Origin of the sequence: Paenibacillus roseus, assembly GCF_016424485.1 — a bacterium.
Lineage (GTDB): Bacteria > Bacillota > Bacilli > Paenibacillales > Paenibacillaceae > Paenibacillus_D > Paenibacillus_D roseus.
Map to the genome: position 1 here is coordinate 1 of NZ_JAELUP010000033.1, position 57,671 is coordinate 57,671.

Annotated in this window: 45 protein-coding genes, 1 tRNA gene and 1 pseudogene (1 of these 47 running past the window's edge); 35 read left to right on the forward strand and 12 right to left on the reverse strand. The window is 49.9% G+C overall.

Going from position 1 to position 57,671, the window contains the following annotated elements:
* Positions 1–307: 307 nt before the first annotated feature.
* The 6 genes from JFN88_RS09615 (at position 308) to JFN88_RS09640 (ending at position 5,400) form a co-directional block, all read left to right on the forward strand.
* A complete protein-coding gene (locus tag JFN88_RS09615) occupies positions 308–886 on the forward strand; it encodes a CD3073 family putative ECF transporter S component (protein WP_199019115.1) in 579 nt (192 codons plus the stop codon).
* Entirely contained in the window at positions 876–1,424 is a 549-nt protein-coding gene (locus tag JFN88_RS09620; protein ID WP_233167659.1) for a CD3072 family TudS-related putative desulfidase, read from the forward strand. Before JFN88_RS09615 ends, JFN88_RS09620 begins: the two co-directional genes overlap by 11 nt.
* Positions 1,421–2,263 (forward strand): ATP-binding cassette domain-containing protein, encoded by an 843-nt coding sequence (locus JFN88_RS09625; protein WP_199019116.1) that lies wholly within the window; start codon positions 1,421–1,423, stop codon positions 2,261–2,263. Before JFN88_RS09620 ends, JFN88_RS09625 begins: the two co-directional genes overlap by 4 nt.
* Positions 2,248–3,129 (forward strand): ATP-binding cassette domain-containing protein, encoded by an 882-nt coding sequence (locus tag JFN88_RS09630; protein WP_199019117.1) that lies wholly within the window; start codon positions 2,248–2,250, stop codon positions 3,127–3,129. Before JFN88_RS09625 ends, JFN88_RS09630 begins: the two co-directional genes overlap by 16 nt.
* Positions 3,130–3,148: 19 nt before the next feature.
* Positions 3,149–3,940, forward strand: coding sequence for an energy-coupling factor transporter transmembrane component T family protein (locus JFN88_RS09635; protein ID WP_199019118.1), 792 nt, complete (start codon positions 3,149–3,151; stop codon positions 3,938–3,940).
* Positions 3,941–4,188: 248 nt separating this feature from the next.
* A complete protein-coding gene (locus JFN88_RS09640) occupies positions 4,189–5,400 on the forward strand; it encodes a GTP-binding protein (RefSeq protein WP_199019119.1) in 1,212 nt (403 codons plus the stop codon).
* Positions 5,401–5,722: 322 nt separating this feature from the next.
* Here JFN88_RS09640 and nrdF read toward each other — a convergent pair whose 3' ends face one another.
* The 3 genes from nrdF to nrdI all read right to left on the reverse strand — a co-directional run bounded on the left by nrdF (position 5,723) and on the right by nrdI (position 9,318).
* On the reverse strand, positions 5,723–6,673 hold the full coding sequence (nrdF, locus tag JFN88_RS09645; protein ID WP_199019120.1) for a class 1b ribonucleoside-diphosphate reductase subunit beta: 951 nt from the start codon (positions 6,671–6,673) through the stop codon (positions 5,723–5,725).
* 214 nt (positions 6,674–6,887) lie between these two features.
* A complete protein-coding gene (gene nrdE / locus JFN88_RS09650) occupies positions 6,888–8,972 on the reverse strand; it encodes a class 1b ribonucleoside-diphosphate reductase subunit alpha (protein WP_199019121.1) in 2,085 nt (694 codons plus the stop codon).
* The gene (nrdI, locus tag JFN88_RS09655; protein WP_199019122.1) at positions 8,959–9,318 is read right to left on the reverse strand and encodes a class Ib ribonucleoside-diphosphate reductase assembly flavoprotein NrdI; all 360 of its coding nucleotides are present in this window, start codon (positions 9,316–9,318) and stop codon (positions 8,959–8,961) included. The genes nrdE and nrdI overlap by 14 nt, the downstream gene beginning before the upstream one ends.
* Positions 9,319–9,871: 553 nt before the next feature.
* Here nrdI and JFN88_RS09660 point away from each other — a divergent pair.
* Genes JFN88_RS09660 through JFN88_RS09670 form a run of 3 tightly spaced genes read left to right on the forward strand, consistent with a single transcriptional unit; the run spans position 9,872 to position 18,492 of the window.
* A complete protein-coding gene (locus tag JFN88_RS09660; protein WP_199019123.1) occupies positions 9,872–11,545 on the forward strand; it encodes a carbohydrate binding domain-containing protein in 1,674 nt (557 codons plus the stop codon).
* Positions 11,546–11,557: 12 nt separating this feature from the next.
* On the forward strand, positions 11,558–17,896 hold the full coding sequence (locus JFN88_RS09665; protein WP_199019124.1) for a baseplate megatron protein TIM-barrel domain-containing protein: 6,339 nt from the start codon (positions 11,558–11,560) through the stop codon (positions 17,894–17,896).
* On the forward strand, positions 17,893–18,492 hold the full coding sequence (locus JFN88_RS09670; protein ID WP_199019125.1) for a hypothetical protein: 600 nt from the start codon (positions 17,893–17,895) through the stop codon (positions 18,490–18,492). The genes JFN88_RS09665 and JFN88_RS09670 overlap by 4 nt, the downstream gene beginning before the upstream one ends.
* A gap of 93 nt (positions 18,493–18,585) precedes the next feature.
* On the opposite strand, the pseudogene JFN88_RS09675 reads toward JFN88_RS09670, so the two are convergent.
* From JFN88_RS09675 to fumC, 3 genes and pseudogenes are all read right to left on the reverse strand, one after another.
* Positions 18,586–19,653, reverse strand: a pseudogene (locus JFN88_RS09675) (IS256 family transposase).
* A gap of 70 nt (positions 19,654–19,723) precedes the next feature.
* A complete protein-coding gene (locus tag JFN88_RS09680; RefSeq protein ID WP_199019126.1) occupies positions 19,724–19,885 on the reverse strand; it encodes a hypothetical protein in 162 nt (53 codons plus the stop codon).
* Between the two features lie 231 nt (positions 19,886–20,116).
* Positions 20,117–21,505, reverse strand: a complete 1,389-nt coding sequence (gene fumC / locus JFN88_RS09685; RefSeq protein ID WP_199019127.1) for a class II fumarate hydratase — start codon at positions 21,503–21,505, stop codon at positions 20,117–20,119.
* A 316-nt stretch (positions 21,506–21,821) separates the two neighbouring features.
* On the opposite strand from fumC, the gene JFN88_RS09690 reads away from it, so the two are divergent.
* The 7 genes from JFN88_RS09690 (at position 21,822) to JFN88_RS09720 (ending at position 31,514) form a co-directional block, all read left to right on the forward strand.
* Positions 21,822–22,367 carry a CcdC family protein gene (locus tag JFN88_RS09690; RefSeq protein ID WP_332908459.1) on the forward strand — a complete coding sequence of 182 codons (546 nt, stop codon included), beginning with the start codon at positions 21,822–21,824 and terminating at the stop codon, positions 22,365–22,367.
* A 186-nt stretch (positions 22,368–22,553) separates the two neighbouring features.
* On the forward strand, positions 22,554–23,324 hold the full coding sequence (gene hisA, locus JFN88_RS09695) for a phosphoribosylformimino-5-aminoimidazole carboxamide ribotide isomerase (protein ID WP_199019128.1): 771 nt from the start codon (positions 22,554–22,556) through the stop codon (positions 23,322–23,324).
* Positions 23,325–23,429: 105 nt separating this feature from the next.
* Positions 23,430–26,279 (forward strand): 2-oxoglutarate dehydrogenase E1 component, encoded by a 2,850-nt coding sequence (locus JFN88_RS09700; RefSeq protein WP_199019129.1) that lies wholly within the window; start codon positions 23,430–23,432, stop codon positions 26,277–26,279.
* Between the two features lie 17 nt (positions 26,280–26,296).
* Complete coding sequence (gene odhB / locus JFN88_RS09705; protein ID WP_199019130.1) at positions 26,297–27,529, forward strand: 2-oxoglutarate dehydrogenase complex dihydrolipoyllysine-residue succinyltransferase; 1,233 nt, start codon at positions 26,297–26,299, stop codon at positions 27,527–27,529.
* Positions 27,530–27,613: 84 nt separating this feature from the next.
* Positions 27,614–28,117, forward strand: a complete 504-nt coding sequence (locus JFN88_RS09710) for a DNA-deoxyinosine glycosylase (protein WP_199019131.1) — start codon at positions 27,614–27,616, stop codon at positions 28,115–28,117.
* Positions 28,118–28,246: 129 nt separating this feature from the next.
* On the forward strand, positions 28,247–28,921 hold the full coding sequence (locus tag JFN88_RS09715) for an SOS response-associated peptidase (RefSeq protein WP_199019132.1): 675 nt from the start codon (positions 28,247–28,249) through the stop codon (positions 28,919–28,921).
* A 451-nt stretch (positions 28,922–29,372) separates the two neighbouring features.
* The gene (locus JFN88_RS09720) at positions 29,373–31,514 is read left to right on the forward strand and encodes a DNA topoisomerase III (protein ID WP_199019133.1); all 2,142 of its coding nucleotides are present in this window, start codon (positions 29,373–29,375) and stop codon (positions 31,512–31,514) included.
* Between the two features lie 2 nt (positions 31,515–31,516).
* On the opposite strand, the gene JFN88_RS09725 is transcribed toward JFN88_RS09720, so the two are convergent.
* Positions 31,517–32,176: a TraX family protein gene (locus tag JFN88_RS09725; protein WP_199019134.1), complete on the reverse strand. Its 660-nt coding sequence runs from the start codon at positions 32,174–32,176 to the stop codon at positions 31,517–31,519.
* Between the two features lie 285 nt (positions 32,177–32,461).
* Here JFN88_RS09725 and JFN88_RS09730 point away from each other — a divergent pair, with 285 nt between their 5' ends.
* Entirely contained in the window at positions 32,462–32,923 is a 462-nt protein-coding gene (locus JFN88_RS09730) for a GyrI-like domain-containing protein (protein ID WP_199019135.1), read from the forward strand.
* Positions 32,924–33,161: 238 nt separating this feature from the next.
* A complete protein-coding gene (locus JFN88_RS09735; protein ID WP_199019136.1) occupies positions 33,162–34,328 on the forward strand; it encodes a glycosyltransferase family 4 protein in 1,167 nt (388 codons plus the stop codon).
* Here JFN88_RS09735 and JFN88_RS09740 read toward each other — a convergent pair.
* On the reverse strand, positions 34,291–35,313 hold the full coding sequence (locus JFN88_RS09740) for a YkvI family membrane protein (RefSeq protein WP_199019137.1): 1,023 nt from the start codon (positions 35,311–35,313) through the stop codon (positions 34,291–34,293). The genes JFN88_RS09735 and JFN88_RS09740 overlap by 38 nt on opposite strands.
* 151 nt (positions 35,314–35,464) lie before the next feature.
* Positions 35,465–36,166 (reverse strand): hypothetical protein, encoded by a 702-nt coding sequence (locus tag JFN88_RS09745; protein WP_199019138.1) that lies wholly within the window; start codon positions 36,164–36,166, stop codon positions 35,465–35,467.
* A 233-nt stretch (positions 36,167–36,399) separates the two neighbouring features.
* On the opposite strand from JFN88_RS09745, the gene JFN88_RS09750 reads away from it, so the two are divergent.
* From JFN88_RS09750 to nagZ, 9 genes are all read left to right on the forward strand, one after another.
* Positions 36,400–36,969: a xanthine phosphoribosyltransferase gene (locus JFN88_RS09750; protein ID WP_199019139.1), complete on the forward strand. Its 570-nt coding sequence runs from the start codon at positions 36,400–36,402 to the stop codon at positions 36,967–36,969.
* 90 nt (positions 36,970–37,059) lie between these two features.
* Complete coding sequence (locus JFN88_RS09755; RefSeq protein ID WP_199019140.1) at positions 37,060–37,386, forward strand: hypothetical protein; 327 nt, start codon at positions 37,060–37,062, stop codon at positions 37,384–37,386.
* 111 nt (positions 37,387–37,497) lie between these two features.
* Positions 37,498–37,713, forward strand: coding sequence for a hypothetical protein (locus tag JFN88_RS09760; protein ID WP_199019141.1), 216 nt, complete (start codon positions 37,498–37,500; stop codon positions 37,711–37,713).
* Between the two features lie 341 nt (positions 37,714–38,054).
* A complete protein-coding gene (locus JFN88_RS09765; RefSeq protein WP_199019142.1) occupies positions 38,055–39,434 on the forward strand; it encodes an ABC transporter substrate-binding protein in 1,380 nt (459 codons plus the stop codon).
* 108 nt (positions 39,435–39,542) lie between these two features.
* On the forward strand, positions 39,543–40,427 hold the full coding sequence (locus JFN88_RS09770; protein WP_199019143.1) for a carbohydrate ABC transporter permease: 885 nt from the start codon (positions 39,543–39,545) through the stop codon (positions 40,425–40,427).
* Positions 40,427–41,254: a carbohydrate ABC transporter permease gene (locus JFN88_RS09775; protein WP_199019144.1), complete on the forward strand. Its 828-nt coding sequence runs from the start codon at positions 40,427–40,429 to the stop codon at positions 41,252–41,254. Before JFN88_RS09770 ends, JFN88_RS09775 begins: the two co-directional genes overlap by 1 nt.
* A gap of 75 nt (positions 41,255–41,329) precedes the next feature.
* Positions 41,330–43,153 carry a cache domain-containing sensor histidine kinase gene (locus tag JFN88_RS09780; protein ID WP_199019145.1) on the forward strand — a complete coding sequence of 608 codons (1,824 nt, stop codon included), beginning with the start codon at positions 41,330–41,332 and terminating at the stop codon, positions 43,151–43,153.
* A complete protein-coding gene (locus JFN88_RS09785; RefSeq protein WP_199019146.1) occupies positions 43,150–44,766 on the forward strand; it encodes a response regulator in 1,617 nt (538 codons plus the stop codon). The genes JFN88_RS09780 and JFN88_RS09785 overlap by 4 nt, the downstream gene beginning before the upstream one ends.
* An 18-nt stretch (positions 44,767–44,784) precedes the next feature.
* Complete coding sequence (gene nagZ / locus JFN88_RS09790) at positions 44,785–46,452, forward strand: beta-N-acetylhexosaminidase (RefSeq protein ID WP_199019147.1); 1,668 nt, start codon at positions 44,785–44,787, stop codon at positions 46,450–46,452.
* On the opposite strand, the gene JFN88_RS09795 is transcribed toward nagZ, so the two are convergent.
* Positions 46,449–47,264, reverse strand: coding sequence for an undecaprenyl-diphosphate phosphatase (locus JFN88_RS09795; protein WP_199019148.1), 816 nt, complete (start codon positions 47,262–47,264; stop codon positions 46,449–46,451). The two genes, nagZ and JFN88_RS09795, sit on opposite strands and share 4 nt — an antisense overlap.
* An 18-nt stretch (positions 47,265–47,282) precedes the next feature.
* On the reverse strand, positions 47,283–48,038 hold the full coding sequence (locus JFN88_RS09800) for a DUF1836 domain-containing protein (protein WP_199019149.1): 756 nt from the start codon (positions 48,036–48,038) through the stop codon (positions 47,283–47,285).
* Between the two features lie 272 nt (positions 48,039–48,310).
* On the opposite strand from JFN88_RS09800, the gene JFN88_RS09805 reads away from it, so the two are divergent.
* Positions 48,311–49,627: a hemolysin family protein gene (locus JFN88_RS09805; RefSeq protein ID WP_199019150.1), complete on the forward strand. Its 1,317-nt coding sequence runs from the start codon at positions 48,311–48,313 to the stop codon at positions 49,625–49,627.
* A 752-nt stretch (positions 49,628–50,379) separates the two neighbouring features.
* On the opposite strand, the gene JFN88_RS09810 is transcribed toward JFN88_RS09805, so the two are convergent.
* Positions 50,380–50,463: transfer RNA gene (locus tag JFN88_RS09810), tRNA-Leu, on the reverse strand.
* 560 nt (positions 50,464–51,023) lie between these two features.
* On the opposite strand from JFN88_RS09810, the gene JFN88_RS09815 reads away from it, so the two are divergent.
* From JFN88_RS09815 to cysK, 7 genes are all read left to right on the forward strand, one after another.
* Entirely contained in the window at positions 51,024–51,803 is a 780-nt protein-coding gene (locus JFN88_RS09815) for an ABC transporter ATP-binding protein (protein ID WP_199019158.1), read from the forward strand.
* Between the two features lie 108 nt (positions 51,804–51,911).
* Complete coding sequence (locus JFN88_RS09820; RefSeq protein WP_199019151.1) at positions 51,912–53,000, forward strand: ABC transporter substrate-binding protein; 1,089 nt, start codon at positions 51,912–51,914, stop codon at positions 52,998–53,000.
* Between the two features lie 72 nt (positions 53,001–53,072).
* Complete coding sequence (locus JFN88_RS09825) at positions 53,073–54,431, forward strand: LLM class flavin-dependent oxidoreductase (protein WP_199019152.1); 1,359 nt, start codon at positions 53,073–53,075, stop codon at positions 54,429–54,431.
* Positions 54,432–54,704: 273 nt separating this feature from the next.
* Entirely contained in the window at positions 54,705–55,280 is a 576-nt protein-coding gene (locus JFN88_RS09830) for an ABC transporter permease (RefSeq protein WP_332908460.1), read from the forward strand.
* 10 nt (positions 55,281–55,290) lie between these two features.
* The gene (locus JFN88_RS09835; protein WP_233167663.1) at positions 55,291–56,127 is read left to right on the forward strand and encodes an ABC transporter permease; all 837 of its coding nucleotides are present in this window, start codon (positions 55,291–55,293) and stop codon (positions 56,125–56,127) included.
* A gap of 117 nt (positions 56,128–56,244) precedes the next feature.
* A complete protein-coding gene (locus JFN88_RS09840) occupies positions 56,245–56,997 on the forward strand; it encodes a class II aldolase/adducin family protein (RefSeq protein ID WP_199019153.1) in 753 nt (250 codons plus the stop codon).
* Positions 56,998–57,107: 110 nt separating this feature from the next.
* Positions 57,108–57,671, forward strand: partial view of a cysteine synthase A gene (gene cysK / locus JFN88_RS09845; protein WP_199019154.1) — the 5' portion only. The gene runs 363 nt beyond the window's last position; 564 of the gene's 927 nt are visible here — the first part of the coding sequence; the start codon lies at positions 57,108–57,110; its stop codon lies off the right edge, out of view.

Here is a 57,671-nt window from a genome sequence, read left to right on the forward strand (position 1 = left end):
TCCGTCAATGTGATTGTCTCCTGTCCCATAGTGACATTATCTCAGAACAGTTATAGGGTGACATTATCACAGAACAACAACACTTCCAAAATAATGCCATTGACTTCTTAAAAAAACCGCGTAAAATGATACTCAATTAATCCAATTAATTAACTTGGTTTTTTGAATCGTCTGTAGCTGCCGCCTGTCAAATCGGATGGTCATTTGGGGCAGCTCGTTATGTATAAAGGGGGAGTCGGGTTCATATTTTTATAGTCAGATTTATTCAGTCATAAAAAATTTATGAATCCCCTTAGGAGGCAAAACCATGAATCAAAGAACTTTGGTTCTTACGCTCGGTGCGCTGGCGATTGCTATTAATGTAGTCGCAGGTACTGTGGTCAGCAATTTGAAAATTCCGTTTCTTTTCCTCGATACTGTGGGCACCATATTTATTGCAGCGGTGTTCGGCCCGTTCTGGGGCGCGCTTGTAGGACTGTTAACCAATCTGGTTCTGGGCGTTACTTCCGGCTATACCGCAATTCCTTTCGCACTCGTCAATGTCATCGTAGGTCTTGTAGTCGGTTACATGGTTCGTAAAAATGGCTTTCGCCTTTCTTCCGCTCTCATCTCAGGTATTGTCCTCGGTATACTTTGCCCGGCAGTAGGCTCCGTCATTGCCATTGGTTTATTCGGCGGGTTGACCGGAAGCGTGCAGGACGTGGCAGTGCTCTGGCTGAAGCAAGCGGGCACAAGCTTGTTCGCCGCAGCTTTCCTGCCGCGTCTTGGCGAGAATTTGATCGATAAAATTTTGTCTGTGCTGCTTGTCTACTATGTTGTAAAAAATCTGCCGCAATCTTTGATCAAGCGCCCTTCGGCGAAGAAAAGAGATTCCCGTGCAGCGTAGTAAAACGATTATCGTCGCCTCGCACTGCGTCATTAACCAGAATGCAGTTGTAGGCGGAGAGGCCCGTAGTCCAGGCGTTATGAAAGCGGCAGTCGACTGGACGCATGAGCAGGGATACGGGATGTTTCAACTCCCTTGCCCGGAATTCACATTCCTTGGACCGGAGCGGCCTCCGATGACGGTAGAAGAGTATGACACGCCGGAGTTTCATGCGCATAATCGTAAAATTTTACTCCCTGTCATCGAGCAATTGAAGACATACCAGGATCACGGGTATACGATTGCAGGCGGACTCGGCATCTCGGGAAGTCCCTCCTGTGATCCGGGAAAGGGCGTATTTATGCAGGATTTCCTGGAACTGGCGGAGGAATGGGGCGTTAAGATTGATTTCTTCTGGCAAATTCCGAATACGGAAGACGGTATCTTTGATCCGAATTCCCCCGGCAGCGTGTTTGGTCCGGTAGGTTCAAAGGCAGATGCCGGGCTGGATGGAGGAACTCCCCATGCTGCAGACAGCAAGGAGGTTCATCCATCATGATCGATATTCGCGACACAACCTTCTATTATAATGCACCGCAAGAAGATGAAGAGGATGCCGGCCGCAGGCCGGCATTATCTCATATATCTCTAAATATTGTCCCTGGAGAGTTCGTGGCTTTCCTCGGACGCAACGGCTCGGGCAAATCTTCCCTCTCCAGACTGCTTAACGGCATCGAACTGCCAACGGAGGGAACGGTCAGCGTGGAGGGGCATGTGACGTCAGACAAAGCGGCTCTCCGGTCAGTGAGACGGGCGGTGCAGATTGTTTTTCAAAACCCGGAGAACCAGCAGGTCGGGATTACAGTAGGGGAGGATATTTCATTCGGCTTATCCAATATCGGGTGGCCGCAGCACGATATTGCTGACAGGGTTGCCTGGGCTATTAAGCTGGTCGGACTGGATGCGGATGAAGACCGCCCGGTAATGAATCTCTCCGGAGGCGAGAAGCAGAAGCTGGCGCTTGCTGCTGTACTCGCGCTTGCTCCGCGCTATCTCATTCTTGATGAAGCGACCTCCATGCTGGACCCGGTTGCCAGGAGACAGTTTGTGGCGACTTTGCATGAAGTGCGCAAACAATATTCGTTTACATTGATCTATATTACGCATCATCTCGAAGAGGTAACGAATGCCGACCGTTGGGTACTGTTCCAATCCGGCAAAGTTGTCACTTCCGGTACGCCTGATGAGCTTATGGAGAATACAGGGCTGTTGCAGAGCTGTGGACTGGAGCTGCCCTATTACCGGACGCTTGCCGGTCTGCTGCGGGAGCAGGGCATTCCGGTTTCGGCCGCACTGAATGAACGAGAATTGAGGGAGCTGTTATGCAAATCAGGCTAGATCACGTATCCTTCACTTACAGTAGACGCAGCCGGAAAAAAGTGCAGCAGGGGCCTTATGTGCTAAAGGAGCTGGATTTGACGATTGAAAGCGGCGAGATGATGGCGATAGCCGGAAAGTCCGGCTCGGGCAAATCGACCTTCTTACAGCTTCTCAAAGGCTTTCTTGCCCCGACAGAGGGCTCTGTCTTGCTAGCTGGCATTAATCCTCATCAGGCCCGCAGGCCTGAACTCTTTGATAAGGTCGGATTTATTTTTCAGTATCCGGAGCACCAATTGTTCTCGACAACGGTGTTTGACGATATTGCTTTCGGGCTGCAGAGCGCCGGATTAACGGATGCGGAGAAGGAGGCCAAAGTACGGCAGGCGATGGCTGCGGTGCAGCTTGACTACGAGACATTCAAGGATTGCAGTCCATTCGAGCTGAGCGGCGGCGAGAAGCGCCGGGTTGCAATTGCCGGCGTTGTCGTTTTGGAACCGGAGGTATTGATTCTGGATGAACCTACAGCTGGACTGGACCTGCAATCGCGGACCGCGCTTTTTGATCTGCTGCATGGCATGAATCGGGAGCAGGGCATTACGGTCATGTGGGTCAGCCACCAGTTGGAGGAGATATTGGCTCATGCTACCCGGCTGATCGCGCTCAAGGAGGGCAGATTTCTGGCCGATGGGCATCCTCACATCCTGCTGTCTGATCCAGTCTTGCTGGAAGCGTTCGGCTGGGAGGAGCCGCCCGCGCTTGCAATCACCCGCTTGCTTCAGGAACTCGGTGTGGTTGAGAAGGGGGAACAGTCGCGTCTATGGACACCGCAAGAGGCCTCGGAGGCTATTATCGGTTTGCTGGACAGGCAGCGCATCACAGTTTAATGCAAATGAGGGAATGATTATGGCCGGAACGAGCTTTTTACTGTATCAAAAACGCAATTCCTGGCTGGAGCGCTGGGACCCGCGGATGAAAATTATTGCTGTACTGCTGTTCGGCGCTGCGCTGCTGCTGACCCACAGCCTGGGACTCAAGACCGCCCAACTGCTGCTGCTGATTGTATTATGGGGCGTGGCCAAGCTCTCCTGGCGGGTGCTTGTATTTACCCTGCTGTCGCTGTCGATATTTTTTGCATCTACTATGATATACCAGTCGGTGCTTACGGCTGTACCCGGTGAAGACATGATTACGTGGGGCTGGCTTACTTTCTCTGCGCAGGGTGTAATCAGAGGCGTCATGATGTGTGAGCAGATTGCAGGCATTGTGCTGCTGCTGGCACTGTTGGTGCGAACGACCTCGCCGATTGTGCTGGCGGAAGGGCTGGAGATGCTGCTAAAGCCGCTCAAGAAGTGGCGTCTGCCTGTTCATGAAGCGGTCATGATGTTTTCCATCGCACTTCGCTTCCTGCCAATCCTGATCGAGGAATTTGATAAAATCCGCAAAGCCCAGCTGGCCCGTGGCGGCGGTTTTCACCGCAAAGGCGTCGCGTCGAGATTTCGCGGCGTACTGCCGATGCTGATGCCCTTGTTCGTTATGTCCATCATCCGGGCGAAGGACCTGGCTGTGGCGATGGAGTCGCGTTGCTACCAGGGCGATGAAGGCCGGACGCCAATTCGGATTTATCGTCTGCAGAGAAGCGATTATGCGGTGTTCAGTTTTTCGATTGTGAATCTGGCGGCGATCTTTGTATTGTAAAAGATGGCCTGATGCCATTGAAGGTTAAATCCATCGGTTGCCTTTTTGCGAGCTGTTCTGCCTGTTTGGCGAGAGTAGCCGTAGAAAGGCAATTTTTATGTTCCTCCTCACTCACCTGATCCCGCAATTGACAGAAGCTCGAAAAGCCGCTACAATCATCAAAGAGTAATTATTACGATTTAAGACAAACTACTCTTATATAGTAATTTTTACTGTATAAAGACAAGCCATTTTCCAAGGAGGAACATATGGATACAACATTAATTCCGGTTACAGTGCTGAGCGGCTATCTGGGAGCGGGCAAAACAACCGTGCTCAATCATGTGTTGCACAATCGTCAGGGGCTGCGGGTAGCTGTCATTGTCAATGATTTGAGCGAAGTGAATATCGATGCGGCAATGGTCAAAAGCGGGGGCGGGCTGTCACGGACGGAGGAGAAGCTCGTTGAAATGTCCAATGGCTGTATCTGCTGTACACTGCGCGAGGATTTGCTCAAGGAAGTGGAGCAGCTTGCCAAGGCAGGACGCTTTGACTATATCTTGATCGAGTCCACAGGCGTCGGAGAGCCGGTTCCGGTCGCACAGACATTCACGTATCTGGATGAAGAGCATGATATCGATCTGTCCAAGCTTTGCCGTCTGGACTGCATGGTGACGGTTGTCGATGCCAATCGCTTCTGGCAGGATTATTCCTCGGGGGAGACGCTGCTTGACCGTCAGCAGGCGACAGGGGAGGACGATACGCGGGATGTCGTTGATCTGCTTGTGGATCAGATCGAATTCTGCGATGTGCTGCTGCTGAACAAATGCGATTTGGTCCGTGAAGAGGAATTGGTCCGTCTGGAGAATGTGCTGCGCAAGCTGCAACCGCGGGCCAGATTGCTCCGTATTCAGCATGGACAAGTCGAACCGTCCGAGATTTTGAATACAGGCTCATTTGACTTTGAAGAAGCTAGCAGGGCATCGGCCTGGATAGAGGAGTTGCATAAACCGGTACATACGCCGGAGACAGAGGAATACGGCGTCAGTTCTTTCGTGTATGAACGCATAAAGCCATTCCACCCGCAGCGGCTGATGGATTGGATGGAGCAATGGCCGGAGGAAGTCGTTCGGGCGAAAGGGATGGTCTGGCTCGCTTCCCGCAATCATATCGCCCAGAGCTTGAGTCAGGCTGGGCCGTCTATTCGATTCGGTCCCGCAGGCTACTGGACGGCGGCATTGCCGGCTGAGGAGCGGGAGGCGGTGCTGGCTGAGGAGCCGGAGCTTCTGGAGAGTTGGGACGAGCAGTACGGTGACCGGGTGAACAAGATTGTGTTTATCGGGGTGGATATGGATCAGTCCGAAATCATAGAGTCGCTCGACAGCTGTCTGCTTGCGGACGATGAGCTGTCTGCGGACTGGCATGAGCTGAACGATCCTTTCCCTGACATCGTGGAAGGGCAGGAGGAACTGGTTCAATAATTGGCCGCGCGAAATCGGCCTGGCGGATGGCATAGAAAAAGCTGGATCAGCCGCTTAATCTTGCGGACCAATCCAGCTTCTTTGCCATTTATTTTGGCTCAAAACCAAATGAGTGCTTGACCTCCAGGGAGGCGAGGAACACTGCGAGGCAGAGCATTCTTCCGATCGTTGTTAAAGCCCGATTTCTTTATTTCATGGAGGTTGCATAGGGAATCGGGCTTTAAAGGCTTCTTCCGATCGTTTCTCGAAAATTCTTCTGCCCCTTTGCTGCTTTCCCCTGTTTGTCATGCACTGATTTTAAGGGTGAGCCTTTATTTTAGATTTAAAATACGAAATCTTCGTCGCGCAGCGGCTCTACATTAGTTGTACGAACGTAGCCGTTGCCTTTTTTGGAGAAAAAGTCATGTTGTTTCGTTTGCGTGCTGAGTCCGTTAATTACGATCGGATTGACTTCTTCATCAGGGAAGATCGGTTCGAGGCCGAGGTTCATCAGCGCTTTGTTGGCGTTGTAGCGGACGAACTTTTTCACTTCTTCCGTCATCCCGATTGTGGTGTAGAGCTGTTCGGTATAGCGCTCTTCGTTCTCATGGAGCGTGTTCAGCAGTTCCATCAGCTCGCTTACCGCAGCCTTCCGTTCCTCTTCAGGCAGCTCCTGCAGCTTTTCCTGTGCCAGTACGCCGACGTATACGCCGTGAATGCTCTCGTCGCGCAATATAAGGTCGATAATTTCGCCGCTGCTTGTCATTTTGCCAAGACCGGCCAGATAGAGAGGGTAGAAGAACCCGCTGTAGAACAAGTAGCTCTCCAGAAGTACAGAAGCGCCCATTGCCATGTACAGATCTTTGGTTGTTTCGATATTTTTATAGTAACGGGAGATGATATCGGCTTTCTTCTGCAGGTACGGATTAAGCTCTACCCAGCGGAAAACCTCGTCAATCTCTTCCGTAGTAGCCAAGGTTGTGAAAATACTGCTGTAGGATTTGGCGTGAATTTGCTCCATCATCCCCATGAATGCCAGCACGGCCTTGCGCTGCAAGCCTTCGACATGCTCCATAATTTTCGGCATCCCGATGCCGCCCTGCACAGTATCCAGCAGAGTCAGACCGCCAAGCACCTTCATATATAAGTCGCGTTCGGTATCGTTCAATTCAATCCAGGACATCTTGTCATCGGAGAGTGGAATCTCCTCATCTGTCCAGAATTGCATAATATTTTGGTTCCAGAACATACTTGTATAATCATCATCTGGACGATTCCAGTTAACGGCTTTCATTAAATCCTTCCCTTCATAAAGTTGTGCGTCTTGATGGAGCATTCGGATAACATAGTGAAGGAATTTAACTTTGAACAGTTAAATTCCTTAAATTGAACCTGTACATATATCCTTCAAAATGCAGGGCAGCCGCCATCACAGGGCGGCTGCTGCCGTGTAAGCCAAAGCATTTACCAACATGTTCTGCCGGAAAATAGCTTCCGATATGACCGCGTTATACTGCGCAGCTAATGCATTCCTCAACGCTCAGACGGTTCGTACGGGTGTAGTACAGGGATTTCAAGCCCAGCTTGGCCGCATACAGGTAATAACGGGCCAGCTCCCGGGTTGTCACATTGCTGTTCACGTGCAGAACAGTGGAGATGCCCTGATCAATGTGCGTCTGAATTTCCGCGATCAGCTCCAGCACCTTGAACTGGTCGGTCTGATAAGCCGATTTGTAGAAGAAGAAGTTCTCCTGCGACAGGTAAGGCATCGGATAGTAGGTTGTTGAGTTCGCATAGGTGCGAGTCTCAATCTGCTCTACGATCGGCATGACGCTGGAAGTTGCATTTTGAATGTACGAGATGCTTTGTGTCGGTGCGATAGCCAGGCGGTAAGCATGGTACAGACCGTGTTTGCGCACATCCTCCTTAAGCTTCTTCCAATCAGCCGGAGTCGGGATGGCAATGCCTTCGAACAGCGATCTCACCTTGGCCGTTGCCGGCGTGTAGTCGATATTTTCATAACGCTCGAAGTAGGTTCCTTTTGCGTATTCAGAGCGTTCGAAGTCATGGAAGACAATACCGCGTTCGCGGGCAATTTCCATACTCTTCTCCAGAGAATAAAAGTTCATCAGCATGAAGAATGTACGGGCGAAATCCTTCGCTTCAGGACTGTCATACGCAATCAGGTTTTTCGCCAGATAGCCGTGCAGGTTCATGGCGCCAAGACCAACCGAGTGAAGCTGCTCGTTCGCCTTGACAACACCTGGAGCATTAGCCACACGAGTCATGTCGCTGACCGAAGTCAGCGCAGTCATTCCTTCATGAACAGATTCTCTGATCTTCTTCGTATCCATGACATTGGCGATGTTCAGGGAAGCGAGATTGCAGCTGATATCCCGGCGAATCACATCTTCCTTGCCGTAATCATTGATCTCGGACGTCTCCTGCAATTGGTAAATTTCCGTACACAGATTGGACATTTTGATCGTGCCAATATCCTTCAGCGCATGGAACCGGTTGGCGTTGCTGCGATTCATAATATAAGGGTAGCCTGATTCAAGCTGAATCGTAGCGATCTTCGTCAGCATATCGCGAGCGCTCATGATGACTTTCTTTTTTACTTTGTCGTTGGCAAGCAGCTCGTCATACATTTCATCTAGATCCATATCATCCAAATGGCGGCCGTAAGCATCGTATACGGAGAATGGAGCAAATACGTGCAACGGCTGATTCTGTTCAGCCAACTGGTAAAATTTATCCGGTATAATCAAGCCGATCGAAAGCGTCTTGATACGGCTTTTTTCATCGGCGTTAATTTTTTTGCTGTCGAGGAATTCGAGAATATCCCAGCCGAATACGTTGTAGTAAGCGGCGCCGGAGCCTTTGCGCTGTCCCATCTGGTCTGCGTAGGAGAATGCGTCCTCCATCAGCTTCAGGACAGGGATAATGCCCTTGGCTGCTCCCTCAACGCCCTTGATCGGTTCGCCGCGTCCACGCAGCTTGGACAGGTTGACAGCAACACCGCCGCCGATCTTGGAGAGCTGCATACAGGTGGACAGGTTGTAGTTGATTGAATTCAGCGCATCGTCCATTTCCAGCAGGAAGCAGGACACCATCTCGCCGCGGCGGCTCTTGCCGGCATTGAGGAAGGTTGGAGTTGCAGGCTGCACACGCTGCTCCATCATTGCTGCGGTCAGCTCACGTGCTGTGGCCGCGCTTCCGCTTGCCAGATGCAGGGCTACCATGGATACCCGGTCCGCATAGTGCTCCAGGAACTTGGAACGGTCATTTGTGCGCATCGCATAGTCTGTGTAGAACTTTGAGGCCGCCATATAGGACTGGAATTCAAAGTTGAAGCTGTGAGCAAAGCGGATAACCTCTTCTACCTCTTCATGCGTATATTTCTCATAGACGTTCTCATAGTAGTGATTCTCAATCAGATAGTTCACCCGCTCGGTAATGCTTCCGAAAACTACGCTCTTGGTCTGGATATCCTCCATAAATGCTTTAACGGCTTCCTTATCTTTATCCAGCTGGAAAAATCCGTCTTCGTTTCTACGCATAAGCTGGTTGTTCAGTTCAACATGCAGCAAGTGCGCTCACCTCTTTCTCGAATCTCTTTACATCCTCTAACGAGCCTGACAGTTCAAACTTGGTTAATACCGGTACGCCATAGCGCGCCGAGATGGAATCTGCGCTTTTGCCGAAGCTTGCTCCCCAGTTGCGGTTGCCGCTTGCGGATACCCCCACCATATATCGGTAATTATGACGCAGAAAATGAATGACCTTCTCCGGGATTTGTCCGAATCCGGTCGTATATGTAATCAGTACAAAAGGTTCTTCTATATGCAAGCTCTCACTCAACTGCACAGCGCGCATTCCAAGCTTCTCTACAAATCTTTTAACATTTCCGGTCTTTGAATCGTATACAACCAGCATTGTTTTCACTCCTCTATGATTTAAATATAAGAGGTAAAGGCCGCGAGCCCATACGCTGCTTACATTTGTCGGCCAGGCCTTTCTCACATCATGGAGTGAAACAAGCCTGTGTATGGTCAGTCACTAGATATTGAAGACAATAATCAATTTATATCAATATATAGTGATTGTCAAGAGAACAATGCAAAGTTTGCCCGATTGTCCCTAGTTTCGGTACAAGTGTCGATTGTGTGTCATTTTTTGTACCTGGCTAACAAGGGACATTGGTACAGAAGGTAGACCTGCAGACCGTATTTATCGCAGGAATGAAAACAGACAAGAAAATTGCGGCTGCATCAGGAAGTTTCGCTTGAGCCGTTTAACCAGCGCATTTAATCATAAATGTGATCTATAGGCAATGTCAATTGGTTGTCGAAAAGACTATCAGGACAAGGATATCTGAGGGCGTAGTGCTGGAGATATGCTCTTGAAGGAGTATATCAGCGATCCTGGTGAATCATATTTACTATATATAGCAATTGAGTTACAATTTTTTGTAAAAGGGAGGTTTGATATGAAGTATTTATTATTCACCAAGTTTGCAATTATTTTTGTTTTGTGTTGGTTTAATGCAGCCTCAGTAGCAAACGGGCAGCAATATACTTATGATGACGCGGAACGTATCGTTACAGCCACTGACAGTTCAGGGCGTTCAATTCACTACAATGTTGATTCGATGGGGAATATAAAAGAAAGCAGTCCTGTTCCCTCCCCCAACTTATTGAAAAATGGAGATTTCAAAACGAACACAGGCAGCACAGGCGTTGCTGACTATTGGCATACATTTGTATCCCAAGCCAACATTACAACAGACTTCCAAGTTGTCAGTGCGTCTGCAACTAACGCTCAAAAAATAAGCGCGGCTCAGTTAGAGCAATGGGACAACGTAATTCTCCATCAGACAGTTGCCTTGAAAGCGGAAACGTTCTATGAATTCAAAGGCAATATACATATTGTTTCCCTGCAAAGGGCGCAAGTGGTGCTGACAATCGAATTTACAAATGCCAGTGGTGTTCAAGTAGAGGAAATCAAACAGGTGTATCCATCGGTCACGAACGGAGTCAAGGCATTTTCCCGCCAAGGCCTCGTCCCTTCAGGAAGTACGCATGCGAAAGTTTCCATCTATATTCAAGGGACAGCTCAAAATGGAAGTGGAACTTTGCGCGTCAATCAACTTTCGTTCACCCACCCCCAGTTCATTAACATTCTCAACAATGGCAGCTTTGATCACAATAACCAGTCCGATGTTGCCGACGGTTGGAGTACATACGTTTCGAATGGAGCCGGTCCGGTATCGTTTGAAATTGTGAGCAGCCCGGTAGTTGCCGGGAAATTCGCCCAAAAAATAAAAGCAACCCGTCTGGGGCAATGGGATAATGCGATGATTCAGCAGACACAGCTTGTTAATCGAGAACCATTCTATGAATTATCCGGCTATATCTCCGTTGCTTCACTTCAGAACGCCAGAGTATTGCTTAGTGCCGAGTTTTTAGATCAATCTGGCGTGCGGATAAAAGAAGATCAGCAGGAATTTAAAAAGACGACTGGCGGCTACGTGATGGCAGCTTTGCAAGGGGAAATTCCGTCAAATGCCGCAACAGTTAAAACATCCGTCTATATTCAAGGCATGCAGCAGAATTCCAGCGGCGCCATCTATTTGGACGCCTTTCAGTTTGGCTACAAGAAACAACTGAATGCATTAGCAAACGGAAGCTTTGAGTATGAGGGAAATGTAAGGGGAGTGGCAGAAAGCTGGCATTCTTATGTAACGCCCGGAAAAGGAACAGGGAGGTTCGAGTTGACAGGGACTTCTGCTTCTTCGGCGTCAGGCAGAAAGGCTCAAAAAATAACAGCGGCTCAACTGGGCAAATGGGAAAACGTGATCATTGAACAGACAGTTAACGTACAATCTGGACAGCAGTATCAATTGACAGGCTTGATGAACATTCTTTCTTTGAAGCAAGCCCGTGTTTTATTAAATATCGAATTTTTGAACGCAAACGGAGGCAAGGTTGGGGAGAAGCAATTGGAATACAAGGCTGCAAGCAACGGGATGTCGCCAATAAGTGTACACGGACAATTCCCAACCGGAACTTCAAAAGTAAAACTGTCTATTCAAATTCAATCCACAGGTACAAATGGCGCCGCGACAATTATACTCGACCATTTTGCTTATCAAATTCGTTAACGGGGTGCAGGTATGAAAAAACTCATAACGTGGATAACCGTGATCAGTATGATAGTGGCATATGGAGCGGAGGCGGCTGCGTACGTCCCTGATTATAAAGAAAAAGTAAAAGGTGTAACCATGATCCCGTCTTCCGGCATCGGAGCCTATGCCGATCAGGTTATCCATCAAATCAATTACTTGTATGATTCGACCTGGCCAGATGACCCGGATATTGGGAAGATTTATTGGGAGACGACATTTAATGACCAGGATACGCCGGGAATCCCCAATATTCGAATCTCGACCGAACAATTGCAAACGGAACTGCCTAACAATAAGTGGATCGCGTTAACAATAGGATGGCAGCTTGACTTCGAGCAACTGGAAGTACGGCCGATGGTGGAGAAGAAGGAAGAGTTTGAACAAGAAACCATTACAATCAGAGAACAAGGCGAGAATGGCCTAATAGTCTTCAAGCAATATGTTCGAACCATTCGTAAAAATGTCCTGATAGATGAAGCAACGTATCAGCGTGCAGTTTCGAATGGCTATGTCATAGAAGCCCCGCAATCTTACTGGAAGGTAGGGAGTGAAGACAGAAATACCGCTAGACTTATTGATCCCTCAATTACATACGGAGAAACACCTTCCGATCAGGAAATCATTGAAGCAGTAAGATATTATAAATCTCAAGGCTACCAGGTAATGATCTATCCGTTCTTGCTAGGCTATCGGGCCGATAAGCCCTGGCGGGGACGATTGGTGCTTTCTTCAGCGGCACAAGTTCATCATTTCATGACAAAATCTACAGGCTACAATCAATTTATTCGTCATTATATTCAGTTGCTGAAGAATGAAAGAATTGACGGATTTCTAGTTGGATCGGAGATGGAAGCACTAACGCTGTCCGCATCGCCTGAATACCCTGCTGTTGATCATCTGATTCAATTGATTCATGAGGCCAAGGCAGCGTTCGGATCGCATGTACAGGTATCTTACGCAGCCAACTGGTCAGAGTACCACCATGACCCGAGCAACGGCTACTATCATCTTGACAAGCTTTGGAAAGAAGCGGATTTTGTAGGAATTGATGCTTATTTCCCGCTTACTGAGCAACATTCTGTTGATTATCAGGAGATTTACAACGGGTGGCAATCAGGTGAATACTTTGATTATTATTACGCGGGTTCGGATTACCAGAACAGGCTTCCTTTACAAGAGAAATATGCCATAAAGAATATCCAGTATTGGTGGGAAAATAAACACTTCAATCCAGATGGAAGCCAGACCGACTGGGTTCCCCGTTCCAAAAAGATTTGGTTGACCGAACTGGGCTTTGCATCGGTTAACAGTACGACCGTTCAGCCGAATATATTTGTTGACCCTACATCATCAGAAGGCGGGTATCCAAGAGGCTCGAATAGAGAGACGAGTGTTATGGCACAGGCGGCGGGATTAGACGCTTCTTTGGATTTTTTGAACACCCAGCCCTGGATAGGCAATGTGTTTGTCTGGACTTGGGATGCCAGGCCCTTCCCGGCATTTCCGTTAAGCAGCTTTTGGTCAGACGGGGGCAATTGGGAGCAGGGGCATTGGTTGCAAGGTAAAACACATCCTTCAATTTCCGGGAACCTCAGTGTAGAGACGCTAAGGAGAGAATATCCCGAATACACGGATAGTCAATCGCTTGTAGCTGACCCTATTGACACTTCCACAGGCGCCCATGTCATGAATAAAAACTTGCTGCAACTGAACGGTTTATTTTCATTTGATTTCAATCTTCACTATAACTCATTACTGACAAGCAAGGGGCCTTTTGGGCATTCATGGGCACATGAATACGATGTTTCTTTAGAAGTGGAAGGCACTGAGTCCATTAAAGTTCATTGGGATCGCAACAGGTACAATGTATTTTCTGCAAGCGGCAACAATACCTTTTTGTCTTCGGATAAAAACACAAAACACGATACCCTCTACAAAAAAGTAGATGGAACGTATGAGTTGAAACGGAATAATCAAGCGGTTTATCACTTTAATTCACAAGGAAAACTGATCCGGCAAACCAATAAATTTGGTCAAGCTCTTCTATTCACCTACACGGGGGAGAGACTGCATACCATTTCGGAGCCTGTGTCAAGCTATACTATTACATTGGTATACAATACAGAGGGCTTGATTGAAAAACTGTCCGATAATGAAAACCAATCATTCGAATTTCAATATGATTCAAAAAGTGATCTTATTGAAATGACAGACAGAACAGGCAGCAAAACGAAATATGTGTATGACAACAATCATAAAGTGCTGTCTTCGACCAATGACGAGGGCGTTATAATTTTTCAGAATCGATATGATGATTACGGAAGAATTGCCTCCCAACAGGATGCCAGAGACAACATTACAACATTTCTCTATGACGAGTCGACATTCCCCGGAAAATTAAGAACCTTTGTAAAAAACCGGAGAGGCTATATCAAAACGTATATTCATAATAAACGTTATCAGCTTGAAAAAATAGTAGATGAACATAAGAAACAGACAGCCTATGAGTACGATTTGGATGGAAATCGGGTCCTTGAGGTTGACGCTGCGGGTCAGGAAAAGCGAATGACCTATGATATAAGGGGAAACCTGCTCACCTCTACAAATGAGAATGCAGTCACTACCGTCTATTCTTATGATGATCGGAATAACGTTCTTTCCATTACGAATGGATTGAATGAACGTATGCAGTTTCAATATGATCTCAATAACAGATTGATTCGTATCACCGGCCCTGAGAACAACGTTTCTATATATCATTACAATGCACAAGGGAATCTGTCATCCATCGTCAAACCTAACGGCAGTCAGCTTCAATATGAATATAACAGTCTGGGGCAACTATCCAAATCAGTGGACGGGACAGGGAAAGAGACTTTATTTGAATATAACGGGAATGGACAGTTGTCTAAAACGATTGCGCCTGACGGGAGTACGACTGCAAGAACGTATGATTTCAACGGCAGACTGACACAACTAATCGATGCCAAGCAACATTCAACAACCTATCAGTATAACAGCCACGGGGATGTGCTTTCTTCTACTGATGCTAATGGAAACACGACTACGAACAGCTATAACGGGAATGGCCTGCTAGAAAGCACAAGTAATCCTTTAGGTCAAAAAACAAGCTATGCGTATAACGCCGAGGACCAGATTATTAAAATCACAAACCCTGAAGGTGAAAGCGAACGTTTTAATTACGACATTAAAGGTCGGCTGATTGAAGAAATCGATACCGAGGACAATGTAAAATCTTATAAATATGATGACCTGGATCGTATCATCCGGGTTACCAACGCTGCGGGGGATTCCCGCCACTTTGCTTATGATCCGGCAGGAAATGTAATACAAGAAACAGATGAAAGAGGGAATGTGCGGGGGAGACAATATGACGCATTGAATCGTATCACACAGACTATCGATGCGTACGGAAAGAAAACCTTGTTCGAATATAACGTATCAGGAAAAATAACGAAAATAACGAGCCCTTTATCCCAGATTGTCAGATTTGACTATGACCCAAATGGCAATAAAATTCGTGAAACAGATCCAAAAGGAAATTTTACCATCTATACTTATGATGCAAACGACAGGATGATTAAGGAAACCAATCCGCTAAACCAAAGCAAGATCTATGGGTATGATGATTTGGGACGGCTTTCTCAAGTAACGGATGCTTCCGGCAATCTGGTGTCGTCGTATTCGTATGATTCTGTCGGCTTGCTGGTATCCTCACAAGATGCTTTTGGGAACGCAGCAGAAAGTTCTTATGACGCCAATGGAAATATCATTGGCACTACAGACCGAAAAGGAACTGAAATCCAAACCGTTCACTATAACGAATTAAATCTTCCTGTAATGGTCACAGACGCCTTGGGGTATTCAAACCATTACGAATATACCCAATTGGCTCTGCCGGAGACCGAAACCAATCCATTAGGGCAAAATAAACGGTACCACTATAATTCCAGGGGAGAATTATTAACCGTTACAGATGCGATGGGAGCAATAGCCAGCCAACAGGTCGACGTGAATGGCCGTATTGTGGAAATTGTCGATGCGATGTTGAATCCATCCAGATTCCGGTATGATGCAGCGGGCAATCTGATTGAAAAGGATTTTTCAGGGGAGAAAGTCCTGTACCAGTATGATCGAAATAATCGGATCGATGCCATAACAAATGCCAGAGGACAAATAAGCCGATATCTCTACGATGATGCAGGAAGAATTGAATCCTTCAACACTCCAGAAGGACCGGTCGTCTATGAGTATGATGAAAATAATAATATTACCCGCATTTATTCAAACAACCAGCTATCTGCCGCGTATCAATATGATGCATTGAATCGCATAACCGAGTACACAGACTCATTTCAAAATAAAATAAAGTATGAGTACGATACAGTCGGAAATTTAAAGACGCTCATTTATCCGGGAGGGAAGCGAGTATCTTATACCTATGACAGCAATCGGCGATTGAGTAAAGTCGTAGATTGGTTGAATAGAGAAACCCGCTACATCTATGATGAAAATGATCAAGTGGTCGAGATTCATAAAGCAGATGGATCAACAGAATATAGAGATTATGACAGCCGAGGACAACTTTTGCATATCCGGCAACAAACGGCATCGGGTGAAACCATAAACACGTATCGCTATGAATATGATTCGAACGGCAACGTCATCGTAGGAGAGACCGAAATTTTCGAAGCGGATTTTGACAATACCGCGCCAACATCGATGACGTATAGCGCAGATAATCGCCTCGCCGCTTATCAGGGCCAGAACGTCCAACATGACTCCGACGGCAATATGATCACGGGGCCTCTCAAGGGTGTCATGTCGCCGTTTAGCTACGATTCCCGTAATCGTCTCATTCAAGCGGGTAATTTATCCTACGAGTATAATGAACTTGATGAACGGGTGCAGGTTACGAAAAATGGTCTTTCAAGCCGTTACGTTATCAATCCAAACTCCAAACTTTCCCAGTTGCTGATGGAGACAGATGAGAGTGGCAATGTTATTGCAACTTATGTGTATGGACTAGGCTTGATCGGACGGGAAGATGCCGACGGTTCTTATCAGGTTTACCATTATGACAGACATGGGAGCACGACTGCATTAACCAATGCTGGGGGCAGTATTACGGATCGGTATAATTATGATCCGTATGGAAGCTTGCTCGATCATATTGGCGGGACAGACCAGCCATTCCAGTATAACGGAATGTATGGAGTCATGACTGAAGCAAACGGTTTGCTCTACATGCGTGCAAGATACTACAACCCGGAGATCAAGAGATTTATTAACCGGGATCTGGTTCAAGGGCATATAAGCGTTCCTCTGTCGCTGAACAGCTACGCTTATGCCAATGGGAACCCGATCAGCTATGTAGATCCGTTTGGCCTGAGCCGCGACTCTGATGGTCTGCACTTGTTTCTGGATGGGGTTGGATTAATTCCTGTTATCGGAGAAGTAGCTGATGGTTTGAATGCCGTAATCTATACGTTTGAAGGGGATTACGTGAATGCAGGGCTGTCAGCCACTTCCATGATTCCCGTAGCAGGCTGGCTCTCCACCGGCGCCAAATTCGGCAAAAGAGTATTCGATTCGAAAGTCGTAAAACAGGCAGTCTCCGCGTGTAACTGCTTTACCGCGGGCACACAGGTTTTAACAGACGAAGGGGAGAAGAATATCGAAGACATAGAGGTCGGAGATAGGGTTCTTGCCAAGGATGAGAATAACCCTGATGGAGAGTTGGGTTATAAGGAAGTAACGAATCTGTACCGCAACCAACGTGATGATATAATCAAGCTGTACGTTGGGGAGCAAATCATCGAGACAACCGACAACCATCCGTTTTGGGTGGAAGGTAAAGGGTGGGTCTTTGCAGATGAACTTCAAGTGGGCGACAAACTCCAAAAGGCTGACGGAAGCAACCTAACGATTGATAAGGTTGAGTTTGTTAAACTGGATGAGCCTGTAACCGTTTATAACTTTACGGTTGCGGATTTCCATACGTATTATGTAACGGATTTGGGAATTTGGGTTCATAATACAAATTGTGGTTACAAAGACATTACAGTCGGGAAAAGTGTACGAAATATTGAAACAAATGTTACAAGAGCAGATTTTGAGAAAAGTCTTATCGGGGACGGATGGAAAAAGTCGGTTAGCAAAGATGGTAAAGTTACCATCTATTCTAAAGATGGTGCGCAATATACTGTTCGTGACACATCGAACCAAGGGCAACCAACAGCTGAGTTTTGGGCTAAGGGAGCTACAGAGGTCACAACTAAGATTAGATTGGGGTCATCCAAATGAGTCAGAGTAAAGTAATTAAAGTTAAAGAACAATTTGAAGAAGCATTAAATCTAGTTGAAAAAGCGTTCGATTGTGAAAAACGCTTGCCCGAGCAAGTTTTCTTAGTTCCTTGGCAAAAAAAATGTGTATTCGACTTTGATAAAGCAATGGGTTATTCCTTTTGGAATGAACTTGAGCGTCTAGTTACTCTCTCTGGAGACTCATTTATTTTAATGGCTGTTTTAGACCCACATCCTGTAAATTATTATTATAAAGAGTTTTCTCAATACAATTGGTGTATCTTTCCTAAGGGAATTACAGCCAATGAGTATTGGAATACAATTAAATGGAGTCCTGAGGATAGTCCTGCTGATGCTATTGTTCATAATTCAGAAGTAGTTGTGTGGCTTTCACCCACAATGAAATGGGCAATTTGGGGTGAGAGAAATTGTGGTATTTGTATTCTAGGTTTAAGTGATGAGACAAGTAGTTTCACGAGTGAGTCATGCTTATCGATTGAGACAGCAATTACAGACTTAGTATCATTAAACTTCGGGAATAGCATACCCGACGAAATGAAATCAAAGTTTATGTCACATTACAACGACATGAATTAAATACTGACGAGACCTTGAGGGCGGAAAGGGTCTGTCAAGAAGTTTGTGTAAACATAGTTAGCGGATGAGGCCCCCGAGGGGGCGACGTGCCCTTCAGCTTAAATGTTGCCCGACCCGATCCGGGAAGAAGACGGAAAGCTGGAGGAGCATCTGCCCCCAGTTTTGGACCCGCCCCGTCCATTTGCGAACCACATCCATCGTGGAAAGATAAAGCATCTTGAGCAGCGCTTCGTCCGAAGGGAAAATACTTTTGCCTTTGGTCACCTTGCGAAGCTGCCGGTGGTAGCTCTCGATGATATTGGTGGTATAGATGAGTTTGCGAATCTCCGGCGGGTACTTTCTTGAGGTCCTTATAGGACACGTAGCGCGTCGAATTGCGAATCTGATGGATGATGCACTTTTGAATCTCGGTCTGTGGATAGCAAGCAGTAATGGCCTGCGAGAAGCCGGTCAGGTTGTCCACACACGTAATAAGAATGTCCTGAACACCGCGGTTTTTAAGCTCGTTCAACACACTGAGCCAGAACTTCGCGGACTCGTTCTCGCCGATCCAGATGCCCAGCACATCCTTGTTACCGTCCAGATCAATCCCAATGACCATGTAGGCGGCCTTGTTCACGATGGCGCCATCTTGCTTCACCTTGAAATGAATGGCATCAAGAAAGACAACCGCATAGACGTTTTGCAGCGGCCGATTTTGCCATTCCTTGACCAGCGGAATGATTTTATTCGTGACATTGGAGATGAGCGTAGGAGAGACTTCAATGCCATAAAGCTGCTGGAGATGGTCCTGGATCTCCCGCGTGCTGACTCCTTTGGCATAGAGCGCGATAATCGGATCCTCGATCCCGGTGACATTCGATTGATATTTCTTCACGACCAGCGGCTCAAACTCGCCTTGGCGGTCACGAGGAACCGCTATTTCCTGCTCCCCGTACTCGCTGGTGATCTTCTTGCGGCTCTTGCCATTACGGGAATTAGCTGTGGTTTTTTCGGTTGTGTCATGCTTGGTGTAGCCCAGATGCGTATCCATCTCCGCCTCGAGCATTTCCTGAATCGTCTCGGCGAAAGATCCTTAAGTGCATCTTGCGCATCTTTTGCTGTGACCAGTTTGTTCTCTTTAATAAAATCTCGCAGTTGCTGTTTCGTCCATAGTCCCATGTGTTCTCCCAACCTTTCTATTACTTCCATTTTAATAGGTTTTGGAGTTTACACAAACTATTTTACAGACTCACCCATTGCTTTCACTTGCACAACCGGTATCTGCCGCATCAATCGCTTCATAGCCATACGCCTGAGGCGTGCATACCCGGGCTGTATTGCTTCCATCCGCAAGTGAATAACTGGGGGCTCCCGCGCCTTCGCTTGGCCTTTGTCCTCCACCAGGGGACATTGCTATGCGGGACTCCTCCTGCTCCGAATTTCCAGTTCAAGCGTCTCCTCATGCTGGAGCATTGGACGGATAGAGCACACCTTGTGCATCTTTTCACACCTTAAAAATCTAAAAAACTGTCTTGACATCTTGTAGCACCATACCTCCGTCTTGCCCTTTACCTGACGTGCGGTCATCCCACCCAGTAACAACTGGAGCACTGTTCATATCGAAGACGAGCCTGACTAAGTCTCACTCCTTCGGATGAATCATTTCCTCCGGGCGAATGATTCTGTCGAATTGTTCCTCGGTGAGCAGCCCGCTTTGCAGTGCCGCTTCTTTGAGCGTCAGCCCTTCCTGGTGGGCCTTCTTGGCGAGGGCGGCAGCGTTCTCATAGCCGATATGCGGGTTGAGCGCCGTGACCAGCATCAGCGACCTGTTCAAATGCTCTCCGATGACTGCTGCGTTCGGCTCGATGCCGACCGCACAATGGTCATTGAAGGAACGAATTGCATCGGTCAGCAGGGTGGCAGATTGCAGGAAATTATAGATGATCACCGGCTTGAATACATTCAGCTCAAAGTTCCCTTGGCTGGCAGCAAAGCCGATCGTCGCATCATTGCCCATGACCTGACAGGCTACCATCGTCAGTGCCTCGGCCTGCGTCGGATTCACCTTCCCCGGCATGATCGAGCTGCCCGGCTCATTGGCGGGTATTGTCAGCTCGCCGAGCCCGGAGCGCGGACCGCTAGCCAGCCATCTCACATCGTTGACGATCTTCATCAGATCGGCCGCAAGCGCTTTGAGCGCGCCATGGACGAATACAAGCTCGTCGTGGCTCGTCAGCGCATGGAATTTGTTGCTGGCGGAGACGAATGCTTTGCCGGTCCATCTGCTGATTTGCGCGGCGGCCAGCTCACCAAAGCGGGGATGCGCATTGATTCCCGTCCCGACCGCAGTGCCGCCGATAGCAAGCTCGCGTAACGCTTCGGAGCTGCTGCTGATCATCCAGCCGCTTTTCTCAAGCATTCGTTGCCAGCCGCTGATTTCCTGTCCCAATGTGAGCGGTGTGGCGTCCTGGAGATGGGTGCGCCCGATTTTGATGATATGGGCAAATTGTCGGCTTTTGTCCGCCAATGTTGCTTTCAGCGTCTCTACAGCAGGGAGCACCTGATCCTCCACAACACTCAGCGCCGCGATATGCATCGCTGTAGGGAAGGTGTCGTTCGAGCTTTGAGAGCGGTTGACATCATCATTCGGGTGTACGCGGACTGCGCTGCCGGCTTCAGTGAGGCGGCGATTGGCCAGATGCGCTATCACTTCGTTGACATTCATATTGGACTGCGTACCGCTGCCGGTCTGCCACACGACAAGCGGGAAGTGTTCGTCTGCGTTGCCAGCCAGAATATCATCGGCCGCAGCGACGATAGCTGCGGTTCGTTCATCGTCAAGCTTGCCCAGCTCCTGGTTGGCCAGTGCGGCGCTTTTTTTGAGCACGGCAAATACTCGGATCAGCGCAAGCGGCATCCGCTCGCTGCCGATCCGGAAGTTCTCCAGGCTGCGCTGGGTTTGTGCCCCCCAGTATTTGTCCGCAGGTACTCTGACTTCGCCAATCGTATCTTTCTCAATCCGGTAATTCAAGGCTGAATCACTCCCTAAAAAATAGTGATGACTTTACCGATTATTAATCATGTAAGCCATTATTGAAAATTCCTCCAGATGACAGGTGTTCCAAGTGGACATCAGGGGTAAAAAGGAGTACCATGTAGGTAGGACATAGATATAAGAAGAGATTGATTTCAAAATCTTCGTTTCATTATAGTTATGTCCGGCCAAGACGGTGTTGCGAGGCCAACGCAATTGCTGGCAGATTCCATGGGAACAGCCGGGATGCGCCAAGCCTAGACCGTTAAGGAAAGCGTTTTACGCAACATTAAAGTTCGGAGGTTCTGTCATTGTGCTGCAGTCTACTCAACTGCTTCAGGCCGGTTCTGTTATTATGTCCCTGATTGCCGGATGCGCATTAATCGTTCTGCGGATCAGAGCCGGGCGCAAGCCGACCACACTGAGGAAAATCATCATGCCGCCGATCGGGATGGCCACAGGCTTTATTATGTTTGCCCTGCCGGCGATGCATATTCCGTGGGTATGGGGACTTTCAGCATGGGGGACAGGGGTTCTGATTTTTGCTTTCCCGCTAGTGGTGACGACACGGCTGGAGCGAAGGCAGGCCGATATCTATGTAATCCGGTCCAAAGCTTTTATTTTCATTATGGCATCCTTGCTGCTGATCAGACTTGGACTCCATAGCGTTGTGGAAAAGTATATGACGGTTCCGCAGACAGCGGCGTTATTTTTCCTCCTCGCATTCGGGATGATCGTTCCGTGGAGACTGGCGATGGTCAGCGAGTATATCCGGCTGCGCGGCAGCGGACTGCAGGAAGAGGAGCAAATGGAAGAAGCGGCGGGTCAGGGGGAGAAGCCGGTGCAGCGACTGATCTGAACAGTATTTCGCTAAGGAACGAGATGAATTCGTTCTATGTCAAATTTAGATCGAAAAAATCTCAATTCAATATTTGTTTCCGGTTTCAATTACATAGTATAATTCTATAATGTGAGATAGTTGTAAATTCTGCGTAAATATAACGCGGAATCATGTAAAATATCGGCCAATGAGGGGTAGAACTAATTGAAATTCAGACCGTGCATTGATTTGCACCATGGGAAGGTCAAACAAATCGTCGGAGAGACACTGAACGCTGATCACCGTCAGGTGGTAGAGAACTTTGTTTCCGACCTTAGCCCCGCTCATTACGCAGCTATGTTCCAGGCCGATAGCTTGACCGGCGGGCATGTCATTATGCTCGGCGGTGGGAATGAGGAGGCTGCCGCTTCTGCTCTGCGGGAATATCCCGGCGGATTACAGATCGGTGGAGGAATTACAGCGGAAAGCGCAGCTTCATATTTGGAGTATGGCGCCTCCCATGTCATTGTAACCTCCTATATTTTCCGTGACGGCAGGCTGGATGAGAACAACCTGCAGCGAATTGTCTCTGAAGTAGGCAAATCGAAGTTGGTTATCGACTTGAGCTGCAAGGAGCGGGACGGACGGTGGTACGTTGTGACGAACCAATGGAGGACGTTCAGCGATTTTGAACTTCACCCGTCCAACATTCAGTATTTGGAGCAGTATTGCGACGAGTTTTTGATTCATGCGGTAGATGTGGAAGGAAAGCGTACAGGAGTTCAGGAGAAGCTTGCCGGTTCGCTGGCCGAATGGACGAGTATCCCGACAACCTATGCCGGGGGCGCCCGTTCGCTGGATGATCTGGAAAGATTCGCTGAACTGACAGACCGTAAGCTGGATATTACCATTGGAAGCGCCCTTGATATTTTCGGCGGGGACCTTCCGTATGCCAAGGTGGTCGACTATTGTGGCCGCCAGGCATCAACTCGCTAACGCAAAATGTTCATGGAATCATCGATTAAACCACAGACTATAGGGATGCGCCTATATTGCTTAGCTGCATTTCTATAGCAAAAAGCAAGCTGGAGGGTTATGGCAATGACAACCATAAGCAGTACGCAGTCGCCCTGGCAGACCTATTCAGGCCCCAACCTGGGATATATTAATGAGCAATATGAACTGTTTCTTCGTGATCCCGACTCTGTAGAGCCGGCTTATAGAACGTTATTCGAGCAGTGGGGCGAGCCGCCGCTGCAAGCTGAAGATCAACCACCGACAGCGCCTCTCCCACAAGGACAACGTGAAGGGGTTATTTCGTTTGATCAGATGGAAAAGCTGGTTGCCGCCAGCAAGTATGTGTCCAATATCCGGACCTACGGACATTTGGCAGCCAAGCTTGATCCGCTGGATCTGCTCCCGAAGACAGATGATGTTCGCATACTCAAACCGGAACACTACAATGTCACCAGACTGGATCTCATGGGGCTCCCGGGAGAATTGATTTGGGAAAATGCAAAGGGAACCAAGGATAGCGGCCTGGATGCTGTTGACAAGCTCTTGCAAATTTATACCGGAACAACAGCATATGAATTTGACCATATCCATGTGCAAGCAGAGCGTGAATGGCTGACGAAACATGTAGAGCTGCCCGCGAAGCAGACGCCGCTTATCCGTGATGAGCAGATTGCGCTTCTTGACAGACTTGTCCAAACCGAACAATTCGAACATTTTCTCCATCGCACGTTCCTCGGCCAAAAGCGGTTTTCCGTTGAAGGTCTGGAGGTTCTTATTCCTATGCTCGATGAACTGGTACGGAACCACTCCGAGAGCGGTGCGTCGGATATATTGATGGGTATGGCGCACCGCGGCCGCCTGAATGTGCTTACGCACGTACTGGGCAAGCCGTACAGCAAAATTTTTGCAGAATTCCAGCACGGTTCAAATAAAGACTTTATGCCGCCGGAGGACCCGAATGGCAAGACCGGCGACGTGAAATATCACTTGGGCGCCCAGCGCACCATTGAAAACAGCAGCGGCCAGACGACGCGCATCACACTTGCGAACAACCCGAGCCATCTGGAATATGTCAATCCGGTTGTCGAGGGCTTTGCGAGAGCGGCCCAGGAAGACCGTACGCAGCCGGGTTATCCGAAGCGCAACGAGGATCGCGCCGCTGTCGTGCTTTTGCACGGCGACTCCGCATTCCCTGGCGAGGGCATCGTAGCCGAGACGCTGAACTTTGATCGGCTTCCGGGCTTCCGCAACGGCGGAACGATTCACATTATTGTCAATAACCGCATCGGCTTCACAACAGAGAGCATTGATTCCCGCTCTACCCGTTATGCTAGCGATGTGGCCAAGGGCTTTGACATTCCGATCGTGCATGTGAACGGCGATGATCCTGAAGCTTGTATAACGGCCATTCGCCTTGCCTGCGAGTACCGCAAGGAATTCAAGAAGGACTTTGTTATCGACCTGGTTGGATACCGCAGATACGGCCATAACGAAATGGACGATCCGCAGCCGACTCAGCCGCTTGTGTATGACAAGATGCGCAATCATCCTTCCGTGCCGAACGTATACTCGGACTCGCTGATCAAGCGGGGTATTATTACGGATGGCGAACTGCCGAAGTTGAAGGAAGCGATCATCAGCAAGATGGAGGAAGCCTACGAGCAGGCGAAAAATCAGGAAGCGGTCAAAACGACCCAGGACCCGCCGGCGGTGGAAAGACAGGGCTGGATCGAGCCCCATACAAGCGTCAATCTGGATCTGCTCAAGGATATGAATGAGCGCCTGCTTGAGCGCCCGGCATCCTTTACGCCGTACGCCAAGCTATCGAACATTCTGCAGCGCCGTTCCGGCGCCCTTGATGAAGGCAAGAAAGTCGACTGGGCGCTTGCCGAGACACTGGCATTCGCTTCCATCCTGGCAGACGGCACCCCAATCCGGCTTACCGGGCAGGATGCAGAGCGCGCGACGTTTGCGCACCGTAACCTGGTGCTTCATGATAGCAAGACCGGCGCTTTGTATTGCCCGCTGCATTACCTGCCGCAGGCGCGCGCTTCCTTCGCAATCTATAACAGCCCGCTTTCCGAAGCAGGCGTGCTTGGCTACGAATACGGCTACAACGTATTTGCGCCGGAGACGCTCAATATTTGGGAAGCGCAGTACGGGGACTTCACGAACGTGGCCCAGGTGCTGATCGACCAGTTCATTTCCTCCGCGAGAGAAAAATGGTCGCAGAAATCTTCCATTGTCATGCTGCTGCCGCACAGCTACGAAGGACAGGGGCCGGAGCATTCCAGCGCCCGTCCGGAGCGCTTCCTGCAATCCGCCGCACAGGACAACTGGACGATTGCGAATCTGACCAGCGCGGCGCAATATTTCCATCTGTTGCGCAGACAGGCGGCGATTGCCGGTACGGACCAGGCCAGACCGCTGATCGTGATGGCGCCTAAGAGTCTCATCCGTCATCCGCGCGTTGCTTCGCCGGGTACCGAGCTTAGCGAAGGAAGGTTTAATACCGTGCTTGAGCAGCCTGGTCTGGGCGCGAAGCCGGAGCAGGTTCAGCGAATTGTGTTTTGTACAGGCAAACTGGCAATCGATCTTGACGATGCGATTCAAAATGCCGGCGATCAGGATTTCTCTTGGCTGCATATCGTTCGTGTCGAACAGCTGTATCCGTTCCCTGAACAGGAAATCAAGAGCATTCTCGCTCGCTTCACCAAGGTGAAGGAGATTGTCTGGGCTCAAGAGGAGCCGGAAAATATGGGAGCTTGGCGTTATATCAAACCTCATCTGCAGAAGGTGGCGCCTAAGAAGGTTGAGGTAGACTATATTGGACGTCCGGAGCGCTCCAGCCCGGCCAGCGGCTATAACACCGTTCATGCCCATGAGCAGCAGCAAATCATTGCAGCGGCTTTGCAACTGAAGCAGGATCACTAATAGGGGGGCATTACACAATGTTTGAAGTAAAAGTTCCACAAGTCGGAGAATCGATCACGGAAGCCACTATCTCGCAATGGCTCGTCAAAGAAGGAGACCAGATCAATGCTGGGGATATTCTTCTGGAACTGGAAACCGATAAAGTGAACATGGAGGTTACGGCAGAAGCTGGCGGTGTCGTATCCAAAATTATCAGACAGACCGGCGACAACGTGAAGGTTGGCGAAGTAGTTGCACAAATTACAGCTGGCGGAGAGTCGGCAGTTCCGGCATCGGAGCCTGCGAAGGCAGAAGCCCCTGCGGCTCAGCCTGAAGCAGCAAAAGCTGCTCCGGCAGTTGAGCCTGTCAAGCAGACCCCGGTCGCATCGGAAGCGTCCGTGGTCAATGCCAGCCCTTCCGCCAGAAAGCTTGCCCGGGAGAAAGGAATTGACCTGAATCAGGCGCTAGGCAGAGTCGGCGCGGGCGACGTTGCTGCTGTCGGTAATGCTGCTCCGGCCGCTCCTTCGCAACCTGCGGCCGTTCCGGCTAAAGCTCCGGTACAGGATGATCCGACCGTTGAGCGCGTGAAAATGTCCAGACGCAGACAGACGATTGCCAAGCGTCTTGTAGAAGCGCAGCACACAGCAGCAATGCTGACCACATTCAATGAGGTCGATATGACGGCGATCATGGATGTGCGCAAGCGCCGCAAGCAATCTTTTGCTGACAAGCATGATGTGGGACTCGGTTTCATGTCCTTCTTTACCAAAGCGGTGATTGGCGCCCTGAAGCAGTTCCCGCTGCTCAATGCACAAATTGAAGGCGATGAGATTCTCATTAACAAGCGCTACGATATCGGAATCGCTGTTTCTGCGAAGGAAGGTCTCGTGGTACCTGTTGTCAGAGATGCGGAGCGTCTGAGCTTTGCTGCGATTGAGAAGGAAATTACTGCCCTTGCCCAGAAAGCACGCGCCAATACATTGGCGTTGTCTGATCTGCAAGGCGGTACCTTCACGATTACCAACGGCGGTATTTTCGGTTCTTTGATGTCTACGCCGATTCTCAATGCGCCGCAGGTAGGGATTCTTGGTATGCACAAAATCCAGGTTCGTCCGGTGGCGATTGACAACGAGCGCATGGAGAACCGTCCGATGATGTACATTGCCCTTTCCTACGATCACCGGATTGTAGATGGCAGTGAAGCGGTTCGCTTCCTCGTAACCGTCAAAGAGCTTCTGGAAGATCCGGAGTCGCTGTTGCTTGAAGGCTAAGCGATATTGAAATATAATTACAGGAGACTTGTCTTCCCCACGAGGGGCGGCAAGTCTTTTCTACTAATAGAGGAGGCAGAGGCGATGACCGCAGCAGGCAAAGAGATTGCGGGGTTCCAGCCCGCCGCAGACCAATCCGCAGCTATACTGATCCTTGGTTCAATGCCGTCGGAGCAATCCTTGCAGCAGCATGAGTATTATGGCAACCCTCGAAATCATTTTTGGCCGATTATGTTTGCAGTATTTGAGCAAGCCCCTATAGCTTGGTATGAAGAAAGAATTGATTTTCTGAAGTCCAAGGGGATCGCCCTGTGGGATGTGCTTGCCCGTTGCCGCAGAAGCGGAAGTCTGGATGCCAATATTACCGATGAGCAGGTGAACGATTTCCCGGCCTTCTATGCCGCTCATCCGGGTATTAAATTGGTGCTGTTCAACGGTACGAAGGCCGAGAGCATCTACCGCAAGCAGGTGGGGGTGGATAGCGAGCGTGTCTTTCACCGACTTCCTTCAAGCAGCCCTGTTCCGGGCAAGTACAATCTGACCCTGGAACAGAAGATTGAAGCGTGGCGCACTTTACTGTCTATATAAATTGAATAAAGACAATCGAAGGAACCTTTCACACGACGGTCTTGTTCGAAAGTCATACAAGATCATGCATAGTAATGGACCTGCCTACAAATAATGGGTATTAAATGCCGAAAAAGGTGGTCTTTAACCATGTGTGATCGTTTTTCGCTTCATGCTCGGCCAGAAGAGCTTCAGGAAAAATATCAGGTGCAGCAAATGGAGGCCGTTTTCAGGCCGCGCTATAATATAGCGCCAACCCAGTCAATTCCAATTATTGTGCAAAGAGAGGGACAGCGGCAGCTTGTCGAGGCAAGGTGGGGGTTGTTTCCCTTCTGGGCAAAGGATTCGATCAATGCAGATTTTGGTTCTGTCAGCAACAAAAAAATATTCGAACGCATCATAAAAAGGCAGCGCTGCCTCATTCCATCCAGCGGATTTTACGGTTGGCGCACAGAAGGGAAAGAAAAGCAAGCTTTCCATATTGTGATGAAAGACCAGAAGGTATTTGCTATGGCAGGGCTGTACGAGACACGTATGGACCCGCGCGGCCAACTGCAACGCAGTTGTACGATTATAACAGCCATGGCCAATACAATCGTCTCTTCCTACCATAACAGAATGCCCGCTATTATGGATGAAGAGGAGCAGGAGCGCTGGCTCGATCCGCATATGACGGACCGCTATATGCTTGAGAATCATATTTATGCCTACCCTGCTTCCGCGATGTACGCCTACCCGGTAAAGCCTCTATCCGGGGATGAAGAGATTGAAGAATCCGAATTAATGGAGGAAATCGGTCCGTCCCTCTGGCTTGTCAAGGAGTAGTTCTGAACGCCCGATCCTTGCGGGCTTGCCGTATTTGCCGTATCGGGAGATGCGGTTTTTTTAAAATATAAGCATTTATAAAGTCCCCTTTGTAAATAAGCTTATATTTCACCATGAAACGAAGCTTTTGCCCGTCAAAGGACGGCAAAGCCGTTTACGCTTGACTATATTAAGTTGAACGAAAGAAACGGAAGCGGGGTAGCCAAAGTGTGAAGGATTCTGAAGAAGCGAAGCTCTCGCCTTTATTCCCGGATTTCCTCTTTTATAACCGTTCATTGACGGAATCCCTCGCGAAACGACCGTGCTCCCCCTTTTTTGACATTCCCTGCTTATTGCCGGATAATCGTACTTGGGTTGAATATGGCTGGTCTGCATTTGCCAGCCGGATTGATTGACGGGGAAGCGGGCTTGGCCCGCATTGAAGACATGAACGGGAGTAGGAGAGGTGTCGATGAAATCATTAGTGCTGGCCGAAAAGCCGAGCGTAGCCAAGGAACTGGCGCGCGTGCTGGGCTGCGGACAAAAGCAGAAACATCATTACGAAGGGCCGCAATATGTGGTAACCTGGGCGCTTGGCCATCTCGTTACGCTGGCAGAGCCGGAGGATTACGATAATAAGTATAAAAGCTGGAACCTGGAAGATTTGCCGCTGTTGCCGGAGAGGATGAATCTGAAGGTTATGAAGGAGACGTCCCATCAATTCCGCGGCGTAGCACAGTTATGCAAGCGGCAGGACATCAAGGAAATGATCATTGCAACTGACGCCGGACGAGAAGGGGAACTGGTTGCCCGCTGGATCATGGAGCTGGTCAAATGGCGCAAGCCGTACAAGCGGCTGTGGATTTCCTCGCAGACGGACAAGGCGATTAAGGAAGGCTTCCAGAAGCTGAAACCCGGCAAAGAATATGACAATCTGTATGCATCTGCCGTATGCCGGGCGGAAGCGGACTGGCTGATCGGGCTGAATGTGACACGGGCGCTCACCTGCAAGTACAATGCACAGCTGGCTGCGGGGCGTGTCCAGACGCCTACACTGGCGATTATGATGGACAGGGAAGCTGAAATTACTTCGTTCCAGTCCCAGCCGTATTGGACGCTGACGGCTGATTTGGGCGGTTTTCAGGCTATATGGAGAGAGAAGGAGAGCCATGACGGGCGCGTATGGGATAAGGCGAAAGCAGAGCAGGTGGCAGCCAGGCTGAACAACGCGAAAGCCCGTGTCGATAAGCTCAAGACGACAGATAAATCCGAACCGCAGCCGCTCGCTTATGATCTGACGGAATTGCAGCGGGATGCCAATAAGCGGCTTGGCTTTTCGGCCAAGCAGACATCCAATGTGCTGCAGCGTCTTTATGAGCAGCACAAGCTGGTCACTTACCCGCGTACCGACTCCAGATATTTGACCAGCGATATGGTATCGACGCTCAAGGGCAGGCTGGAGAGCATTGCGGTAGGACCTTACACGGCAGTGGCGCGCAAAGTACTTAAGCAGCCGCTTAAGGTTACTCGGCGAATTGTCGATGACAGCAAGGTAAGCGATCACCACGCAATTATTCCAACAGAGCAATATGTGAATCTCAGTGCGCTCGACAGTGATGAACGCCGACTATATGACCTCATTGTAAAACGGTTTATCGCCTTGTTTTACCCGGAATACCGCTATGCGGAAACAAGCGTTGTCGTCAAAGCGGGAGAGGATCTGCTGTTTGCGAAAGGCAAAGTAGCCAAAGACCAGGGGTGGAAGGAAGTCTACGGAAGCCATACGTACAGCGATGAGGAGGATGACGAGCTGCAGACGGAGACGGATTCGTCTTCCCGGCAGATCTTGCCGGAGCTTTCGCAGGGGCAACTGCTTACCGTCCGAAACGCCAGAGCGCGCGAGCTGAGAACGACTCCTCCGCCACGTTACACAGAGGCAACTTTGCTCGGGATGATGGAGAAATATGGACTCGGAACGCCAGCCACCCGTGCGGATATAATTGAGAAGCTGCTCGGCACCGATACAATCGAGCGGCAGGGCAACCGTCTTAGCCCGACAGGGAAAGGCAAGCAGCTTATAGAACTGGTCGTGGACGAGTTGAAAAGCTCCGGGCTGACGGCGCAATGGGAGCAGGAGTTGGAGCGGATCGCCAAGGGCAAGGGGGACCCGCAGCGGTTCATGACAGGAATCCGCAAGCAGACTGTTGCATGGGTTGATGCTGTCAAGCGGGAGACGAAGGAATATAAGCCGCATAATCTGACGCACTCCAGATGTCCGGATTGCAGCAAGCCGCTGATGGAGGTTAAGAGCAAACGAGGCAAGTCGCTTGTCTGCTCTGACCGTGAATGCGGATACCGGCGGGCGGCAGAGCCGCGGCTGTCCAACAAGCGCTGTCCGCAATGCCACAAAAAGATGGAGATTCATGATGGCAAAGCAGGAAAATATGCACAGTGCCGGCCTTGCAATTTCGTAGAGAAACTTGACGGGGAGCGCGGCGGCAAAGCGGATCGCCGGGAGCAGCAGCGCCTGGTGCAAAAATACAGTGACAATGAGCAATTGACCTCAAGTCTGGGCGACGCGCTCAAGGCCGCATTGATGAAACAAGAGGATTAGAACTAGCAAAGCGGAAATGGATTGCCCGAACAGACATAGTCCATCCATTCTCTAATCAGGTACAGCAATGCCAGATGACCGGGATAAAAGCTGAGCCAGACCCACCGCGGCGGCCGCAGCCGATCCAGACTAGTGAAAAATTGGGGCGTATAGACCAAAGTGGCGGTACTGAGCAGACTGTACATTTGGATGACCCAGCCCTTTTGTACAATCGTGATGATATTGATCAGAAGATGCAGAACCAGTTGCATATGGCTTTTTGCATACCGATAGATCAGTACAAGCGCAAGTCCGTAGTATCCGTAATCAAAATTCAGAAGTTCCAGCAGCAAGGCCGCTACAATGATGATGGGAACGCTCAAGATAACAGGCTTGATCCTGTCGATGGCCAAAAGCACGAGCAGCGACACGAGAAGTGCGGCAATAACATTAATGCCATCCGCTTCAAGCGCCCACTGAAACGGCAGCTGAGATATTGCCGCCAGTATGGCCAAGCGAATCAAATAGTTTCGCAAATTCGATGTGTGGTAATAACCCATGACAAGGGCAAAAGCATAAATTGGAAAAGCGATGCGTCCAATGACGCGAAACGTAGGATTATCCGGGAAGAACACAACCCCGATATGGTCAATCAGCATTGCAATCATCGCGCTAACTTGCATGTATTCACCTGCCGTTGCTAAAAACTATGGCCGATTATGTATGGCCCTATTGAAAGAGTGAAATAATCGGAATCCTATCTTAATCATAAGCCCACTTGCCCAAGAGATGCAACATGGAGTCAACTGCAAAGGATTGGCGCTGCTGCTTGATGCTGAAAAAAGCAAGAAGTTCAATATAACTTGCAGTAGCTGCCAATCTATGGGTACAATGACAAGAGACCGAATTGGCGCATGGTCTGGCAGCTGAACCATCCTAGTCAAAACAAAAGCCGGGAGGATTGCAAAATGGACAATTGCATGTTGGTGAAAAAGCCTTCGCTTCATTTAGCAGGAATCAGTCACTCAGGTCCGTATTCCAGTTTTCCTGATGAGGTAATACGGCTGCGGGATAAATTTCTAGCCCGCAAGCATGAACTGGGCAACTATTCCAAGTCACCTGCGTTGGTCTGCCCGCATTATGGCAATGAAGTATTTGCCACGTATTGGGTGTGCTATGAGGTTGGACAGCTGGAGCATACGCCACCGGACATGGTACAGTTCACAATTCCCGAGCATAGTTATGCGATGATCAACTGTACGACGCAGCGATTCGGGGAAGGTTACGAGCGGCTGCTTGTCTGGATGAAGGAACAGGGCCTCAAGAAGGCCGAGCAAGCTGTTTCCATTGAGGTTTACCATTTTGACGAGCATCTGGAAGAGGGGCTTGTTGACATCCTGATTCCGGTTGAGGCTCCGCACGGCGACTAATTGTATTCTGATTCTGATGACAGGTGCAGCAGGCGTGTAAGCGTCCGGCGGCACCTTTATTTATAGGGACAAGCCCATTTCCTTATCCGGTATACAATTCCATCTTCATAACGCTTATAATACATATAGAGACTCTATTATGATGAAGCTGCAATACAAGTTGGCCAGGCAGTCTGAACTTTAAGTCGGTCGGCAAGCTTGTACGGTCGCTGCAACTGGTGTGATTGGAGGAAATGCCATGGATATATTGCAAGCTTTGTTTTTCCCTCCCGAGCAACCTGGAGGCGTGTCTTCCATGGTTCCCTATATACAGGAACGCTTTAATAAAATGAACTGGCAAATGGAGCTGTTCTCGATCCCGAAGCGAGTCAGGGGCAAGGGACAGGAAGAGGTCATATTCGAGACCTTTGATGTGAAGGAGTTTGAGGGGAACCTTACAATCGATAAATATTTGCAAACTTTCCGGGACTATGCATGGTGGACGCGGCTGCGCGTTCATAAACGTTATGATCTCATTCATGCGCATCACCCGATTGCCGCACTTGTCATGAAGCAGCTGTTTCCAGAGACGCCGCTGCTCATGACGATTCACTCCAGTTACGAGCGGGAGCTTATCCTGAACGGGAGAATCGTAGAGGGCGGCCAGGAACATCGCTTCCTGACAGCTATTTACAAGGAGCTGGAGGCGAAGACCGACGGGCTGCTAACCGTCTCCGAATCATTCCGTTCCTATCTTGCCCCTTATTTGAACAGCCCGGAGAATATCAAAATCATTCCGAACGGCTTCGATGAGAAGCGATTCCGGCCAATAGCTCATGAAAATGAAGTGGCGCAGCTTATAACGGTATGCAGGCTTGTTCCGGCGAAAGGGCTGGATACTCTGTTCCATGCCTGTGCGGAGCTGAAGCGCCGGGGCAAGCCGTTCGTCTTGCATATCATCGGGGACGGGCCGATTCGCGAGGAACTGGAACAGCTTGCGGTAGAACTGGACTTATATGATGATATTATTTTTTACGGCTATATGCTTCACCCGGAGGAGTTCATGCCCTTCTTCGATATTTTCGTGCTGCCGTCCCGGGCGGAGGCGTTCGGTTCCGTGTTTGCGGAGGCTGCGTTATGTCTACTGGCACTGGTTGGCACCCGCGTAGGGGGAATTGCCGAGCAAATTGAACATGGGGTCAATGGGTTGCTTGTGCCGCCGGAGGACCCGATTGCCCTGTGCGATGCGCTGGAACAGATGGTATCCGATCCGACCTATCGCTATAACATGGCCCGTTCCGCCTGGAACAAGGCAAAGCAAGTCTATTCATTGCAACGGGTTATTGCACAGTTGAAGGAAGTCTACAGCTTATACCAGCAGCCCATGCTTAACGACGCAAAATCAGCGCCATCCAGCCCAGACTGATCAGACCGAAAATCGGATACAGAGTGGACAGCAATGTGCCGAAGCCGAACTGGCTCAGCAGAAAGCTGAGGAACAGTACGGAGAAGATGACCAAATCCTGTCGCCATTTGAGACGCCTCTGTAGCAGGGCAGTGAGACCGTAGGCGTTGGCGATCAGCGAAGTGAAAATTTCAGAGAAAATAAGGAAAATAAATATCCATTGGACGCCTTGCCCGAGTTGCTTGGCTATGCCTCCCATCGGAATCGCATACTGAGTAATCCCGGGCATGTTCGCGGATAGGGTAATATGCCCGACAAGGAGCATGAACCCAATTCCGATCCCGCCTATCCAGGCCCCGCCGATAATCGCGCTGCGATTTTTTATTTTGGCGCCCACAGGGACAAGCACGGCTTGCCCAAGCGACAGGTTATAGGCTGTATACAAAAAGGGCGAGGTCCACGCTGCCCAAGGGGAATAATCGTTGACCAGCTCCAGCCATCTTCCTGAGCTCGGGGTTTCCAATGTTTTGAATAACATAATAATCGTAAAGAGCAGCATAATCGGGGCGACAATGGAGTTCACCGTCAGGATAGCCTGGAGCCCTTTTCGCAAAATAAAAAAACAGGCGCATAGCGTCAAAAGGAGTCCGGTCTGATACGAGATGTTCAGATGCTCCAGGAAGATGGAGCCGGCACCTGCCAGCATGACGCCTGATACGCCTAAAAGCACGATCATCATAAAGATGCTGACAAGCTGCCCCAGACGTTCCCCAAACAGGTTTCGATTCAAATCCTCATAGGAAACAGCGTTAATTTCAGCTGCGAGCAGCATCATTTTCGCGCCAAGCCATATAAAAATAACCGTCACTAGCAAAATGGTAAACGCGCCGATGAAGCCGAAGCGGGTGAAAAATTGTAAAATTTCCTGGCCGCTCGCAAAGCCCGCGCCGACGACAGTTCCCATAAAGGTAAGTCCGATCTGCAGCATTTTTCCCAAATTCCGCAACGACAGTCCTCCTTCCCATACTCATTCTATAAATGGTATGTCCTAAGAGGGACAAGGATGACTTGTACACAAAATAAAAAACCTTTGCATTCTCCGAGGGCCGAAGCTGGCCGTCCGATGGACAAAGGTTTTGATCGTTGATTATTTCAACTTAGGCTTGTACAAATAGTTTGATGGAAGTGACCTCGTTATTTTGCGGATCAAGGTCCAGCTTTAGAAAAGCTCCTTCAGCCTTGTAGCCCAGCGTATACGTGTTATGGTTGCTTGGCTTGCCCAAAGCTTTGATAGCCTCCTCGCCTTGCTGGCCGACTTTTAGCCCGTTCAGGTTCGTCTTCACTTCCGGGTCGAAAATCTCCACGAATTTAACTTTGTTTTTGGTATCAAATCCAACCCAGAAACCTTTGTATTCACTCACATAGCTCGTTTCCTTCTGTTCTTCCATCGCGAATTCATCGTCGGCTTTGCCAAATAGGGCAATGACTGAATCCTTTGTATCTCCAATCGCAATCCCCAGCAGTTTCGGGGACTTCGTGTTCCAGCTTTTGTCTTTGTCATTCTTGCTCTTGCCAGCTTTCTCCTGCGCGCTTGCAGCAGTTTCGCCGGTTCCAGACGTCTTGGGATTGTCCTCTGGCGGGGTAATCGTGTCGGAGGGATCCGGTTTGTTATTTTGATTGTTATAAACCTGCTGCGGGCTGCTTTGACCCTCCCCGTTGAGCGGTTCGGTCGTATGTACGGTTTCTGCTATCTGATCTTCAGCCGAATTCAGAGGCGGTTGAGCTGCAGATGAGCAACCTGCGGCGAGCGCAAGGCTTATGACAGCAGGAACAACCCAAAGTACAGATTTGTTCTTCATAGAGAAGGATACCTCCTTGCTGCATCGATGTGCGTATGCTTACTATACTTAGACGATAAAAGTGACAAAAAGTTTCATTAATTTTTGCTTGGCCCCACATAAAACGCGGAAATCTATCATTTTGGGGGAAGTTCAAAAATAAAGCGCTTAACGTGAAGGAATAAGTTGCGGAAAGGTTGTATCTATGGTAATTTAACGAAAAGAATTGTAGGAATTGAAGGGAACGTGAACATATGGACATTTTAAAAGAGAGAATACTTCGTGAGGCGTCCATTCTGACCAGCGATGTGCTGAAACTGGATGGAGTGCTGAATCATCAGGTTGATCCGGAGCTGACGATGCTGATGGGGCAGGAATTTGCCCGGCGTTTTTCGGGGGAGAACATTACGAAGGTCATCACTGTGGAGTCCTCAGGCATCCCGATCGCCTTTGCGACAGCGCTGACTTTGAATGTGCCGCTGCTATTTGCCCGCCGCAAAAAAACGTTGATTGCCGAGCCTGATGCGCTGAGCGAGCGTGTCCCTTCATTTACAAAAGGCATCGTAACGGATATTATGGTATCACGACAGTATTTAGGCGATGGAGATCGCGTGCTGTTCATAGACGATATTATCGCCAACGGTGATGCGGCGCGCGGGTTGCTTAAAATTATTGAACGCTCCGGCGCGAGCCTGGTCGGACTTGGCATCGCTGTAGAGAAGGCGTTCCAGGCCGGAGGCCGTACGATCCGGGAGCAGGGAATCCGGGTAGAATCGCTCGTACGCATCGCTTCACTGGAAGGCGGCGCCATTTCTTTCTTATAAGTTAGAGTTTCCAGAGATTCATCTCTTTCCACGGCGGATGTTTTCATCTATAATAACAAGTAATTGGCGTAAAAAGGGAGGCAGAGGGATATGGATAAATTGGAAATCGCGCCAGAATTTTTTTATGCAAAATTGTCCGATGCCAAAACTCATTTCGAGCGTGCTCTCGATTGCAAGCATACCGAATTTGATACTTTGTACCCGTATATGATCGAGCATCCGCAATTTTTTTGGTATAAACGTTATGTCGCATGGTCTGAACTGTTAACCGTTGTGAAGTTGTCCGAGGAATTGCAGTTGAATTGGCGTGACCAGTTCACCGAGCGACAGAGCGAATATATTGCGAATCGTGTGATGTCTTCGCGTGTTCTGGATGAATGGTATGAAACCAATGATTCCAAGGAGCATGTAGGTTGAGCGGATTGCAAGGCGGAAATATACAATAGGGAGAGACCTAAAGGGCATGTGCGTCCCCAAGGTCTCTTTGCTTATCAACAGCGAGTAGATGGGGAGAAAGGAGTGAGATTTATGATTACAGATGAGCAGTTGAATGCTCTCAGGGTCCAGGGAACACTTGTCAGAGTAGTGCGGGATTATATGGAGCAAAACGATGTCATCGGTATCGTTGTGGCCTGGAGCGAGGATCAAGTGATGGTCCGCAAAAAAAGCCGCAGAATCGTCAAGCTGAGCCGTAATTATCGCTATGAACCGGCCTTGGAGGAACGAAGCGGTCCGGCGGAATAAGCAGGTGGTTATCAACGATTTATAGGAGCAACAAGGCTTTTCCGTCGAAGGATGGTAAAGTCGTCTGCATTTAATTTACAATTAAAGCGCTATCACTATAATATATATAGGTTTTATTTTAAATTGGTTGGAAACTATATGTTAAATAAAATAACATTTATAATTATATTGATGTATCTAATCATGAAATATAACACTCCATGTTGTTGTGAAACGTTTACATAATCGGGTTTAGATAATTTTATCCCCCGAATAGAAGTTTATCTCCTTACCAAATACGGCCGCTCTTCCTACAATTAAGATGTACCTTAAACCAACCGATCTTAAGGAGGTCTTGGAACATGAAGAAAAGTTTGGTGCTGCTGATCTCGCTGATCTTCGTTGCAGCCTCGCTGCTCGCGGCCTGCGGCACAGGCGGCAACGCGAGTAAGCCAGGCAACGATGGCCAGCAAACCGCGGGCAACGGGGAGGGGAACGGCAAGACAAATAACGAGCCGTTCGAAATTACAATTCGGCATACTCAGGTAGGGGAGTCCAAGAAATTCCGTCTGGGTTTGCTGGAGGATGTAGTGAAAAAGACAGAAGCTGCCGTTCCAGGCCTGAAGATCAAGCTCGACGGCGTGGACGGAGAAGTGAACCGCAAGGAAAGATTAAGGGGAGAGATGGCAGCCGGCAAACCGCCGGAAGTTTTCGATGTTATGGGCAGTCCGGATGCTGAGCTGTATGCGAAGGAAGGTCTGATGCTGGATCTGACTCCAATTCTTGATGAATTGGGACTTACGGACAAATTTACAACACTTGTGCCATTCACGCACGGCGGCAAAATATACGGGATCCCAATTGGCGGTTCCATTGAAGGCTACTTCTATAATAAAGAGTATTTCGAGCAAAAGGGCTATCAAATTCCGAAGACGTTGACTGAATTGGAGGCGCTTGCAGAGAAAATCAAGGCTGAAGGCAAATTTCCGTTCGCCCAAGCTTCCAAAGACGCCTGGATTCCCCTTATGACAACAAACAATTTGTGGTCTTACTATGCGGGTCCGGAAATCACGTACGGCTTCAAGACTGGAGAGTCCAAATGGACGGATGAGAACATCGTCAAGGCAGTAGCCAAGCATCAGGAATGGGTGCAGAAAGGCTACTTCAAAAAAGGCGAGCTGGGCTTTGAATATGCCGATATGCGAAATCAGGTTATTACCGGCGAAGCCATTATGATGATGGATGGCTCATGGGCGAACTCGGTATTCCGAGATCCCGAGCAGGCAGGCAATATGGTGGGCAAGATTGGCTTCTTCAACATGCCGCCGGTCCATGCAGGCGACCCGGTAGTTGTTATGCAGGATGCCAACAACGGCTATGGCTTTTCCAGCGCAGTAGCCAAAGATTCTCGCAAGCTTCAGGCTGTGAAGGAATTTATCCGCCACATGTGGACAGAAGAGATGCAGCTTCGGGGGTTGAAGGAGGACGGCGTGCTGCCGGCGATGAAGATGGATCTGAATCAAATGAAAACCGTATCCGATGATCCGCTGATGCAGGATATATTCAAAGCGACAAGCGAAATCGGCACTTCCTTCCCGGCGTTCGACGCCTTGGTGCAGGCGGAGGTCAATACCTCGCTCAGCACCGGTATCCAGCAGGTCATCAGCGGGGAGATTGATCCGGCGAAGATGCTGGCTAATTTACAGGCTGTGCAGGATGCGGCCAACCAGGCTGCTCAATAGGCTCAGTTGTTGATGTGATGATCAGGGCGTCACCCGCCTTAACATATGTGGGGGCGCCCTTTTTTCCAAAACAAGCCTGTGGTCTTTACCCATTATGCGGAGGTTCCAATGAATAAAGCGCTTAGAAATCCTCTGGTTTATATTCTATTTGTCTTGCCGGCATTTATTTTGTTTATCGCGTTTTTTATATATCCGATTTTGACGGCGGTGAACAACAGCCTGACGAGTTGGAATGGCATCTCCAAAACGATGTCTTATATCGGAATGGACAATTACGCTACAGCCGTTCAGGATAAAATTTTCTGGAAGTCCGCTCGCAATAACGTGTACTTTATATTATTTTCCTGCCTCGTCCAGGTTCCAGCAATTGTGTTCTTCTCCCTGCTCATTGCCAATGTGAGGAAGCTTAAAAATTTGTACAAGACCGCGGTTTTTCTCCCTTCAATTATGTCTACGGCAGTCATCGGAATTTTATGGGGGTTCATTTACAATCCGGACTTTGGGTTGATGAACGAATTCCTTGGCCTGTTTGGCATTCAGCCGATTTATTGGCTGTCAGACAGAAACTGGGCAATGATCGCAATTCTGATTACGAATGCCTGGCAATGGACCGGATTTTATATTGTGATGGTATTGGCTGCCATTCTGTCTATTCCGAGAGAACTGGATGAAGCGGCGGCTATTGACGGGGCATCGGGCATACAGAGGGCATTTAAAATTACGCTGCCGCTCATTATGCCGATTATTTCGGTTGTTGTGATGCTCAGTATTGCCGGTGCGATGAAAGCGGCCGATATCGTACTCGTTATGACCAAAGGAGGACCGGCCGGCTCGACGGATGTCATGGCGACGTATATGATCCGTTACGCGATTACAAGCTTCAAGCATGGCTTCGGCAATGCGATCGCCGTGTTGATTTTTGTATTCACAATGGTCATTACGGTGCTGTACCAGTTCCTCATCGTCAGACGGACAGAAAGGATTGAATATTGATGAGAACGTTCAAGAAGACGATTCCGCATATATTTCTGATGGGTTATCTCCTTGTGATTCTATATCCATTCCTGTTCGTCCTGTTCTCATCGGTCAAAACAAACAATCAGGAGATTGCGTCCAACCCGTTCGGGCTGCCTGTTTCCGTAACGTTCAACAATTATGTGAATGCCTGGGTCAATGCGAAAATCAACACGTATTTTTTCAACAGCTTGTACATTGGCGTGCTGGCTGCGTGTATTTCCATTCTGCTGGCTGCGATGCTGTCCTTTGCCATAACGCGAATGAGGTATAACCGGATCAGCAAAATCGTGTTCCAACTCATTCTGATTGGCATGCTCATCCCGAACAACGCGCTGCTGCTCCCGATTTACGGAATGATGAGCAAGCTTGGCGTACTGGATACGCATATGGCGCTGCTGCTGCCTTATGTGGCCAATGCGATCCCGTTCACGGTCATTATTTTGGCGGCGTTCATGCGCTCGCTCCCGGGAGAAATTGAAGAGGCGGCTGTTATGGATGGATTGAGCTCTGCAGGGCTATTTGGTAAAATTATTATACCAATTACTATTCCTGCCATCGTTACGGTTTTTATTATTAACTTTCTGGGCAACTGGAACGAATTTTTGCTTGCGAACTACTTTCTTTCCAGCGATACACTGAAGACGCTGCCGGTGGGGATGGTTGGCTTCAGGGACGCCTACAATACAAACTACGCTCAGATGTCCGCGGGTATTGTGTTTAGCGTCCTCCCGGTAATTGTCATCTATGCCGTCTTGCAGAAAAAAATAATTGAAGGCGTAACAGCTGGCAGTGTCAAAGGATAGCCGCAGGATCAAGTGCCGGGCAGGCATCATGACACCCGCGTATCTGCCAGTATACCGATGGGGAGCTGCTGCTGCTTGAATCTGCGAATCAAAGTGATGACGGCTTTTTTGTCGCTCGTTATAATCCCTTTGTTCATTCTTGGGATCATTACCTTTATCGTAACGTTCCGATCGATTGAGCTGAAGTATGCTCAGCAGGCCGAATATTCTCTTAAGGCGATCGGATACAGCATTAGAGGAGTTTTCAATGAAATCAATAATTTGACTGACAACGGCATTGCCAAGGGGGTGTTTCAGGAGGCGTTGATGGCCAGCGACCCGAATAGCCAGGATTTGACCGCTACGACGCAGCTCGAGCTGAACGCCAACCAGAAAAATTTCCGCTCGCTGCTGTATACGCACCCGGCCATTGACTATGCGTTTTTGTATCATGCGTACAGCAACCAAGGGCCAAGCGTGATCACAATCTTTAACAAAGAGAATTTCCAGACGCTTCCTTATGAGAAGTTCAGGGAGCATCCGCTGTACAATGAAGTCATTTCGCTGAACGGCATGCCCAAATGGATAGCCCCTTACGAATACCAGGATTTGACCGGGTCGGATAAGGTGTTTGCGCAAATTCGGCTGATCAAAAACTTGAGCAATTTTAAACGGGTCGGTATTCTGGTGGTCCAGATCAAAAACTGGGAGTTCGAAAAAATATTTCAAAATCTAAAGCTGGGCAGCGACATGAAAGATACCCGGTTTATGCTCGTCAATGATGAAGGACTCATCTTATATGATTATCAATCCGAGCTCGACGGACAACTCCTGCAATCTCATATTCAGTACAAACTGCATTTGGACAATGACTATCAGAGCTTTAAGGAGGAATTCGCCGGGCAGGAGAGTGTTATTGCCGTTCATAAGCTGAACGGATACCCGTGGCGGCTTGTCTCGGTTACCTCCTGGCGCTACCTGTCCCAGGAAGTAGTCACCTTTGCCAAATGGTTTGCCGGCATTATCCTTGTCTGTGTGTTGACCGCGATGCTCTTTAATATTTTGTTCATAAACCGGATTACCGGCACAATCGGTGTTATCGTTCGGTTCATGCGCAAGGTGGAGAACGGCGATCTTGGCGCGCGTGTGGAGGAGAAGGGGGATGATGAACTGTTGCTTTTGCAACAGGGGTTCAACAACCAGATGGATAAAATCAATGAGCTGTTCGAGCAGGTGAAGCGGGAGCAACTGCAAAAGGCCAATGCCGAGCTCAGGGTGCTGCAGGCGCAGATCAAACCGCATTTTCTGTTCAATACATTGGAATCTATCAATGTGCTGGCCGTTCAGAATGAAGGGAAGAAGGTCAGCGAGATGGTGTTGCGGCTGGCGAGCATTTTGCGAATCAGCATTCAGGACAAGGAAGAGATTGAGTTGGGTCTCGAGATTGAGCATTTGCGCAGCTACTTGGAAATTCAGAAATTCCGCTTCGAGGAACTGTTCGAGTATGAGATTGACATCCCTCAGGAAATGATGGGCTGCATGCTGCCCAAGCTGACCCTTCAGCCCCTGGTGGAAAATAGCATTCAGCACGGCTTTGAGGGCATAGATTATATCGGAAAAGTCAAGGTAACAGGGCGAATGGACAAGGACCGAATATTGCTGCAGGTGGAGGACAACGGCATTGGCATGACGAATGGGCAGCTCGCGGCCCTTTCCTATGTAGGAAAGGAGGACCCCGCTTTGCAAACCGTGCAGCCTTATCCAGGCCATGAGCGAAGGGGACTGGGCCTTAGGAGCGTCTCCGACAGGCTTCGGATTCGTTATGGCAGCAAGTACGGATTGTTCATATGCTCCATGCCGGGACAACAGACCTTGATTCAGTGCGTCATTCCAAAACAGGAGTCGGGTGATGAGCGATGAAGCTGAAAGCTTTGCTGGTAGATGATGAGGTGCATATTCTCAACAATCTGTCCAAGGTGCTTCCTTGGGCGGAAATGGGATTTGAGATTATCGGCCTGGCCAGGAGCGGCGTAGACGCGCTTGAGACTGCAATTTTACACCAGCCGGATCTGATACTGAGCGACATTCGGATGCCGGTTATGGACGGCATTACCCTGGTGCGGCAGGTCAGGGAGCAGGGCTTGACCTGCGAGATTTTGCTGTTGTCGGGCTATCAGGAGTTTGAATATGCAAGAACGGCGCTCCGTTACGGAGTACGGGACTATATCTGCAAGCCGATCAACTATATGGAGTTGGAACAGACGGTACAGGATATTGCAAGGCAAATCAATGAGCAGAAGAAGAGACAGGCAGCCGAGTTGCGTTTGCAGGAGGCGGCTGTACGGATTCAGGATACTCGTTTGCTTCATGCGCTGCTGGGATTGGATCAGGAGACGGGTGCCGAGTTTGAAGAGGAGGGGGAAGCTGGGGAAAAGAACAGGTACGGCATTTTGCTTGTGGATCTGGAGGGGTATGCCCACCAGTCGATTATGTGGAAGATCCGCGACAGGAAAGCCTGGAATCTGCGTCTGACAACTGTTCTAAAAGACATGCTTGCTCCGCAGTTGGTATCCTGTACGGTGCTGCAACTGCGCGAGGGGGAATGGTGTGTCGTATTTGAAAATTCAATAGCAAAGGATGAAATGACGAGAGAAGAGATGAAGCCAGGCTACGAGCGGCTGCAGGCCGTTGTCAATGAGAAGGAAGGCATGATGATTCGAATGTGTGTGGAGAAAAGCCAGCTTTCCATGCGTGAGCTTGGTCCTGCTTATCAGCGGCTGCAGCAGATACTGATAAGGAGCGAGCCGGAGGAATGGTATTTGGATGCGGGCGCGAAGCAGTCTGAGTCTGGCCTCTTGAATTCGGGAGGTGCGCTGGATGCGACAGAACCGCAGTGGCTGTGGATTGAGCAGATCGGCAGCGGCCTGCGGGGCGGCAATCAGGAATTGCTTGCGCAGGTGATGAACGAGCTGAAATGTTATATCGGTCACTTGAACGAAGGCCAGGCCGGCAGGGTGGAGAAGGTATTGCATTATTTGCTCATTTATTTGCTTCGTGAAATGCGTGAGCTGCAAATGCTGTCCGGGGGACAGGAGGAAATGATCTGGCTGCGGCTGCAGGGAGCGTTGAGCCTCAAGGAGCTGCTGTCCCTGATTATGTCGCTGATTGAGCAAGCAAAAGAATCTCTGATGGGGAAAAAATCCTCTGAACGGCTGATGATGGCAGCTCAAAGTTACATTCAACAACATTTGGGGAAAGACTTTGGGATTGAAGACATTGCTGACTATTTGGGAATCAGCTGCAGCTACTTCTGCCTGCTGTTCAAAAATTATTTTGGGGAAACTTTTGTCGAGCATCTGACCCGGCAGCGGATCGAAGCGGCCAAGAGCCTGCTCGGAGGCAGCGATAAGTCCATCACTCATATCGGATCTGTTGTTGGCTATCAGGAACGGCGCTATTTTACAAAAGTGTTTCAAAAATATACCGGCATGACCCCTTCGGAATACCGAATGAAGGAATCATCCGCAATCTGAATAAGAAGGTGAGAGGAAATGCAATTGGAATTGTCACAATGGACATTGGAGGAGAAGGTCGGCCAGCTTTTTATTTGCGGCTTTAACGGGCTGATACCGGATCAAGGGATTACTGCACTGATTACTGAATTTCATATTGGCGGTATCGTATACTTTAGAAGAAATATAGAATCCATTGGGCAAGTCCGGGAGCTCTCGCGAAGTCTGCAAGCATCGCCCCGCAGCCATTCGGAGATTCCGCTATTTATCTCTATTGACCAAGAAGGGGGCATGGTGTCTCGGCTCGACCACGACGGAATCAGCCGCATTCCAGGCAATATGGCGCTCGGGGCGGCGAATGATCCAGTCCTGACGTATGAAATTGCGGTTCTCTCGGCGCAGGAGATGCTGGCGCTCGGGATGAACCTGAACTTTGCCCCTTGCGTGGATGTCAACAATAACCCGGCTAACCCGGTAATCGGCGTTCGCTCGTTTGGGGAGAACCCTGAGAAGGTAGCCGTGCATGGCGCGGCCGCAATTCGCGGCTACCAGGCAACCGGCGTCTGCGCCACTGCCAAGCATTTCCCTGGACACGGGGATACGGCAGTCGATTCTCACTATGGTCTTGCGTCCGTACCACACGACCGTAATCGTCTTGAACAGGTTGAGCTTTTGCCGTTCCGTCGGGCGGTTGAGGAGGGCGTCGACGCCATCATGACGGCGCATGTAATGTTCCCTGTGTTTGAGCCGGACGCTATTCCTGCGACGTTATCCCGCCGCGTCCTGACGGACCTGCTGCGTGAGGAGATGGGCTATGAGGGCCTGATTATTACAGATTGTCTGGAAATGCATGCGATCGCGAAGCAATTCGGTATTGCAGAGGGCGCGGTGCGGGCTATTGAGGCCGGAGCGGATATTGTTCTGGTGAGCCATACGCTGCCGGAGCAGATTGGCGCGCTGGAGGCGGTTCGTGATGCTGTACGAAGCGGACGGATCAGCGAAGATAGAATTGACCGGTCGCTGGAGCGGATTTTGTCCTTGAAGGCGAGACGGCTTGCACGGTCAGAGAGCGTTGCTCAAGTGGCTTCAGCCAGCGAGTGTACGGATGCCGGTTCGCTGACCCCTACGGAGGAAAGCAGTAGTCTGCTGGGCCGTGCAGCGGAGCAAAGTGTCACCCTCATATGCGACAACGGCAATTTGCCGCTGGATCGCACCCAGCCGGTGTTGGTGATCTGGCCGGAGCTGCGGTACCGAACAGAAGTTGATGAACCATCCGTTCATAAGTATACGCTGGGAGATGCGCTGCGGGCTGCCGGATATGACGCAGTTGTATGCACAATTGGTACGGAGCCGGAAGAAGCGGAAATCCATGAGGTAATCAATCAAAGTACGCGCTTCAAGCAAATTGTAGCGGTGACGTATACAGCGGAGGCAGCGATCCCGGACGGCCAGCGCGGTCTTGTCAAGGCGTTGAACCGGGTGAAGAATTCCCGGGTCATCGTCGTCTCTACCCGTAATCCGTATGATATTGCGGCATTCCCGGAGGTTGGCACTTATCTGTGCCTCTACGAGAACCGCCAGTTTTCCCTGGATGCGTTGGTCAAGGTGCTGGCCGGCAACAAAAGCCCGCAAGGCATTCTCCCGGTCAGTCTCGGAACGAAATACCCTGCAGGCTTCAGCAAGCCGCCGCTTGATGGTTCAAATTAAGTCAGAAAGATAAGTACGAGGGTTCCCGCTGCGAAGCAGTACCAGGAGAAGTATTTCAGATTGCCGCGCTCCATGATGCCCATGAACCATCGGAGCGCGTAATAGGTTGCTACAAAAGAGAAAATGAACGCAAGTGTATAAGGAAGCGCGCGGGAAGCAAGTTCAGGATCGCGCACCAACTCCTTCGTTTCCAGAATCATCCCGCCGATACTGATCGGGATGTACATGAGAAAGGAAAACCGCAAGGCGGTTGATTGCTTGAGGCCAAGGCCAAGCGCAGCAACAATGGTAGCGCCGGAACGGCTGATGCCCGGAATCAGGGCGACAGCCTGGGCGAGACCGATAAGCAGCGCATCCTTGGCTTTTAGCTGTGCGTCGCTTTTGCGGCCCCGCAAATTGCGGATCAGCCAAAGCGCAACTCCTGTAAGCAGCAGGGTTACCCCTACAGTTGTCATGCCTTTGAATGTTTCAGATATCATATCGTTGAACAGAAAGCCGACCACGCCAGCAGGAATCGTGGCGAGTACCAGGTAAACGATGAACATAAAATCAGAGCGGGCCGCTTCTTCGCGGCGAATCAAATAGGCCCAGCTGTTTTTGCCCAGGCGGATAATATCTTCGCGGTAAATGAGAAGAACAGCCAGCAGTGATGCGAAGTTGACCAGCACTTCGAAGGATAGTCCTTCAATATGTAAGCCGAATAAATTTTGGGCAATAATCAAATGTCCGCTGGACGAAACGGGAATCGGCTCCGTCAATCCCTGAAACAAGCCTAATAGCGCGTACTTCAAATTCAACCAAAATTGTTCCATTTCCGGTATAACACCTCACTAATGTAATTGATGCAAAAACAACATGCCATTCACATATCGCCGGGCCAGTGAATGAAAGCTTGACGCATGTACGGATAGAATTGCAACATGAAGTGCGCTTTGCAGTGCCTTCTGTTGCTGTTCAGTCAAGTTGCTATGCATGGCGGCGTTCTCATAAGTGATCTGATCAATCAGCTTGTCCCATCTGGCAATCGGATCGCCTTGCTCCCCGGGTACTGTTTTGAACCGGACATCCAATTCCTCGTATAAAGACGCATAGATGGCGTAGAACTCCAGCGGCTCAATCATCCCCGCCGCGCCCACGGAATGTTCCTTAAAGATAATGCCGAAGTACTTTCGTATCGATTCATAATCAAGCGTGCAGCGCAAATCCTCAATAACAAAAAACAACGCAATTTGCTGCAGAGAGTACCTTTTCCCCTCTGATGGTTGTCCGATAAACGACTTGAAATCTCTTTTTACCCAATTTTGAACAGAAGTTAAGGAAAATTGGGCATACTCAATATGAACCCCTAACGAAACGATGTCCTGCAGCGAAAATGCAGGATTTACCCCAGTTTTGATCAGCCGTTCCATGATTGGTGAGAGGGATGTGGAAATAAAAGCATTCATCGACTCGCCTTGCTCTATCTCACGTTGGTGACGGATGAGCCAGCTGTTCTGCACGATGCTGAGCGGCGAGATATGGGATGAACGGCTCAAGGAGTATAACAGGCAGGCCATTTCTTTTCGGGTCAGGGTCAAGGTTTCCATGCCAAGTCACCTCTTTATTGTCTTGAAATCCAAATCAGGGAAACGTCTCAGGTTAATGATAAATTGGGATGCGCCCGATGTCAAAGTCTTAAATGAACGAGCGGGCCGTATTTCATCCCGAAACAAATGAAAATTAAACCATTTCAGGTGTTTTTCCCTTAATCGGAGGTTTGAGTGTCGAACTTAACCTGTATATAATTAGGTTCATGAAACAAGTTCATATGAACTTGAACCATCAATGTTTTCATTTGCCTACAAGAAGGAAGGATGTCATGGTTCTCAATTTATTTTTAGTGGCGATATTAATTATTTTGACCGCGCTTTTCGTCGCAACAGAATTTGCAATTATCCGCATTCGTCCAAGCCGGGTGGACCAGATGGTACTTGAAGGCAAGAAGAATGCTCTTGCTGTAGAGCGGGTAACCAGCAATCTGGACGGTTATTTGTCCGCTTGTCAGCTTGGTATTACCATTACCGCGCTCGCGCTTGGTTGGCTAGGTGAACCGACGGTGGAAAGTCTGCTGCGTCCATTATTCGAGAGGATTGAGATTGGCGAGAATCTGACCCATATTTTCTCTTTCGGGATCGCCTTTTTCCTGATGACCTATCTTCACGTTGTGCTTGGAGAGCTTGCTCCCAAGACGTTGGCCATACAGAAGGCAGAGCAGATCTCACTGGTGTGCGCGCCGCTCATTATTGTATTTTACAAATTCATGTTTCCGTTCATCTGGATTTTGAACGGCTCGGCCAACAGGCTCATTCGTCTGCTTGGCATGAAGCCGGCCAGCGAGCATGAGGAAGCGCACTCCGAGGAAGAAATTCGCATCATTTTGTCCGAGAGCTACCAGAGCGGAAAAATCAACAAGACGGAATTTGGGTATGTCAACCGGATTTTCAACTTTGATGAGCTGCTTGCCAGAGAAATCATGATTCCCCGTACGGATATGATATGTCTTTATGCGAACAAGCCGTTGGAAGAGAATATTGCGATTATTAAGAGAGAGCAATATACTCGCTTTCCTGTTGCAATGGAGAATAAGGACAACATCGTCGGAATGATCAATACGAAGCAGTTTTTTCTCAGCTATGACAACCAGAAGGATTTTGATGTGAAGAAGCTGCTGCGCCCCGTGCTGACGGTGTCCGAAGTTACGCCGGTAAAACTGCTTTTGAAACGGATGCAGCAGGAGAATGTACATATCGCGCTGCTGATGGATGAATATGGCGGAACGTCCGGGATGATTACGATTGAAGATATACTGGAGGAGATTGTCGGGGAAATCCGCGACGAATTCGACCAGGATGAGAAACGGGAGATTGAGCAACTGGACGAGAATCATTACCTCGTCGAAGGTGTAGCGCTCATCGATGAAATTAACGAATTGCTCGATATTAATCTGGAGCATGAGGACGTGGACTCCATCGGAGGATGGATCTTTTCACAACAGCCTGAACTGGAGAAGGGCGTTGAGTGGCATTATGATAATTTGACATTTATCGTCAGAGAACGGGATAAGCGCCGCATCCGAATGATAGAAATTATGAAGCATGATCATCAGGACGAGCCGGAGACGGTTGAAAATAGCTGATATCAACGAAAGAGCGCTACCAACAGGCAAATGGCCATGTACCGCCATTACCCGGGAAATTATCTTTGTGGTTCGTTATATTTCAACTCCAATTTTCGGTTGTATAGCAAATATGTAATAAATGCCAGCCTGTTGAAGGACTGGCATTTTCCTTTTTCTCTGAATTTTTGCTTAGTGTGGGCATACGGCCTGAAATTAGCGAGATTTGCGGGAGTTCCGGCCTGTGATGCCTACAGGTCCGCAATATACATTTTTGTATGAAACCGGGAAAATATGCTTGGGAACTGGAACAATGTGATGCTTGTTTATAACTTCAATCGGATGAACAACTGGCACAACTTGAGGGTGAAACGTATTATGGAATACCTGTGTTGGAGCAGTAGTGACCGGGCTCACTTGGTTAGGGCCGATTCCGGCTGGGCTTACCTGGTTACAATTGTTTTGATGGTAGTATGACATTCTGTCAACACCTTCCCGAAGTTTTTAGTTACGATAGCAGTATACGCATACGGGCTAAAAAAGCCTGTACATTAGCCTCTGTGCGTATATAATTCCGCATTTGTCCAAATTTCGCACTATCTCGCTTATTATCAGGCCACAATATGCCGGACAACTCGTCTCTAAGGGACATTCCTGTATGGGAACAGGGGATGGGGATACCTTCAAAATTTTTTCCATAAAAAAAGCCCTACCCTGCGTAAAGCAACAGAATAGAACCTATATTGAAAAATCTATTAAATTGAAATAGGCAATGCGGTCGAGAGGACTCGAACCTCCACGGTATTGCTACCACTGGAACCTGAATCCAGCGCGTCTGCCAATTCCGCCACGACCGCATGTTGTTTGCCAACATTAAATAATGTATCACGAATGGGTATAGTCGGTCAAGCTTTTTGTGAAAACATTCTCAGATCGCTGACTTTTCATTTACTGAGTCGTAATGCCTTTCGGGAATTTTGTGTCCAAATCGAACGCGCCGTTTCTTCATGTTTTGGCTTGGGAAAGAGAAGAGGGCAATCTTGAGAGACCGTGTACCCGCTTGTAATTTTTCCGACGAAAAGGTCGGGATAAGTCGTTCACATAGTGGTTGCAAATTTCGGACAAAGAGACTCCAATGCCTTGAAAACCGCAATAATATAAGACTTTTTATCCTGAAAGAAATGAATTGACATCCATAAATGCGAGTGATAGAGTACACTCAAGAAATAACATTTATTCATACTGGTTTACTTGGTTTAATGTCGAATGAGAGTTCGAATGCCGCAATACATGAACGTGCTGACCGTATGGACGGAGGCATTCATGCCGGCTTTATCGCAAAGGCCTTGCGATAGAGTGGGCATCGGAAGCATCTTGTTCGGCTCCAAACCTTGATCAGTGGAGAGGAGAGATTACCATCGGCCACGCACTATTAGAAATTCAACATTTGTCCAAAAGCTTCGAGTCCGACGCCAAAACCGTGCAGGCGCTGCACAATATCGAGCTCGACGTGCAAGAGGGAGAGTTCATCACCGTCATTGGCCCGAGCGGGTGTGGCAAGAGCACGCTGCTGCGCATCGTTGCGGGCCTGGATCTCGAATTCCAAGGAAGCGTAACTCTGGACGGCCGCCCCATCGGGGGACCGGGTATTGATAAGGGTTTTATCTTCCAGGAGCCGAGGCTGTTCCCTTGGCTCACGGTCGAGAAGAATATTGCGGCTGATTTGTCGCTCAGAAGCTCTGAGGTGCGGCGCAAGGTCGACGAATTAATTGAACTGGTGCGACTGACCGGCTTCGAGAAGGCTTATCCCAAGGAGCTATCGGGTGGGATGGCCCAACGGGTCTCCATCGCCAGAGCTTTGCTGCGCAATCCTCGAGTTTTGCTGCTGGACGAACCCTTCGGCGCTTTGGACGCGTTCACGAGAGCGCACATGCAGGAAGTGTTGCTTGATATCTGGCAGCGCAATGGAACGACAATGATTTTCGTCACGCACGACATCGACGAGGCCGTCTTCCTGGGCAACCGGATCGTCATCCTGAAGTCGCGTCCCGGCGAGATTCGCGCCAAAATGAACGTCGATCTGCCCCACCCTCGGAAGAAGGTGAACTCCTCCTTCCAGACCTTCCGTTATCAGGTGCTCAGTGAATTCGAGAAGGTCGACGAGTTGAATTGGGGTGAGTCGGGCGCGGGCATATAGGCTTCCGGCCGATTCCGATTTGCGCCAGTTTCTGCAGGTGCAACGGTTTGACTGTCAAGAATAGGACATTTTCATAAGCAAAGCTTCATATTGAAAGGAGAAACTTCTATGATTCATCCACATAATCTGATTCGCCGCAAGATTTTCCGAACCATTCTTATACCTGTTCTCGCAACTTTGCTTTTGTTCTTGCAAGCTTGCGGCCAGAGCAGCTCTAACGCAGGAAGCGCTTCTTCTTCCGCTACCGCCTCGCAACTGGACCAGAGCGGTTCCGAGTCTACCTCGTCTGCAGAGACCGGACAATCGGAAGCCCAAACGAAAGTTCCCGAGGTGCTCAATTACGTATTCGTCGGTGTAACCGGCAAGCAGACAGGAGCGGAAGGCTGGGGCTTCCATACTGGCATTATCCCGAAGGTGCTGGCAGAACACGGAATTAAGACCGTTAACGCAATCGGGGCAGGCACCGGGCCGGATGTTAATGAAGCGCTGCTGTCGGGGCGCGCGGATGTAGGCTCGACAGGCGACACGCCGGCGGTACTTACCCATGCTGCAGGTAACAAGACGAAGGTGATCAGTTTCTACACCACGTCGATGGAGAGCTATCTGATCGGCAAGAAGAACGGTCCCAAGACAGTCAAGGATCTGGAAGGCAAGACGATCGCGGTCGTGAAAGGCTCGCTTATGCATCGTTATGTCGTCGGCGTGCTGGAGGAGAACGGTGTCAATGCCAAAATCATCAACATGTCTTGGGCGGATTCCTATGCGGCGCTTGCCCGCGGTGATATCGACGCCTTCGCTCCGGCAGCTTACGATTATACTTCCTACAAGTTGGTTCACGACGAAGGATATCCGGTGCTGGATTCGGCCAAAGACCATCCTTCCTTGCTTGCCACAGCGGTTACGGTGGCGACGGAGGCGTACCTTGCTAAATACCCGGACTTCCCGAATGCCTGGGCTGCGGCGCGTACGGCCGCTTTGGAGGATCTGAAATCGAAGCCGGACGAGTATTACGCGTTCGTTGCCGAGCAGACCAAGGCGCCGATCGACGTGGTGCCGAAGCTCTATCCAATCGAGCTGATTTCAGATTCGAGCATTTCCGAGGAAGGCATCAGGCGGCTCGATGAAGCGCGTCAATTCCTTGTGAAGGAGAAGTTGGCCGCTTCCGATTTCGATTTGAACGACTGGATCATCAAGTAACGGAAGCCAAAGGCGCCGGAAGCTTCCGGCGCAAGGCTAATTTCGCAAAGCTAATTTAAGGAGGAATCGAACATGACAAAGGCTAGAAAAAGACAATTGCATCTGGGGGCGTTCTTCACGGGAGCAGGTTCGAACGTGGCGGCATGGCGGCATAAGGATACGCCTTCGGACGGCGCTGTTAATCTGCGTCACAACATTGAGCTTGCACGCATAGCGGAGGACGCCAAGTTCGACTTTGCCTTCATCGCGGATTCCGCCTATATTACCAAAAGCTCGACGCCTTACTTCCTGAGCCGCTTCGAGCCGCTTACCATTCTGTCCGCGTTGGCGGCGGTGACAGATAAGCTTGGTCTCGTCGGCACCTTTACGACCTCGTTCAGTGAACCGTTCACGACCTCAAGGCAGTTGGCTTCGCTGGATAAGCTCAGTGCGGGCCGAGCCGGTTGGAACGCGGTTACCTCGGCGTTGGAGGACGTCGCCAAAAACCATAGCCAAGACAAGCTGTTTTCGCACGCTGAACGGTATAAAATCGCGTCCGAATATATTCAGATCGCCAAAGGTCTATGGGATTCCTGGGAGGACGACGCCTTTGTCCGGAACAAGGAGTCCGGGCAATACGTGGATTTGGACAAGCTGCACACGTTGGACTTCAAGGGCGAGTATTTCTCAGTGAAAGGCCCGCTGAACATGGAGCCTTCGCCCCAGGGCCGTCCGATCCTGTTCCAGGCAGGGGCTTCCGAAGAAGGTCGGGACCTGGCCGCCCGGGAGGCCGATGCGATTTTCTCCAATTCAAGCGATCCCGATGAAGCGCGCGCCTTCTATAAAGACGTCAAAGCCAGAGCGGCCGCCTACGGACGAAATCCCGACGAGCTTCTGATTTTCCCGGCGATTACGCCGATTATCGGAGCTACCCCAGAGGAAGCGCAGCAAAAATACGAGCAGACTGCCGCCTACGTGGATATCCAGCTTGCCGTTAAATATTTAAGCCGCTTCTTCAGCTTCTTCGACTTCTCACAGTTTCCGCTGGATGAGCCGCTGCCCGACCTTGGCGATATCGGCAAGGACAGCTTCAAATCGACGGCGGAGTACTACAAGCGTATCGCCAAAGAGGAAAATCTGACGTTGCGAGAGCTGGCGCTGCGGGTCGCGACGCCTCGCGGGGACTTCGTCGGAACGGCTGAACAGATCGCGGACCGCATTCAACATCTGTACGAGATCGAAGCGGTGGACGGCTTCATCATATACGGCTACGTGCAGCCGGAAGGGCTCCGGGACTTTGCGGAGCAAGTCGTGCCGATTTTGCAGCAACGCGGATTGTTCCGTAAGGAATACGAGGGCAGCACACTCCGCGAGCATCTGGGCCTGTCCTATCCGGTTAACCGGCATACGCTGGCGAGAGATGCCAAGACATTCCAGATCCAAGGCGGGTGACGCGAATTGAGCATTCGGCAAGTTGAATTCGCGGCTCCACGGACAACTGCGACCGCGTCGAAGCTCATGGCCAGACGTTGGGGGCGCAGGCTCTACAAGCTGTTGGCAGGACTCGTGCTACCGCTCGTCCTGCTCGCTGCGTGGCAGATACTTGGAGACCGGGGCCTAATCTCGACGCTGCTGTTTCCCACGCCCGCCGCAATTTTCAATAATGCTCTAGGGCTGTACGATACGGGGGAGCTGACGGACAATCTCCGAATCAGCTTGGTTCGGATGCTATCGGGTTTTGGGCTCGGGGCCAGCTGTGGCTTCGCGTTTGGTCTGGCGGTCGGGCTTTCCCGATACGTGGAACGCTCGCTTGATCCGACGATCCAGATGATTCGGATGGTTCCCCATCTCGCGCTAACGACGCTGTTCGTTCTATGGTTCGGCATCGGGGAGACGGCGAAGGTGCTGCTCATTGCCAAGGGCGCTTTTTTCCCGCTCTACATCAATACCTACCTGGCCATTCGGAACGTGGACGGCAAATATTTCGAGGTCGCCCGGGTGCTTGGCTTCAGCGGGAAAAAGCGGTTATACCGGCTCGTTGTTCCGGCGATCATGCCCGGAGTCTTCCTCGGCATCCGACTCTCCGTTGCCGTATCCTGGTTGGGACTGGTCGTTGCGGAAATCATGGGCTCGACTTCCGGGATCGGCTACATGATGATGGACGCAAGAGCGATGAGCATGACGGCGACGGTGTTCGTCGGTATTTTCCTGTTCGCGATTCTCGGTAAAACATCAGATTCGCTCGTGCTGGCCCTGGAGCGGCGGGTGCTGCGGTGGCGGGACAGCTTCGGCGGAAGATAGGGGGAGGAAAATGGCCGGACAATCGGAGATGACGTCTCCCGTTCCCGTTCGCGGCAGTAAGCCGGGAGCAAAGCGTGCGAGGGCGAGAAGAAGAGTCGACTTGCTTATCGCCTCCGCGCTTCCCGTGCTGATTTTGGCGGTATGGCAGACAGTGGGTTCAATCGGGCTAGTCGAGTCGATGTTTCTGCCGACGCCATGGCAGATCGTGAAGGGATTCCGGGAGCTTGCCGTCACAGGAGAATTATTTCAACATATCGGCATAAGTCTAGGCAGAGCGGCGGTCGGATTTTCCGTCGGAGGCGCGGCAGCGTTCGTAATGGGCATATGGACCGGATTTTCACGGCGTGCGGAGGACATGATTGATCCGTCCGTGCAATGGCTGCGGATGATACCGAATTTGGCGATCGGACCCCTGATTATTCTTTGGTTCGGATTCAGCGAGACGTCCAAAATCATCATTATCGCCGTCGGCTCGTTTTTCCCGATCTACATCAATACGTTTCTCGGGATTCGCAGCGTGGACAACAAGTTGTATGAAGTTTCGCGCGTGCTTTCGTTTAATAGTTTCCAGCAGGTGCGCCGACTGGTGCTTCCCTCCTCCTTGCCCCATCTGCTTCTGGGCGTAAGGCTGTCGCTCGCGATTTCATGGCTCAGTCTCGTCGTGGCAGAGCTTATCGGGGCAAGCTCCGGTGTCGGACATCTCATTTTATACGCTTCACAAAACGCGAGAACCGATCTCGTCTTCGTTGGCGTCATCGTATTTGCTGTTGTCGGCAAGGCTGTCGATTCTCTCGTCCGGTACTTGGATCGAAAATGGCTCAAGTGGCGTGACGGATATCGAGGATAAAAGCGGAATAAAGGCGAGTGCTTCGCTTCTCCAGAATCCTGTCACGTCCCGGTTATCCGACTTCAGTTTCTTTCATTCAACGGATCTAGCAAGCTAAAAAACGAGGAGGAGATAACAATGGCTGTCATTCCTAAAGGGACAAGACCCGAGCCGCCTGTTTTCACAAATCTGGAGGATGAGCGGGAGTATCGCAAGATCCGGCTCGCGGCGGCGTTCCGCGTATTTGCAAAGTTTGGCTATGACGAAGGAGTGATGGGGCATATCTCGGTTCGGGACCCGATCAAAACCGATCACTACTGGACGAACCCGCTCGCGCTCAGCTTCAAGTTAATTAAGGCCAGCGATCTCGTGCTTCAAAATTACAACGGCGAAATCGTTCACGGCCATGGTCATGTCCATGGCGGCGCGCTTCAATTGCATCTCCCGCTGCAGAAGCTGCGTCCTGACATTATCGCCATCGCCCACACGCATTCGATATATGGGAAGACCTGGTCCTCGCTGAACCGCTTGATCGATCCGATTACGTCGGAGTCCGCCGTGTTCTATAAAGCTCATGATGTATTTGACAGCTATAAGCACGGCGAAGGCGAGGCTCTGGCGAATGCGGTTGGAGACCACAAGGCGCTTCTTCTGAAAAACCACGGTCTTGTTACGTTCGGGAAAACGGTGGACGAAGCCGCCTACTGGTTCATCTCCCTGGAGAGGGCCTGCCAAGCGCAGCTTCTCGCGGAAGCGGTAGGGACGCCAGAGCAGATTCCGCAGGAGCGCGCGGAGAAAATCTCCAATCTCTTCACGCCGGCCATGGGTTGGCTTAACTTCCAGCCCTACTATGATTCGATTATTCAGGAGCAGCCGGACCTTGCCCTGTAATCGAACCGCGATGGACGGGCAAGAAAGGCGGCGCGGAGGCCTGAAGATTCGGATTTTCGCGTCGCAGACGGCCGAGCCGGACAAGCCGGACGGCAACAGGAGGATTCCCAATGGTTTCAAAACGAGTGAACAGCATCACGGACCTGATCGGGGAGACGCCAGCGGTCAGACTGAACCGTCTGACAAGCAAGGATGACGCGGAAGTATACGTGAAGCTGGAATATTTCAACCCGAGCGGCAGTCTGAAAGACCGAGCCGCGTTCAACCTGATTGTAGAAGCCGAGAAGTCGGGTCGATTAAAGCCCGGCGCGACGATCATCGAGCCGACAAGCGGCAATACCGGGATCGGACTTGCCATGAATGCAGCGGCCAAGGGATACAGACTCGTCATCACGATGCCGTCCAACGCTACGAAGGAACGCATTCATATATTGAAGGCTTACGGAGCGGAGATCGTATTGACGCCGCCTGGGGAGCGCATGTCGGGAGCGATCCGCAAAGCGCTGGAACTGCAGCGCCAAATTCCGGGCAGCTTCGTGCCCCAGCAATTCGAGAATCCGGCCAATCCGGATATCCATCGTACTACGACGGCACTGGAGATTCTCGAACAGATGGAAGGCCAGCTCGACGCGTTCGTGGCGCCGGCAGGCACCGGCGGCACGATTACCGGAACG

Excerpts from the sequence above, each read along its gene's own strand:
- JFN88_RS09715 (WP_199019132.1), top strand. The coding sequence starts at position 28,247 with ATGTGTGATCGTTTTTCGCTTCATGCTCGGCCAGAAGAGCTTCAGGAA.
- JFN88_RS09770 (WP_199019143.1), top strand. The coding sequence starts at position 39,543 with ATGAATAAAGCGCTTAGAAATCCTCTGGTTTATATTCTATTTGTCTTG.
- JFN88_RS09700 (WP_199019129.1), top strand. The coding sequence starts at position 23,430 with ATGACAACCATAAGCAGTACGCAGTCGCCCTGGCAGACCTATTCAGGC.
- nagZ (WP_199019147.1), top strand. The coding sequence starts at position 44,785 with ATGCAATTGGAATTGTCACAATGGACATTGGAGGAGAAGGTCGGCCAG.
- JFN88_RS09635 (WP_199019118.1), top strand. The coding sequence starts at position 3,149 with ATGGCCGGAACGAGCTTTTTACTGTATCAAAAACGCAATTCCTGGCTG.
- JFN88_RS09840 (WP_199019153.1), top strand. The coding sequence starts at position 56,245 with ATGGCTGTCATTCCTAAAGGGACAAGACCCGAGCCGCCTGTTTTCACA.
- JFN88_RS09745 (WP_199019138.1), bottom strand. The coding sequence starts at position 36,166 with ATGAAGAACAAATCTGTACTTTGGGTTGTTCCTGCTGTCATAAGCCTT.
- JFN88_RS09720 (WP_199019133.1), top strand. The coding sequence starts at position 29,373 with ATGAAATCATTAGTGCTGGCCGAAAAGCCGAGCGTAGCCAAGGAACTG.
- JFN88_RS09710 (WP_199019131.1), top strand. The coding sequence starts at position 27,614 with ATGACCGCAGCAGGCAAAGAGATTGCGGGGTTCCAGCCCGCCGCAGAC.
- JFN88_RS09615 (WP_199019115.1), top strand. The coding sequence starts at position 308 with ATGAATCAAAGAACTTTGGTTCTTACGCTCGGTGCGCTGGCGATTGCT.
- JFN88_RS09805 (WP_199019150.1), top strand. The coding sequence starts at position 48,311 with ATGGTTCTCAATTTATTTTTAGTGGCGATATTAATTATTTTGACCGCG.
- JFN88_RS09625 (WP_199019116.1), top strand. The coding sequence starts at position 1,421 with ATGATCGATATTCGCGACACAACCTTCTATTATAATGCACCGCAAGAA.
- nrdF (WP_199019120.1), bottom strand. The coding sequence starts at position 6,673 with ATGAAAGCCGTTAACTGGAATCGTCCAGATGATGATTATACAAGTATG.
- JFN88_RS09775 (WP_199019144.1), top strand. The coding sequence starts at position 40,427 with ATGAGAACGTTCAAGAAGACGATTCCGCATATATTTCTGATGGGTTAT.
- nrdI (WP_199019122.1), bottom strand. The coding sequence starts at position 9,318 with ATGCTGGTTGTATACGATTCAAAGACCGGAAATGTTAAAAGATTTGTA.
- JFN88_RS09765 (WP_199019142.1), top strand. The coding sequence starts at position 38,055 with ATGAAGAAAAGTTTGGTGCTGCTGATCTCGCTGATCTTCGTTGCAGCC.
- JFN88_RS09825 (WP_199019152.1), top strand. The coding sequence starts at position 53,073 with ATGACAAAGGCTAGAAAAAGACAATTGCATCTGGGGGCGTTCTTCACG.
- JFN88_RS09665 (WP_199019124.1), top strand. The coding sequence starts at position 11,558 with ATGAAAAAACTCATAACGTGGATAACCGTGATCAGTATGATAGTGGCA.
- JFN88_RS09750 (WP_199019139.1), top strand. The coding sequence starts at position 36,400 with ATGGACATTTTAAAAGAGAGAATACTTCGTGAGGCGTCCATTCTGACC.
- JFN88_RS09835 (WP_233167663.1), top strand. The coding sequence starts at position 55,291 with ATGGCCGGACAATCGGAGATGACGTCTCCCGTTCCCGTTCGCGGCAGT.
- JFN88_RS09830 (WP_332908460.1), top strand. The coding sequence starts at position 54,705 with ATGCTATCGGGTTTTGGGCTCGGGGCCAGCTGTGGCTTCGCGTTTGGT.
- JFN88_RS09680 (WP_199019126.1), bottom strand. The coding sequence starts at position 19,885 with ATGTCCCCTGGTGGAGGACAAAGGCCAAGCGAAGGCGCGGGAGCCCCC.
- JFN88_RS09735 (WP_199019136.1), top strand. The coding sequence starts at position 33,162 with ATGGATATATTGCAAGCTTTGTTTTTCCCTCCCGAGCAACCTGGAGGC.
- JFN88_RS09630 (WP_199019117.1), top strand. The coding sequence starts at position 2,248 with ATGCAAATCAGGCTAGATCACGTATCCTTCACTTACAGTAGACGCAGC.
- JFN88_RS09760 (WP_199019141.1), top strand. The coding sequence starts at position 37,498 with ATGATTACAGATGAGCAGTTGAATGCTCTCAGGGTCCAGGGAACACTT.
- JFN88_RS09730 (WP_199019135.1), top strand. The coding sequence starts at position 32,462 with ATGGACAATTGCATGTTGGTGAAAAAGCCTTCGCTTCATTTAGCAGGA.
- JFN88_RS09640 (WP_199019119.1), top strand. The coding sequence starts at position 4,189 with ATGGATACAACATTAATTCCGGTTACAGTGCTGAGCGGCTATCTGGGA.
- JFN88_RS09670 (WP_199019125.1), top strand. The coding sequence starts at position 17,893 with ATGAGTCAGAGTAAAGTAATTAAAGTTAAAGAACAATTTGAAGAAGCA.
- JFN88_RS09800 (WP_199019149.1), bottom strand. The coding sequence starts at position 48,038 with ATGGAAACCTTGACCCTGACCCGAAAAGAAATGGCCTGCCTGTTATAC.
- JFN88_RS09820 (WP_199019151.1), top strand. The coding sequence starts at position 51,912 with ATGATTCATCCACATAATCTGATTCGCCGCAAGATTTTCCGAACCATT.
- odhB (WP_199019130.1), top strand. The coding sequence starts at position 26,297 with ATGTTTGAAGTAAAAGTTCCACAAGTCGGAGAATCGATCACGGAAGCC.
- JFN88_RS09785 (WP_199019146.1), top strand. The coding sequence starts at position 43,150 with ATGAAGCTGAAAGCTTTGCTGGTAGATGATGAGGTGCATATTCTCAAC.
- JFN88_RS09660 (WP_199019123.1), top strand. The coding sequence starts at position 9,872 with ATGAAGTATTTATTATTCACCAAGTTTGCAATTATTTTTGTTTTGTGT.
- JFN88_RS09795 (WP_199019148.1), bottom strand. The coding sequence starts at position 47,264 with ATGGAACAATTTTGGTTGAATTTGAAGTACGCGCTATTAGGCTTGTTT.
- JFN88_RS09755 (WP_199019140.1), top strand. The coding sequence starts at position 37,060 with ATGGATAAATTGGAAATCGCGCCAGAATTTTTTTATGCAAAATTGTCC.
- JFN88_RS09725 (WP_199019134.1), bottom strand. The coding sequence starts at position 32,176 with ATGCAAGTTAGCGCGATGATTGCAATGCTGATTGACCATATCGGGGTT.